This window comes from Paraburkholderia eburnea (assembly GCF_002917095.1).
Classification (GTDB): Bacteria; Pseudomonadota; Gammaproteobacteria; order Burkholderiales; family Burkholderiaceae; genus Paraburkholderia; species Paraburkholderia eburnea.
Window position 1 is genome coordinate 115,344 of the sequence record NZ_PQGA01000012.1, and the last position, 56,656, is coordinate 171,999.

At 64.9% G+C, this 56,656-nt stretch carries 47 protein-coding genes, 1 tRNA gene and 2 pseudogenes (1 of these 50 running past the window's edge); 29 read left to right on the plus strand and 21 right to left on the minus strand.

Annotation, left to right across the window (positions count from 1 at the left end; all coding sequences use genetic code 11):
* The 4 genes from B0G62_RS20650 to B0G62_RS20665 form a co-directional block, all read left to right on the plus strand.
* A protein-coding gene (locus tag B0G62_RS20650; protein WP_244193318.1) for a YebB family permuted papain-like enzyme crosses the window boundary here: on the plus strand, positions 1-149 show its 3' portion. It extends 463 nt beyond the left edge of the window; the window shows 149 of its 612 coding nt (coding positions 464-612); its start codon lies off the left edge, out of view; the stop codon is at positions 147-149.
* 50 nt (positions 150-199) lie between these two features.
* Positions 200-290: transfer RNA gene (locus tag B0G62_RS20655), tRNA-Ser, on the plus strand.
* A gap of 523 nt (positions 291-813) precedes the next feature.
* The gene (locus B0G62_RS32740) at positions 814-996 is read left to right on the plus strand and encodes a tlde1 domain-containing protein (RefSeq protein WP_279629762.1); all 183 of its coding nucleotides are present in this window, start codon (positions 814-816) and stop codon (positions 994-996) included.
* Positions 997-1,211: 215 nt separating this feature from the next.
* Positions 1,212-1,469, plus strand: a complete 258-nt coding sequence (locus B0G62_RS20665) for a hypothetical protein (RefSeq protein ID WP_244193319.1) — start codon at positions 1,212-1,214, stop codon at positions 1,467-1,469.
* A 213-nt stretch (positions 1,470-1,682) separates the two neighbouring features.
* Here B0G62_RS20665 and B0G62_RS31400 read toward each other — a convergent pair whose 3' ends face one another.
* Positions 1,683-1,955 (minus strand): hypothetical protein, encoded by a 273-nt coding sequence (locus tag B0G62_RS31400; protein ID WP_146055336.1) that lies wholly within the window; start codon positions 1,953-1,955, stop codon positions 1,683-1,685.
* A gap of 118 nt (positions 1,956-2,073) precedes the next feature.
* Here B0G62_RS31400 and B0G62_RS20670 point away from each other — a divergent pair, with 118 nt between their 5' ends.
* Positions 2,074-3,255, plus strand: a complete 1,182-nt coding sequence (locus B0G62_RS20670; RefSeq protein WP_103706073.1) for a porin — start codon at positions 2,074-2,076, stop codon at positions 3,253-3,255.
* Positions 3,256-3,319: 64 nt separating this feature from the next.
* Here the strand turns inward: B0G62_RS20670 and B0G62_RS20675 are convergent, their stop codons facing one another.
* A complete protein-coding gene (locus B0G62_RS20675; RefSeq protein ID WP_103706074.1) occupies positions 3,320-3,736 on the minus strand; it encodes an HIT family protein in 417 nt (138 codons plus the stop codon).
* A 255-nt stretch (positions 3,737-3,991) separates the two neighbouring features.
* Between B0G62_RS20675 and cfa the strand changes: the two genes are divergently transcribed.
* Positions 3,992-5,152 carry a cyclopropane fatty acyl phospholipid synthase gene (gene cfa / locus B0G62_RS20680; protein WP_103706075.1) on the plus strand — a complete coding sequence of 387 codons (1,161 nt, stop codon included), beginning with the start codon at positions 3,992-3,994 and terminating at the stop codon, positions 5,150-5,152.
* A 90-nt stretch (positions 5,153-5,242) separates the two neighbouring features.
* Here cfa and crcB read toward each other — a convergent pair whose 3' ends face one another.
* The 5 genes from crcB to B0G62_RS20705 all read right to left on the minus strand — a co-directional run bounded on the left by crcB (position 5,243) and on the right by B0G62_RS20705 (position 11,114).
* Entirely contained in the window at positions 5,243-5,623 is a 381-nt protein-coding gene (crcB, locus tag B0G62_RS20685; RefSeq protein WP_103706076.1) for a fluoride efflux transporter CrcB, read from the minus strand.
* 136 nt (positions 5,624-5,759) lie between these two features.
* Positions 5,760-6,512: an SDR family oxidoreductase gene (locus tag B0G62_RS20690; RefSeq protein WP_103706077.1), complete on the minus strand. Its 753-nt coding sequence runs from the start codon at positions 6,510-6,512 to the stop codon at positions 5,760-5,762.
* 156 nt (positions 6,513-6,668) lie between these two features.
* Positions 6,669-8,147 (minus strand): phenylacetaldehyde dehydrogenase StyD, encoded by a 1,479-nt coding sequence (gene styD / locus B0G62_RS20695; protein WP_103706078.1) that lies wholly within the window; start codon positions 8,145-8,147, stop codon positions 6,669-6,671.
* Positions 8,148-8,177: 30 nt separating this feature from the next.
* Entirely contained in the window at positions 8,178-9,125 is a 948-nt protein-coding gene (locus tag B0G62_RS20700; RefSeq protein WP_103706079.1) for a hypothetical protein, read from the minus strand.
* 9 nt (positions 9,126-9,134) lie between these two features.
* Entirely contained in the window at positions 9,135-11,114 is a 1,980-nt protein-coding gene (locus tag B0G62_RS20705; RefSeq protein ID WP_103706080.1) for a primary-amine oxidase, read from the minus strand.
* Positions 11,115-11,365: 251 nt separating this feature from the next.
* Between B0G62_RS20705 and B0G62_RS20710 the strand changes: the two genes are divergently transcribed.
* The 9 genes and pseudogenes from B0G62_RS20710 to B0G62_RS20750 all read left to right on the plus strand — a co-directional run.
* Positions 11,366-12,367: an AraC family transcriptional regulator gene (locus tag B0G62_RS20710; protein ID WP_103706081.1), complete on the plus strand. Its 1,002-nt coding sequence runs from the start codon at positions 11,366-11,368 to the stop codon at positions 12,365-12,367.
* A 308-nt stretch (positions 12,368-12,675) separates the two neighbouring features.
* Entirely contained in the window at positions 12,676-14,136 is a 1,461-nt protein-coding gene (locus B0G62_RS20715) for an APC family permease (protein WP_103706082.1), read from the plus strand.
* A gap of 147 nt (positions 14,137-14,283) precedes the next feature.
* On the plus strand, positions 14,284-15,504 hold the full coding sequence (locus tag B0G62_RS20720) for a porin (protein WP_103706083.1): 1,221 nt from the start codon (positions 14,284-14,286) through the stop codon (positions 15,502-15,504).
* A gap of 129 nt (positions 15,505-15,633) precedes the next feature.
* Entirely contained in the window at positions 15,634-16,377 is a 744-nt protein-coding gene (locus tag B0G62_RS20725; RefSeq protein ID WP_103706084.1) for a (Fe-S)-binding protein, read from the plus strand.
* On the plus strand, positions 16,374-17,825 hold the full coding sequence (locus B0G62_RS20730) for a lactate utilization protein B (protein ID WP_103706085.1): 1,452 nt from the start codon (positions 16,374-16,376) through the stop codon (positions 17,823-17,825). Before B0G62_RS20725 ends, B0G62_RS20730 begins: the two co-directional genes overlap by 4 nt.
* Entirely contained in the window at positions 17,812-18,399 is a 588-nt protein-coding gene (locus tag B0G62_RS20735; RefSeq protein ID WP_103706086.1) for a LutC/YkgG family protein, read from the plus strand. Before B0G62_RS20730 ends, B0G62_RS20735 begins: the two co-directional genes overlap by 14 nt.
* Positions 18,400-18,500: 101 nt before the next feature.
* Positions 18,501-20,726 carry a cation:proton antiporter gene (locus B0G62_RS20740; protein WP_103706087.1) on the plus strand — a complete coding sequence of 742 codons (2,226 nt, stop codon included), beginning with the start codon at positions 18,501-18,503 and terminating at the stop codon, positions 20,724-20,726.
* A 2-nt stretch (positions 20,727-20,728) separates the two neighbouring features.
* Complete coding sequence (locus B0G62_RS20745; protein ID WP_103706088.1) at positions 20,729-21,544, plus strand: bestrophin-like domain; 816 nt, start codon at positions 20,729-20,731, stop codon at positions 21,542-21,544.
* A gap of 70 nt (positions 21,545-21,614) precedes the next feature.
* A pseudogene (locus B0G62_RS20750) lies at positions 21,615-21,851 on the plus strand (hypothetical protein); the annotation flags it as partial.
* Positions 21,852-22,144: 293 nt separating this feature from the next.
* Here the strand turns inward: B0G62_RS20750 and B0G62_RS20755 are convergent.
* Positions 22,145-23,611, minus strand: coding sequence for an NYN domain-containing protein (locus B0G62_RS20755; RefSeq protein WP_103706089.1), 1,467 nt, complete (start codon positions 23,609-23,611; stop codon positions 22,145-22,147).
* A 340-nt stretch (positions 23,612-23,951) separates the two neighbouring features.
* Here B0G62_RS20755 and B0G62_RS20760 point away from each other — a divergent pair, with 340 nt between their 5' ends.
* Together B0G62_RS20760 and B0G62_RS20765 are read left to right on the plus strand one after the other, a co-directional pair.
* Positions 23,952-25,259, plus strand: a complete 1,308-nt coding sequence (locus tag B0G62_RS20760; protein ID WP_103706090.1) for an alkaline phosphatase family protein — start codon at positions 23,952-23,954, stop codon at positions 25,257-25,259.
* 16 nt (positions 25,260-25,275) lie between these two features.
* Entirely contained in the window at positions 25,276-26,616 is a 1,341-nt protein-coding gene (locus B0G62_RS20765; RefSeq protein WP_103706091.1) for a cytochrome-c peroxidase, read from the plus strand.
* Between the two features lie 135 nt (positions 26,617-26,751).
* Here the strand turns inward: B0G62_RS20765 and B0G62_RS20770 are convergent, their stop codons facing one another.
* Positions 26,752-27,378, minus strand: coding sequence for a LysE/ArgO family amino acid transporter (locus B0G62_RS20770; RefSeq protein ID WP_103706092.1), 627 nt, complete (start codon positions 27,376-27,378; stop codon positions 26,752-26,754).
* An 89-nt stretch (positions 27,379-27,467) separates the two neighbouring features.
* Here B0G62_RS20770 and B0G62_RS20775 point away from each other — a divergent pair.
* Both B0G62_RS20775 and B0G62_RS20780 read left to right on the plus strand, forming a co-directional pair.
* Positions 27,468-28,372: pseudogene (locus B0G62_RS20775) on the plus strand (LysR family transcriptional regulator ArgP).
* Positions 28,373-29,209: 837 nt separating this feature from the next.
* Entirely contained in the window at positions 29,210-29,683 is a 474-nt protein-coding gene (locus tag B0G62_RS20780) for a DUF3331 domain-containing protein (protein ID WP_084162778.1), read from the plus strand.
* A gap of 442 nt (positions 29,684-30,125) precedes the next feature.
* On the opposite strand, the gene B0G62_RS20785 is transcribed toward B0G62_RS20780, so the two are convergent.
* On the minus strand, positions 30,126-31,382 hold the full coding sequence (locus tag B0G62_RS20785) for an MFS transporter (protein WP_103706093.1): 1,257 nt from the start codon (positions 31,380-31,382) through the stop codon (positions 30,126-30,128).
* Complete coding sequence (locus tag B0G62_RS20790) at positions 31,379-32,368, minus strand: PRC-barrel domain-containing protein (protein ID WP_103706094.1); 990 nt, start codon at positions 32,366-32,368, stop codon at positions 31,379-31,381. Before B0G62_RS20790 ends, B0G62_RS20785 begins: the two co-directional genes overlap by 4 nt.
* A gap of 534 nt (positions 32,369-32,902) precedes the next feature.
* Between B0G62_RS20790 and B0G62_RS20795 the strand changes: the two genes are divergently transcribed.
* Positions 32,903-34,324: an NCS2 family permease gene (locus B0G62_RS20795; protein WP_103706118.1), complete on the plus strand. Its 1,422-nt coding sequence runs from the start codon at positions 32,903-32,905 to the stop codon at positions 34,322-34,324.
* Between the two features lie 132 nt (positions 34,325-34,456).
* Here the strand turns inward: B0G62_RS20795 and B0G62_RS20800 are convergent, their stop codons facing one another.
* A complete protein-coding gene (locus B0G62_RS20800; RefSeq protein WP_103706095.1) occupies positions 34,457-34,837 on the minus strand; it encodes a hypothetical protein in 381 nt (126 codons plus the stop codon).
* A gap of 90 nt (positions 34,838-34,927) precedes the next feature.
* On the opposite strand from B0G62_RS20800, the gene B0G62_RS20805 reads away from it, so the two are divergent.
* Positions 34,928-35,422, plus strand: a complete 495-nt coding sequence (locus B0G62_RS20805; RefSeq protein WP_103706096.1) for an SRPBCC family protein — start codon at positions 34,928-34,930, stop codon at positions 35,420-35,422.
* A 234-nt stretch (positions 35,423-35,656) separates the two neighbouring features.
* Here B0G62_RS20805 and B0G62_RS20810 read toward each other — a convergent pair whose 3' ends face one another.
* Both B0G62_RS20810 and B0G62_RS20815 read right to left on the minus strand, forming a co-directional pair.
* Complete coding sequence (locus B0G62_RS20810) at positions 35,657-35,839, minus strand: hypothetical protein (RefSeq protein WP_027821027.1); 183 nt, start codon at positions 35,837-35,839, stop codon at positions 35,657-35,659.
* Between the two features lie 139 nt (positions 35,840-35,978).
* Positions 35,979-36,878 (minus strand): NAD-dependent epimerase/dehydratase family protein, encoded by a 900-nt coding sequence (locus B0G62_RS20815; protein ID WP_103706097.1) that lies wholly within the window; start codon positions 36,876-36,878, stop codon positions 35,979-35,981.
* Between the two features lie 117 nt (positions 36,879-36,995).
* On the opposite strand from B0G62_RS20815, the gene B0G62_RS20820 reads away from it, so the two are divergent.
* The 4 genes from B0G62_RS20820 to B0G62_RS20835 all read left to right on the plus strand — a co-directional run bounded on the left by B0G62_RS20820 (position 36,996) and on the right by B0G62_RS20835 (position 41,225).
* Positions 36,996-37,931, plus strand: a complete 936-nt coding sequence (locus B0G62_RS20820) for a LysR substrate-binding domain-containing protein (RefSeq protein ID WP_103706098.1) — start codon at positions 36,996-36,998, stop codon at positions 37,929-37,931.
* Between the two features lie 114 nt (positions 37,932-38,045).
* Complete coding sequence (gene hutH, locus B0G62_RS20825; RefSeq protein WP_167401318.1) at positions 38,046-39,581, plus strand: histidine ammonia-lyase; 1,536 nt, start codon at positions 38,046-38,048, stop codon at positions 39,579-39,581.
* A gap of 59 nt (positions 39,582-39,640) precedes the next feature.
* A complete protein-coding gene (gene hutC / locus B0G62_RS20830; protein WP_103706100.1) occupies positions 39,641-40,336 on the plus strand; it encodes a histidine utilization repressor in 696 nt (231 codons plus the stop codon).
* 220 nt (positions 40,337-40,556) lie between these two features.
* The gene (locus tag B0G62_RS20835; RefSeq protein WP_103706101.1) at positions 40,557-41,225 is read left to right on the plus strand and encodes a hypothetical protein; all 669 of its coding nucleotides are present in this window, start codon (positions 40,557-40,559) and stop codon (positions 41,223-41,225) included.
* Positions 41,226-41,253: 28 nt separating this feature from the next.
* Here the strand turns inward: B0G62_RS20835 and B0G62_RS20840 are convergent, their stop codons facing one another.
* Complete coding sequence (locus B0G62_RS20840; RefSeq protein WP_103706102.1) at positions 41,254-42,132, minus strand: LysR substrate-binding domain-containing protein; 879 nt, start codon at positions 42,130-42,132, stop codon at positions 41,254-41,256.
* A gap of 145 nt (positions 42,133-42,277) precedes the next feature.
* Between B0G62_RS20840 and B0G62_RS20845 the strand changes: the two genes are divergently transcribed.
* Together B0G62_RS20845 and B0G62_RS20850 are read left to right on the plus strand one after the other, a co-directional pair.
* On the plus strand, positions 42,278-43,540 hold the full coding sequence (locus B0G62_RS20845; protein ID WP_181315624.1) for an aspartate aminotransferase type Ic: 1,263 nt from the start codon (positions 42,278-42,280) through the stop codon (positions 43,538-43,540).
* Between the two features lie 167 nt (positions 43,541-43,707).
* Positions 43,708-45,567, plus strand: a complete 1,860-nt coding sequence (locus B0G62_RS20850) for a DUF3857 domain-containing protein (protein ID WP_103706103.1) — start codon at positions 43,708-43,710, stop codon at positions 45,565-45,567.
* A 36-nt stretch (positions 45,568-45,603) separates the two neighbouring features.
* Here B0G62_RS20850 and B0G62_RS20855 read toward each other — a convergent pair whose 3' ends face one another.
* From B0G62_RS20855 to glgC, 5 genes are all read right to left on the minus strand, one after another.
* A complete protein-coding gene (locus B0G62_RS20855) occupies positions 45,604-46,713 on the minus strand; it encodes a branched-chain amino acid ABC transporter substrate-binding protein (RefSeq protein WP_103706120.1) in 1,110 nt (369 codons plus the stop codon).
* A gap of 393 nt (positions 46,714-47,106) precedes the next feature.
* Positions 47,107-47,568, minus strand: a complete 462-nt coding sequence (locus B0G62_RS20860) for a hypothetical protein (RefSeq protein ID WP_103706104.1) — start codon at positions 47,566-47,568, stop codon at positions 47,107-47,109.
* A gap of 189 nt (positions 47,569-47,757) precedes the next feature.
* Positions 47,758-48,645: a pyridoxal kinase PdxY gene (gene pdxY, locus B0G62_RS20865; protein WP_103706105.1), complete on the minus strand. Its 888-nt coding sequence runs from the start codon at positions 48,643-48,645 to the stop codon at positions 47,758-47,760.
* 215 nt (positions 48,646-48,860) lie between these two features.
* Positions 48,861-50,321: a glycogen synthase GlgA gene (gene glgA, locus B0G62_RS20870; RefSeq protein ID WP_103706106.1), complete on the minus strand. Its 1,461-nt coding sequence runs from the start codon at positions 50,319-50,321 to the stop codon at positions 48,861-48,863.
* Between the two features lie 88 nt (positions 50,322-50,409).
* Positions 50,410-51,681 carry a glucose-1-phosphate adenylyltransferase gene (glgC, locus tag B0G62_RS20875; RefSeq protein WP_103706107.1) on the minus strand — a complete coding sequence of 424 codons (1,272 nt, stop codon included), beginning with the start codon at positions 51,679-51,681 and terminating at the stop codon, positions 50,410-50,412.
* A 405-nt stretch (positions 51,682-52,086) separates the two neighbouring features.
* On the opposite strand from glgC, the gene B0G62_RS20880 reads away from it, so the two are divergent.
* The gene (locus tag B0G62_RS20880) at positions 52,087-53,178 is read left to right on the plus strand and encodes an alpha/beta fold hydrolase (protein WP_103706108.1); all 1,092 of its coding nucleotides are present in this window, start codon (positions 52,087-52,089) and stop codon (positions 53,176-53,178) included.
* A gap of 93 nt (positions 53,179-53,271) precedes the next feature.
* Here B0G62_RS20880 and B0G62_RS20885 read toward each other — a convergent pair whose 3' ends face one another.
* Positions 53,272-54,267 (minus strand): LLM class flavin-dependent oxidoreductase, encoded by a 996-nt coding sequence (locus B0G62_RS20885; protein ID WP_103706121.1) that lies wholly within the window; start codon positions 54,265-54,267, stop codon positions 53,272-53,274.
* Between the two features lie 859 nt (positions 54,268-55,126).
* Here B0G62_RS20885 and hpnI point away from each other — a divergent pair.
* The gene (hpnI, locus tag B0G62_RS20890; RefSeq protein WP_103706109.1) at positions 55,127-56,443 is read left to right on the plus strand and encodes a bacteriohopanetetrol glucosamine biosynthesis glycosyltransferase HpnI; all 1,317 of its coding nucleotides are present in this window, start codon (positions 55,127-55,129) and stop codon (positions 56,441-56,443) included.
* Positions 56,444-56,656 lie beyond the last annotated feature (213 nt).

Below are 56,656 nucleotides of genomic sequence, written 5' to 3' on the forward strand. Positions count from 1 at the left end.
TCGACGAGTTGTATGCGCGGCAACCTCACGCTGGGCTGACGTTCTGGAGGCTGTGGTTCTTCGGGCGAATTCCGTGGGGAAGGGAAACGGTCACGCCGGTAAGTCTGCTGAAGAGTGGACTGGTGCGGGCGGTGGTTGAGGTGGGGTGAGTCGCCGATTTCCTCTTTCGCCAGAAGCCTGCTATAATGCGCGTCCCGCAGGAGAGATGGATGAGCGGTTTAAGTCGCACGCCTGGAAAGCGTGTATAGGTTAATAACCTATCGGGGGTTCGAATCCCCCTCTCTCCGCCACCTTATACCGCGAGGCTTCCACGGGTTTGGAAATCATGCTCGTGGGTAATTGCACGCAAAAGTTAGCCCCCTTCGCCTAAGTAGGCTAGGGGGCTTTTTTCGCTGCGGCAACGAAAAGAGCGCCGGGGCCATCGGATCGCCCGGCAACCTCCAACGGGCAATGCGGCGGTCCTACTTGCGAGATGCCACGCGCCGATTGGTGCTTTGGCGCGGCCCTGCCGCACTTTTCCGATTGGAGGAGCACGGTTTGCGCGCCGAGTCCGCCGCACTCGCGACGACCGCGGCTTAACTAAGCTCAAGAAGCGCACACAAATTCGCAGCGCTCCGATTGATACATTCCTTTTGTCGCTAGAATCGGCGGCCCATTCGACGGACTCTCACGCGAAACAAATTGCGCACGCAACGGTTCATTCGTTGCGCATGAATGGCCTGTTTGCTGGCAATTCAGACAATAGGGAGGAACTAAGCAATGCCTTGGACATACAGCTAATCCACCGGCCGGCTCTCGCATGATGGAGCATTCATTGGACTAGGCTATTCAGGTCGCGGAGCAGGAAAGAACAATCCCGGTGCGCAGACGCAAATGATGATCGGCCCAATCCCGCGCGGCACCTACAAGATTCACGCCCCCTTCACGCATCCCCACTCAGGCGCTTACATAATGCGGCTGACCCCTGAGCAGGGGACGTTCACATTTGGTCGCTAGGGATTCATGATGCAGGGCGACAGCGTGCTCCATCCCGGCGAGGCTTCGGACGGCTGCATCATTCAAAATCCTGGTGTTCGCCATCGCGTATGGGAAAGCGGAGACAGAATCCTGAAGGTGGAACTATGAAGTCACTCGCAATCACTGCCGCCCTTTTGCTAGTGGTCCCGGCCTTGTCTCTCGCGGCATCCCCAGCTCAATGCGTAAGCTGGCCCGTGAACATCGCACAGGCCAAGCTCAAGAACGAGGGCATCACCGATCCCACGAAGCTCGACGAATCGAAAACGCGCGCAGTTCGGCTCGCGTCGCAGAAGGTCGGCAAGGACCTGTATCGCGACGTGTACGACATTACCTTCTACGAGAAGTCTGGCCGCACGATCGAAGTCATTACGTCAAGCGAGGCATCATCGGTTGAGTGCTCGATGGGCAGCGTCGACGTGTTTGTCGTTTCGAAAAAGCTGGCAGACAACTAACACTACACTCGTGTACTGCGCCTGCGTCGCATTCGTTTTGCGGGGCGGGCCAGCCAGCTTGGCCTTTTCTGACTCCCCCGCGAGCGGGCGCCCCTTTGCAGAGCGAGCCATTGGGGTTGCAATCGACTAGCTTTTCCCCGCGCCCGCATGGGTGTTGGGGTGGGTAATTGCCCCCTTTCGCAACCTTCAAAAACCCCGAAAATCGGGCCTCCGTCAGGGATTCGATTGCCCAGAAAAAAACTTGAGAGGCCCCGCCCAATCGCACCGATTGGCGGGGTTTTTGGCTTTGTCACCAGCCGGCATATCAGCCAGGTGCGGCGCAGCCACCACGGAATCAGTTCTGCGCGCCGGATCACCATGGCCAGCCATTGCGCGACAAGCCCAGACGCCACCCCGCCGCGCATCGGCGCTCGCATTAAATCCGCCCAAAGCGGCCAATACAAAACCCAGCGCCATTGCAAAGCAATGAAGAATTGATTCGTTCACTGCACAGCATCCGTTCCGTATCGTTGCCAGCCTGGCCCCGCCGATCCGCCTCAAAAGTATCCGGCAGGACGGCATCACTGGACTCAACAACATCTCGCACATGCTACGGAGCTCGCCTATGAAACGCATCTCGCCTCGCGCCACCTCTTTCGCCATCGCCGCCACGCTAGCTCTGGCGGCAGCAGGCGCCCACGCCCAGGGAAGCGTGACGCTCTACGGTATCGTCGATGCGGGCATCGCCGTGGTTCACAACGCCCAGGACGCGAGCGGCCAGAATCAAAGCACGCTGGTCAAATTCAGCAGCGGCAATCTTTCGGGCAGCCGCTGGGGGCTGCGCGGCAGCGAAGACCTCGGCAATGGTCTCGCCGCGATTTTCCAGCTTGAAAATGGCTTTAGCGTGGGCACCGGCGTGGCGGGGCAGGGGCAGCGCGAATTCGGGCGCAAGTCGATCGTGGGTCTTGCGAGCAATACGTGGGGCACGCTCACGCTCGGGCGTCAATATGATCCGCTCGTCGATCTCGTACAGCCGCTCACCCAGGACGGGCCGTTCGGCGGCGTGTTTGGCACGCCCGGCGACCTCGACAATTACGATAACAGCCTGCGTGTGAGCAATTCGCTCAAATACACGAGTCCGCTCATTTCGGGCCTGCAATTCGAGGCACTTTATGGGCTTGGCGGCGTCGCGGGCGCGACGGGCAGCGGCCAGACCTACAGCTTCGGCGCGGGCTACACCAACGGGCCGCTCGCACTCGCGGCGGGCTACTTCTATGCCAACGGCGGCAACACCGTCACGACCGGCGTGCGCGCGTGGACGAGCAGTTCGGACAGCCTTTTCAACACCGTCATCAATCAAGGCTTCGCGAGCGCGAATTCGATTCAGATCGTGCGCGCGGGCGGCAGTTATGCGATTGGCGCGGTGAGCCTGGGCCTGGCGTATTCGAACACGCAGTACGGCAGCGATGGCTTCTCTACTTTTCACCAGACCGCGAAATTCAATAATGGATCGGCGTTCGTGAATTACCAGTTCAATCCGGCGTTGCGCGCGGGCGTCGGCTATAACTACACCTCGCTCACGGGACCGGCTTCGGCGCATTACAACCAGGTGAACGTGGGTGGCGATTACGCGCTCTCAAAGCGCACGGAACTGTATGCGCTGGCGGGCTGGCAAAAGGCCAGTGGCCACACGCTCAATTCGAAGGGGCAGGCGATCGATGCGCAGGCATCGATTGGGGATTTCGGCGTGAGCTCGGGCACGGATACACAGGCGCTTGCCGTAGTCGGCATCCGTCATAAATTCTGATCCGATAAAGCCGGTCTGAAATGCAATAGCGCGCGAGCGTTTCGCGCGCTATTTTTTTGCCGTTTTACAGCGCGGCGCGAATCCGTTGCGCGACGGCTTCCAGTTCCGCCTTGTCCGCCATATCGCGCGCGTGCATGCGCAGTTCTTCGCCTTTGCGGCGCGGAATCAGGTGGAAATGCACATGCGGCACGGTCTGGCCCGCTGCCGCGCCGTTGAACTGAGCGATCGTCAGGCCATCGGGCGTGAGCGCGCGGCGCAGCGCCACCGCCATTTTCTGCACCATCGCCATCGCGGCGGCCAAGGCCTCGGGCGACAGTTCATAGATTTCCTCGGCGCCTTCTTTCGGCAGCACCAGCACGTGTCCCTCGGATTGGGGCATCACGTCCATGATCGCGACGGCCGCGTCGTTTTCGCAGAGCTTGATGGAGGGAATTTCGCCGCGCAGCAGCTTGGCGAAGATGTTGTTGTCGTCGTAGGCCATGAAGTCCTCGTGGTCGTGAGAGTCGTGCCGGGAGCGCTGCCGCCGGTGCATATGCACCCTGTTCACCGGCGGCAACCTGCTTAAAAAAGGGAGCGGTTGGTGTGGCCTGCCCAGCAAGCCCTGCAACCGCAGCGCCCGATTATCGCCGAGAGCCGGGCGGGGCTGTCCGTGTTCCTGCACGTTTTTTGAAGCGGGTGCATCATAGAGGTTCTCGCAGCGCGCGCGACGAAAATTGTCTGATACGGAGCAACACGTATGGCAACGACCGATCTCGAAGCAGCCCACTCTTCCCGCGAGGCCACCGTCTCAGGAGCCTGGCGGTTCGCGTCCCAACTATTGGCACGCGCCGATGTCATCTTCAATGGCCCGCGACCGTGGGACATGCAGATCCACGATCCGCAGGTCCCAGAGCGCGTGCTGGCGCTAGGCAACCTGGCTCTGGGCGAGTCCTATATGGACGGCCAGTGGGACTGTGAGCAACTGGACGAATTCTTCGCGCACGTCCTGCGCGCCCATCTGGACGAAGACATCGACCCCTCGCGTCTCGTCTTCTACGCGCTCAAGGCGCGCCTCATGAATCGCCAGACCGTGCGCCGCGCGTGGAAAGTCGGGCAGCAGCATTACGACATCGGCAACGCTTTTTATGAGGCGATGCTCGACAAGCGCATGACGTACACGTGCGGTTATTGGACGGGCGGTGCGAAAACGCTGGACGAGGCGCAGGAAGCCAAGCTCGACATGATCTGCAGAAAGCTGGGCCTCAAGCCCGGTATGCGCCTGCTCGATATCGGCTGCGGCTGGGGCAGTCTCATGAAGTTCGCCGCGGAAAACTACGGTGTTTCATGCGTTGGCGTGACGATTTCGAAGGAGCAGGCCGCGCTGGGCGCCGCGCGTTGCGAAGGCTTGCCGGTGGAATTTCGTCTGCAGGATTACCGGCTGCTCGACGAGAAGTTCGACCGCATCGCGAGTGTGGGGATGTTCGAGCATGTCGGCCCGAAGAATTACCGCACGTATATGGAAGTCGCGCATCGTTGTCTCGACGACGAAGGCCTCTTCCTGCTGCATACGATCGGCAAGAATCGTCGCGACACGACGCCCGATCCGTGGATCGACAAATACATTTTCCCGAACGGCGAACTGCCGACGATCGGCCAGGTCGCGGACGCTTCGGGCGGTCTTTTCGTGACTGAAGACCTGCACAATTTCGGCGCCGATTACGACCGCACGCTAATGGCGTGGCACGCTAATTTCGAAGCCGCGTGGCCGCGTTTCGAAGCGGAAATGGGGCATCGTTTCTATCGGATGTGGCGTTATTATTTGCTGTCGTGCGCGGGCGCATTCCGGGCGCGCGATATTCAATTGTGGCAGTTTGTGCTGTCGAAGAACGGGGTGCCGGGCGGTTATTGTCGGCCCTGAATGAACGGCTGACGCATTTTTCAGGCGATAAAAAAGGCTGCGAGCGCGAGAAGCGCCGCAGCCTTTTTGTCGATGCACGCAATCAGCGCATCAGCGCATCACCGCGGCGACCGTTGCGATACCCAATATCGTCATCAGCACCGAAGCGCACACGTGAATCGCGATCTCCGCGGCGGCCCACCCGAAACGCCCATTCTGCAGATGCGCGACCACCTCGGCGGAAAAGGTCGAGAACGTCGACAGCCCGCCCATGCAGCCCGTAATCACGAACAGACGCCATTGTGGCGCGATGTCCGGCACGCGCGCGAACGCCGCGAGCGCGACGCCGATGACATAGCCCGCGATGATGTTCGAGGCGAGCGTGCCGAGCGGCAGCGAAGGGAGCAGGGCGTTCAGGCGCAGGCCGAGCACCCAGCGCAACAGCGAGCCGAGCGCGCCGCCGATGCCGACGGCGAGGATGGACAGATACATGGTCGGGAGTCGTTGTAGGTGCAATGAAAGCCGGGCCGACTTCATGCCATTGCGTCGTTCGCGTCATGGCACGATTGCGGCCCGAATTCGACCCCCGAGTTTAGCACCCTGTTTTGCGGGCGGCGCCGCGTGCCGTTCAGGCGAGACCGCCGTTGGCGCGCAGCGTCTGTCCGTCCACCCAACCGCTGTCCGGCCCGGCGAGGAACGACACCACCGAGGCGATATCTTCGGGCTGGCCGAGGCGTTCGAGCGGAGGCAGGCTCGCGAAGTGGCGGATCTGCTCCTCGGTTTTGCCTTCGAGGAAGAGGGCCGTGGCGACCGGTCCTGGCGCCACGGCGTTGACCGTGATCGCGCGTCCGCGCAATTCCTTGGCGAACACGCGCGTGAGTGCCTCGACCGCGCCCTTGGTGGCGGAGTAGAGGCCGTAGCCGGGCAGATTGAGCGCGAGCACGGTCGTCGAGAAGTTGATCACGCGCCCGCCGTCTGCGAGCTTCGTGGCGGCTTCGCGCATCGTGTTGAGCGTGCCGCGCACGTTGATGTCGAACATTTCGTCGTAGAGCGCGTCGGTCGATTCGGCGATCGTCGCCAGCTTCATGACGCCCGCGTTGTTGACGAGCACCGACGGCTGGCCGAGTTGTTCGAGCGTGGTGTCGAACAGATGACGCACTTCGGCCGACTTCGCGATATTGGCTTTTACGGCGATGGCGCGGCCGCCAACGGCTGCGATCTGCGCCACCAATGCTTCGGCTTCCTGTGCACTGGAGGCGTAGTTGACGGCGACGGCATGGCCGTCGCGCGCGAGGCGCAGCGCGACCGCCGCGCCGATGCCGCGCGAGGCGCCCGTGACGATAGCGACGCCGCGCGCCGAGGATTGAGTCGAGTTGTTCATGATCGGGCTCCGTTCGGTTCAATAGGTCAATGAAGCTGGAATGGGCTCGATCATGAAGGAAATCTCGCCCCCGATCATTGCCTGGGGGCGGGCTTCATCATTCCATTTCGATTAACAATCGCATCAAGTCGAACCGGGGACGAAGCCAGGCCAGCGTCAATAGGCGATGCAGACCGATTTCGTCTCGGTGTAGGCGTCGATGATCGCGCGACCGTGTTCGCGGCCGATGCCCGACGCCTTGAAGCCGCCAAAGGGCAGCGCCGGGTCCACCATGTTGTGCGTGTTGACCCAGACGGTGCCGGCCTCGACCGCATCGACCACGCGCAGCGCGCGATCGAGCTGGTTGGTCCACACGCTCGCGCCCAGACCGTATTCCGAGGCATTGGCGGCGGCGATGGCCTCTTCGACATCGTCATAGGGCATGGCCACGAGCACCGGCCCGAACACTTCCTCGCGCACCACGGTGAGCGGTTTGTTGGCGGCGTTGGCGATCACGGTCGGCTCCACGAAAAACCCCGCGCGATTGCCGTTGCCGCCGCCCGCCACGATTTCGCCGCCTTCGTCGCGACCCTGCGCGATCATGCCCGCCACCTTGTCGCGATGGCGCGCGGAAACGAGCGGCCCCATCTGCGTGGCCGTGTCGAAGCCGGAGCCCAGCACGGTGTTGCGCGCGACCTGCGCGATGCCTTCGACAATGTCGTCGAAGCGCGCACGCGGCAGATAGAGGCGGGAGCCGGCCGTGCAGACCTGACCGTGATTGAAGAAAATCGCACCCGCCGCGCCCTCGATCGCCCGCTGCGGATCGCAATCGTCGAGCACGATCACCGGGCTTTTGCCGCCGAGTTCGAGCGACACGCGCTTGAGATCGGCGGCGCATTGGCGCCCGATGATGCGGCCCACTTCCGTCGAGCCTGTGAACGTGACTTTATCCACGCCCGGATGGCGCACGAGTGCCGCGCCGGCCGTTTCGCCCTGGCCCGTCACGACGTTGAAGACGCCTGGCGGAAAGCCCGCTTCGTGCGCGAGTTCGGCGAGGCGGATCGCGGTGAGCGGGGTTTCCTCGGCAGGCTTGAGCACGACGGTGCAGCCGCAGGCAAGCGCAGGCGCGATCTTCCACACGGCCATCAGCAGCGGGAAATTCCACGGCACGATCGCCGCGACCACGCCGGCCGGCACGCGGCGCGTCGAGGCGTTGTAGCGCACGCCCGGCGGAAAGGCGAGCGAGAGATCGACGGTGCTGCCCTCGATCTTGGTGGCCCAACCCGCCATATAGCGCAGCCACTGCACGCTGCCGCCCACTTCGAGCATCTTCGAGAAACCGAGCAGCTTGCCCTGGTTGAGCGTTTCGAGTGCGGCGAGTTCGTCGCCGTTGCGTTCGATGAGATCGGCGAGCTTGAGCAGCAGATGCTCGCGCGCGGCGGGCGGCAGACGTCGCCACGAATCGGCCGCGAAGGCGCGGCGCGCGGTCTGCACGGCGGCGTCAACATCGGCGTTGGCGGCGTCGGGCACCTGGGCGATTTCAGCGCCCGTGGCTGGATCAAACACGGCGAAGGTGCGATTGTCGGCGCTTGCACAGAAGCGGCCATCGACGAACATCTGCGTGCGGATCGTATGCGTGAAGTCCTGGCGGTCCATTGCGTCTCCTGATTGGGGTAATCGGAATGATTAGTGGAAGTCGATTCCGCTGGATGCGGTGGTTCGGAGGGAGGGCACGGCGTGGGTGTTCGAGTGCGCGTTCCGGCGTGCCATCTGTGTCGATGCACACACGAAATTGAGTGCGGCGGCACCTGAAAACAGCGCGTAAAAGCCCTGGCCGAAGCCCCACGAGGTCGTCGCGAATGCCGCGCCGGCGAGCATGCCGACGTGATGCGCGATGCCGGGACAAGCGCCTTGTGTGGCGTGGTTCGCGTGATCGTTGCGCAACAACGTGGGGAGCGTGAGCGCGTCGAGCAGGGCGAAGGTGGGCGCCGCGTAGAGAGACCATGGTGAGGTTGCGTCGAGCGTTAGCGCTGCGAGCAGCGCGCCGCGTAGCGAGAACAAGAGCAGCAATGCGTGATGGCGCCCGATGTGTTGAAGGCCTGCACCGAATCCGATGGCCGCGCCGAGCGATAAGAGCAGCGGTGCGAGCGAAAACGGCCCCGCACCGCAAAGCGCGAAAAGCTGGAAGCGCGCGAGCACACCGCTCGATATGCCGGCAAGCAGCGCAGCGCCGATCAGCGCGCCATTGTCAGGGCGTGCGAATCTGATTCGAAGCTTGGGTGGAACCAACTCCGATAAGGCATCCGAATTAAATCGACGCACTGCCATCAGCATGGCGAAACCCGCAAGCGCGAGCGGCAACGCACCCTGCGTTACGCCCGCGCGTGCCTGTGCGGCGGCAAAGCTCATCGCGCCCATTGTCAGCACGAGCGCAGCGGCGCAAGGCAGCGTCGCCCGTGAGCCGAAGCGGCGCGCGAACATCGGCGGCAGCAACGCCATCGCCAGCAGCGCGAGGGCGTTCGCGGCGAATGCCGAGGCACTCGCGCCAGCCTGCATCGCGCCCAGCATGATGCCTGCCGCGAGCGCCGCCGCGCCGCCCGTTACCGCGCACCAGAATGCCGTCGCGCGCCCCATGACGTGCCCTTACTTCTTGCTGCCGCAGCACGACGGCGCGGCATCGGGCGCGCCGTCCTGCACGCTATGCGGATCGCGACCGCCCGGCAGATCCATCGCCGGATTACCGTAGAAGAAGTTATTCGGCTTGAGCATGAAGCCGGCGTACTCCACGGGCATCACCGGGAAGTCCTCCGGCTTGCACACATGCGTGTGGCCGAAGCTGTGCCACAGCACGATATCTTCGTTCTCCACGTTGCGGTTCGCTTCGATATAACGCGGCAGGCCGTCGCCGCCTGCGTGCTGGTTCGGATAGTCGCCGCTCGCGTAGCGCTGCGTCGTGTCGTAAGGCGTGACCCATACGTGACGCGTCGCGAAACCGCCGCGCTGACGCACCTTCGAATGGGGATCGGCCAGCATCAGCGGCGAATCGTTGATGATGAGCTTGTAGCCGGGGTTCGCGCCCACACGGTTTTTCACGTTCGGATTGACGACTTTCCAGTAACGGCCCGTTTGACCATTGGCGTTGCGCGCCGCTTCCTGCTCGGTCTTGAGCACGCGCTTCGTCGTGTCGAATACGTTGCCGTAGGGATTGTCGCCGCCCATCGGACGCGGCACGAATTCGTGTTCCGTGACTGAGTTCTTTTCGCCGTCCACCATCATGTGCAGACGCGCATTGAAGAAGTGCTGATGCGTCGGGCCGCCGAGATTTTCGGTCACCATGCCGCCCCACGGATAAGCGTCGCCATCGGCGACCGCCGAGGTTTGCACGATGCCCGTGAGCTTGCATTCGAGCTGGATCGTGCCGTCCTGATAGAAATACCAGTAGAAGCCATAGTCATAGTTGCCGACGGTCGCGAAGAACGAAATCACGAGGCGGCGCGAGCGGCGCATTTCGAACACGCCGGTGCGGAATTCATAGTGCTTCCAGAGCGTGCCGTAGTCCTCTTCGTGCAGACAGACGGCGTTCTTCATCGTGAAGCTGTTGCCGAAATCATCGGCGGACGGAATGTCGAAATAGCGGATCGTGCCCAGACAGTCGCAGCCCAGTTCGAGCTGGTTCGCGAGCTTGCCCAGGCCGTACTCGCCCGCATCGAAGGCGCTTTTCCAGTAGTGATTGGTGGTCGGATCGGAGTAGGGCACGCACATCTCCGTCACGCTCGCGCGATAGATGATGGGGCGCGCGGCGCTCTTGCCGTCGTCCCAGGTGATCTGGTGCAGCACGAGCCCTTCGCGCGGCGTGAAGCCCACGCGGAATGTCCAGTTCTGCCAGGCAACCTGCCAGCCGTCGATGGTGAAGCTCGGGCCTTCGGGCTGGCTGATCGACAGCGGCTTGACCGTGTCGCGCGGCTTGCCCAGGCTCGGCGTGTCGTAGTTGTGCTTCGCTTTGGGAATCGGGATGATGCGGCCGTCGTCGACCAGGTCGATCACCTTTTGTTCGAGCAGATCGACCACGGCCACCACGCCTTCGATTGGATGCGCGTAGCCGTTGTCGGTCGGGTTCTCGCGGTAATAGCTCACGCAGCGCACGAGGCGGCGGCCGCCTTCGCTCGGGCGATCGAAAGCGCCGGCCGAAAACGGATCGACCTGCACATTGACGAGATCGGCTTCGGACAGGCCGCGCTTTTTCACGGCTTCGCGCCACGCGAGGTCTTCCTTGACGATGCGCTCGGCGTTGATGAAGTCTTCGATCATCACGGGCGGCTGGCCGAACGGCGCGCTTTGCAGCGCGAGCGGCGTGCGCGATTGCACCTTCTTTTCGCGCAGATCGACGATGAATTCGATCGTCTGGCTGCGCGTGCGGTCGATGGCGATCACGAAGGCGCGGCGCGAAAAATAGTCGCCTTGTTTCCATGCGACCACTTCGGCTTTCGGAGGCTCCTGCAATTCGGTGACGGGAAAGCGGCCGTATTCGTCGAGCTGTTCGGCGGCCTTCACGATGTCACAGGCGAGCTGCATTTCGGCGAGGCTCAGCGGGTCGAGCGGATGCGAGTTCGGATTCGTGTTCATAAGCGTTTCGTAAGGATGACGTGGGACCGCAAACGATGCGATGGAGCGGCAGGCCCGCAGCCTTGTGGGGCAGGAAATCCCGGGGCGATGTCGTGCTGCAATCGTAGAAACGCCATATTTATTTCGCGCTTGCAGAACGCGCCAAAGGGGCGATAGAGTGCGCCAGAGACAGAGCGAACAATCAAACGAGAAGCGGCCGCAGCGTGTGCCGACGTGCATCACGACGAACATGTGGCCCCATGGAGCGAGACATGAAAAGAGTCCCTGTCGGCAATGGTTTTCCGATGATTCGCGGCGCCGTGATGGGCCCCATCGTGCGAGCGCTGGACGCCGCCGGAGCGGACTGCGATGCGGTGCTGGCCGAGTTCGGCCTGAGCCGCCGGCAACTTTCCGATCCTTATGAAATCGTGCCGCTCGGGCGCTATGTGGGCGCGTTCGAGCGCGCGGCGCAGGTGCTCGACGAACCGGGTCTCGGCCTGCGTCTGGGCAACGAATTGCAGCTCACTGAAATGGGGCCGGCTGGCCTCGTGTTCATGTCGTCGCCTACGCTTGGCGCGGCGATCCGCAAATTCACCGATGCGCTGGCGTCATGGCAGAGCGGCACGCTCGTGGACCTCGTGCGCGACAACGCCTGGCCGATGTGGAGTTACCGCGTCGCGCACGCGTCGATCTGGCCGCGCCGCCAGGACGCCGAATACAGCATGAGCGCGATGTGCCACATGATCCGCCTCGTGTACGGCGCGTCCTGGATGCCGGTGGAAGTGCATTTCGAGCACGCCGCGCCCGCCGATATCAAGCCCTATATGCGGATCTTTCGCGTGCCGGTGCGATTCCAGCAGCCTGAAAACGGCGTGGTGCTGCATCCGCACGATCTGGACGCGCCGCTCAAAAGCGCCGACACGCAGATGGCGCGCATGATGGAGCGCCACGCGACCGACCTCATCAAACGCGATACCGTGCCGCACGATCTCGTCGATCAGGTGCGCGATCTGGTGACGCGGCGCCTCGCGCGCGAGAAGCTCGTGGTGGCCGATATTGCGCGCGATCTGGGTCTGTCGAACCGCTCGCTACAGCGCCATTTGACGGAGGCGGGCACGTCGGTGCGCGAGATCATCCGCGAGGAGCGCCAGCGCAGTGTGGCCGTGCTGCGCGAACAGGACGGTATGACCAACGCCGCTGTCGCGCGCGCGGTGGGATACGCGGATGCGACGGTGCTGTGGCGCGCGACGCGCAATTGGGACAGAACGGAATAGTCCCGTATGTAAGGCTTTTGTTTGTTTAGGGAAATCATCTGCTGAAATAATCACACTTAAAAACCATTCGTCATCCGAATCAATTTCCGCGCCAAAATCCCGTTAAGTAAAAACCCGCAGTCGCCTTGGCGCACTTTATCGAAAATTTGGCGCGATCAGCCAGGTCGCCAGATTTATTAGCTGCCTACCATGCGCTCCAATCGAATCTCGAAATGCATACGCGAGATCCGGTCCCCAGAGCGCCTGAGGCACGCGGTTCTTCATCGTGTCGCGTGGCGCAATCAGAACAGACACCAGCAGAGGCATCGATGAACGAACCGTATTCAAGCGCCGGACTTGTCGGCGACGCCGACGCGGACCGCGCGGCCGTCCCGCAGCGCAGTCTGCTCGGCCTGTGGCAAATCGTGTTTCTCGTGATCTCGGCAGCGGCGCCGCTCACCGGGATGCTTGGCGCGGTGCCGCCCGCCATCAGTCTCGGCAACGGCGCGGGTATTCCGGGTGCCTTCGTGATTGCAGGCGTCGTGCTGCTCGTGTTCAGCGTCGGCTTCGCGTCGATGAGCCGGCATATCGTGCGCGCCGGCGCGTTCTACGCCTACATCACGGCGGGTTTCGGACGGCCGCTCGGCATGGCCGGCGCGCTCGTCGCGCTACTCTCGTACACCTGCATCCAGATCGCGCTGTACGGTCTCTTCGGCTTCTTCTGCACGGTCGTGCTCGGGCCGATGCTGCATAGCGCGATGCCGTGGTACGCGTATTCGTTCGCATGCATCGTTATCGTGCAGATCACGGGTCTGCGCGGCATCGACCTCAACAGCCGCCTGCTCGGCGTGCTGATGTGCCTTGAAATGGGCATCCTGCTGCTGCTGTCGATCGCCATCGTGATCCATCATGGCGGCCCCGATGGCCTCACGCTCGCGCCGTTTTCGCCGCAGCATGTGTTCAGCGGCCATATGGGCATTGCGGTGATGTTCGCGCTCGCGTCCTTCATCGGCTTCGAGGCCACGGCGATCTATGGCAAGGAATGCCGCGATCCCAAGGTGACGGTGCCGCGCGCAACCTATGTGTCGGTCACGCTGATCCTCGTGTTCTTCGCCTTCGTCACGTGGGCCATCGTGTGCGCGTATGGCCTCAAGGACGTGGCGGACGTGGCGACCAAACAGCCTGGCGACTTCTGGTTCATCCAGTCCACGAAATACCTGGGCGGGGCGATGACCACGACGATGAGTCTGCTGCTGCTTTCCAGCATCTTCGCGAGCCTGCTGTCGTTCCACAACACGATCGTGCGCTACATTCACGCGCTGTCGGTCGAAGGCATCTTGCCCGCGAAGCTCGACCGTCTCCATGCGAAGTATGGCTCGCCGTATCTCGCGAGCTATCTGCAGACGCTGAGCGTGGCGGTGCCGGTCGCGCTCTACGTGGTCGCGGGCGCCGATCCGTTCAACATCGTGTTTAGCTGCACCTCGGCGCTCGGCACCATTGGCATCGTCATGCTGCAAGCCGTCACGAGTTTTTCGGTGGCCGCGTACTTCCGCGCCACGAAAAAAGATACGAGGCTCTGGCATGCACTCGTCGCGCCGATTCTCGGCGGCTTGGGGCTGCTGTGGATCGGCTTCGTGCTGATTGGCAACCTCGATGCACTAAGCGGGTCGGATAGCGTGATCGTGCGCTCGTTCCCGTGGATCGTGCTGGCCGTGGCGCTGGCGGGTATCGCGCTCGCCTTCATGCTCAAGAACCGCCGTCCGGACGTCTACACGCGCTTCGGTCAGTAGGGCGGAATCTTTTCGGCGGCTTGCGCCGTCTGAGTCAATCGATATGTAGTCCTGTTCAAAAAGTCCAACTGCGGCAGTTCAACTGCGGGCGGCGCGCCGTGTATCGAGCGCGCCGCACTCTCACACCTCGACAAGACAGACAACGACATGGCAGATCAATTCGTCACGCGCGCGGCGCTGGCGCTGGCTTCGTGCGCGCTCGCCACCTTCACGACGGGCGCGTACGCGCAGTCCTCCGTCACGCTCTATGGCACCGTGGACGCGGGCCTCGTCTATTCGACCAACCAGCAGACCACACACGCGGACGGCCACACCGACGGCCATTCGAACTGGCAACTGGGCGGCGGCAATCTCGTGCCCTCGCGCTGGGGCTTGACGGGCAGCGAGGACATCGGCGGCGGCACCACGGTGAATTTCACGCTGGAAAACAGCATCCTCACGCAGAACGGCTCGCTGCTGCAAAGCGGCACGCTCTTTAATCGCGATGCGTGGGTGGGGCTCTCGAACGGCACTTATGGTGCGCTCACGTTGGGCCGCCAATACGATCCGTTCTCGGACTATATGGGCGCCTATGCGTCGAGTAATAACTGGGCCACGCTCTATGGCTCGCATTTCGGCGACGTGGACAATCTCAACGAAGCGTTCAATTTCAACAATTCGATCAAATACATCAGCCCGAGCTTTGGCGGGTTGACCGTGGGCGGCCTTTTCAGCCTGGGCGGCGTGGCGGGCAATTTCTCGCAGAACCGCGGCTGGTCGCTCGCGGCAAACTACGCCAACGGGCCAATCGCGCTTTCGGCGGGTTATCTGCAATTGCATAATCCGCTCCAGGCGGCATTGGGCGGGGAAAGTGGCTATATCGGCGACCTGAGTTGCGCCAATGCCGATGCCTCGTATTGCGAATTGCAGAATGCGCAAAAGGTCGATATCTGGGGCGCGGGCGGTTCGTATGCCTTCGACAAAATCACGGTCGCGCTGAGTTACACGCATACGCGCTTTTCGCAAAGCCAGTATTTCGCGAGCACGGCGCAACCGCAGGGCGCGAATATCGCTTTCGATATCGCCGAACTCAATACGACGTGGCAATTCTCGCCTGCGCTGCAGTTCGGCTTCGCGTACATCTTCAACGACGCGCACCCGAGCGATGGTTCGTCCACGCGTATCCACCAGATCAATCTGGGCACGGTGTACAGCCTGTCCAAGCGCACGGCGCTGTATGCGGTGGCGATTGGCCAGAAGTCGTCGGGGGCGGGACTGGGTATCGATGCATCGGGCGGCACGCGCAATCTCGCACAAATCCCCAATGTGGTGAATTCGGATACCGACAAGCAACTGACGATCATCGCGGGCATCCGCCACAACTTCTGATCGGCCAGGCCACTCGAATCGCGTTCGTTGCACTGCGGCATGGCTCCGGGGAAGGCCGTGCCGCTTTAAGCGCTTGCTGCGCGGAACGGCGCTAGAATGGTCCGGTCCGCTTTCCGCGCGAGCCCCCGCATGAAAGTCGCCTTGTTCGTCCCTTGTTTCATCGACGCGTTTTATCCCGAAGTCGGGATCGCCACGCTGGAATTGCTCGAGCGGCTTGGCTGCGAGGTGGACTATCCGCTCGACCAGACCTGCTGCGGCCAGCCTATGGCCAACAGCGGCGCGCAGGCCGAGGCAGCGGGCACCGAACGCGTTTTTGCGCGCGCCTTCGCGGGTTACGACTACATCGTCGGGCCGTCGGCGAGTTGCGTGAATCACGTGCGCGATCATTTCACCGCGATCGAGCAGACCGACGAAGTGCGCCGCGTGCGCGCGAATACGTATGAACTGGTGGAATTCCTGCACGACGTGCTCGGCGTGCGCGCATTTCCGTGGGCCGAATTTCCGTGGCGCGTGGGCCTGCACAACAGTTGCAGCGCGTTGCGCCATTTGCACGAAGCGTCGATTTCCGAAGTCGCGGGCACGCCGTTCTCCAAGCCGCTCGCCTTGCTGCGCAGCGTGAAGGGCATCGAGTTCGTGCAGCCGAAACGTCCCGACGAATGCTGCGGCTTCGGCGGCACTTTCGCCGTCACCGAAGAGGCCGTGTCGGTGCGCATGGGGCAGGACAAGATCGTCGATCACGTCAGCGCGGGTGCGCAATATATCGTATCGGGCGACATGTCCTGCCTGATGCATCAGCAAGGCTGCGCGGAGCGCATGCAAGCCGATGTGCGCTTCATTCATATCGCCCAGGTCCTCAACGGAGCACGCGAATGAGCACGCCACAGAAACCGTCGAATCGGCCCCCGACTTCATCGAAACGTGTCGAACACGCCAAGCTCGCCGGCAGCTTTCTGGCCCATCCGGAACACGTCGATTTTCATGACAAACGCCTCTGGGATTTGCGCATGAAACGCGACGCGCAGGCGCACGCGATCCCTGAATGGGAAACGCTGCGCGAACTGGCGTCGGGCATCAAGGCGCACACGCTCTCGCATCTGGCCGATTATCTCGACCAGTTCTCGCGCGCGGCAGAAGCGAACGGCGTGAAGGTCCATTGGGCCGACACGGCGGGCGAGCACAACGAGACGGTATTTCGAATCTTGAACGGGCGCGGCATCACGGCGCTCGTGAAAAGCAAGTCGATGCTCACTGACGAATGCGAAATGCGGCCGTATCTGGAGCAGCGCGGCATCGCCGTGATGGAAACCGATCTGGGCGAGCGCATCCAGCAACTCGACGGCGAGCCGCCGAGCCATATCGTCGTGCCCGCCGTGCACAAACTGCGTGACGATGTGGCCGCCGTATTCGGCCGCACCATCGGTACCGATCCCGCCAATAACGACATTCACTATCTCGCGCAAAGCCAGCGCATGAACACGCGTCCATGGTTCGTGCGCGAAAAGACCGGCGGAATGACGGGTTGCAACTTCGCCGTGGCGGAAACGGGCACGGTGGTGGTCTGCACCAACGAAGGCAACGCCGATCTCTCGGCCAACGTGCCGCCGGTGCATATCGTATCGATGGGGATCGAAAAGCTGATTCCGCGTATTGCCGATCTAGGCGTGTTCATCCGCATGCTGTCGCGCAGCGCACTCGGCTCGCCGATCACGCAATACACCTCGCATTTTCGCGCGCCGCGCGAGGGCGCGGAGCTGCATTTCGTGCTGGTGGACAACGGCCGCAGCGCGCGTCTTGCGATGCCGGACTTCTGGTACTCGCTCAAGTGTATTCGCTGCGGGGCGTGCATGAATACCTGTCCGGTGTATCGGCGCAGCGGCGGTCTCTCGTATGGCAGCACCTATGCGGGGCCGATCGGCGCGATTATCAATCCGACTTTCGATCTGAAGCGCTTCAGTGCATTGCCGTTCGCGTCCACGCTCAATGGCAGTTGCACGAACGTGTGTCCCGTGAAGATCAATATTCACGAGCAGATCTACCAGTGGCGCGAAGTCATCGCCGCCCAGCATGCCGTGCCGTTCGTGAAGCAGGAAGTCCTGAAGATGGCTGGGCGTCTGCTTGCCAGTCCCAAGCTTTATCGCGGCGCGGTATCGTCGCTCGACGGCGCGCTTAGACGCCTGCCGAATTTCGTGCTCTACAACCCGCTCAATATCTGGGGCAAGCAGCGCACGCTGCCGCAGGCCCCGGGCACCACGTTCCATGCGTGGTATCGCAAGCACCGCAAGGGGAGTCAAACCCCGGGAGGCGGCGATGGCGAGTCGTGAAGCGTTTCTCGCACGCGTACGCGCCGCGCAGCCGGCGCCCCAGGCGCGCCCTGAAGTACCGCTCTTCGATACGCCGCCGGGCGATTTGCGCGCGCGTTTCGCGGCTGCGCTAACGCTCATGGGCGGCAAGGAACTCGAAGCGGCGTCCGGCGAAACCGTGCTGGCCGCGATCCGCGAACGGCTCGGTCCGCAGGTGTCGATCGCCTCGGCGGCGCTTGAGGTGCCCGGCACGCGCGTTATCGACGCGAGCACGCCGCCCGCGTCGCTCGAAGATGTCGAGGTGGGCGTCGTGCGGGCGCGCTTTGGCGTGGCGGAAACAGGCTCCGTGTGGCTCAGCGAACGCGAGTACATCGTCAATTCACTCGGCTATCTGGTGCAGCATCTCTACGTGCTGCTCGATCCTGGCGCGCTCGTCGCGGGTTTGCAGGACGCGTACCGGCGCGATGACTTTCGCGATGCGCGCTATGCGGCGCTGGTCACCGGGCCGTCCGCGACGGCCGATATCGAAGGCGTGCTCATTCAGGGCGCGCAAGGCGTGAAGTCGCTGACCGTGGTGTGGCTGCCCGCGCACTGAATTCACTGGGCGCGTCGAACGTGCTTTCGGCCGACATGTGTAGCGATTGCAGTGGTTTCACCGGTCAGTGATCAAGACACCTACACATCGCACGGGAAACGATGGTCATCCACATTCTTCTCTTGAGCGGCTTTCTGCTGGCGAGCATCGCGCTGGTGCAGGCGGTGAGTCTGCGCTTCGCGCTGTCCGAGTCGGTGCTGCTGGCGGCGTGGGGCTTCGCGCTCGGCGGCATTTACCTCGTGAGCGGCGAGGCATGGCCGCAACTGGCCGCGAGCGTCGTCACGCCCGCGCTTGCACCGCGTCTGCCGCCCGAGGCCTATCTCTGGATCTTTCTGCCGCTGCTGTTGTTTCAGGCCGCGCTGAGCGTGAACGTGCGCGAAATGCTCGGCGACGCGGCGCCTATCCTGCTGCTCGCCGTCGTGGCCGTGTTCGTCGCGACGGCGATGGTGGGCGGCGCGATCCGCTTGACGGGCCTTGGCGCGCTCACGGACGGTCTGCTGCTCGGCGCGATGATCGCAACCACCGACCCGTCCGCCGTGCTCGCCGTGTTTCGCGAGGTTGGCGCGCCCGCGCGGCTCGTGCGTCTTGTCGAAGGCGAGAGCCTGTTGAACGATGCGGCCGCGATCGCCATTGCGAGCGTGTTGATCGCCGCCATCACGGGCGACGCTGCCGCGGCGACGGGCACCGCCGCGTTGCGCACGCTCGGCGTCGAACTGGTTGGCGGACTGGCGGTGGGCGCGCTCGCGGGCCGCGCATTCGCGTATCTGCTGCCGGCGCTGGGCGGCGAGGGGAAGGCAGAAATTTCGCTGAGTTTCGCGCTGCCGTATCCGCTCTACCTGTTCGCCGATCAGGTGCTCCATGTTTCGGGCGTAGTGTCCGTGGTCGCGGCGGGACTGGTCATCAGCGGTCTCGGACGCACGCGTCTGTCGCCCGTCAACTGGTTGCATCTACAACTGATATGGGAACAGGTCGCGGCGATGGCGGGCGCGGCGATCTTTTTGCTCGCGGCCATGCAAATTCCGGCAACGTTGCGCGATGCCCATTGGCTCGACCTCGTCGCGCTTGGCGTGGTGGTGGTCGCGGCGCTTGTCGCGCGGCTCGTGGTGGCGTTCGGCATGTTGCCGCTGTTGAGCCGTCTGAAACTCACCGAACCGGTGAGCGCCGCGTACAAACTCGTGATCGCGTGGGGCGGCTTGCGCGGCGCGGTGACGCTGGTGCTCGCGTTGGGCCTCGCGCAGAACGAAGCGCTTCCGGAAAGCACGCGCCGCTTCGTGGCGATTCTCGCCACGGGCTTCGTGCTGGTGAGCCTGATCGTCAACGGTTCGTCGCTCAAACTGCTGATCCGCCGGCTCAAGCTCGATCTGCTCTCGCCGCAGGAAGAGGCGATCCAGCAGCAGGCCGTGCAACTGTCATCGATCAGCGTGTCCCAGCAGGTGCACGCGGCCGCACGAACGTTTCGCATTCCAGAGGAAATCGCCAATGAAGCGTGCGCCACCTTTCGGCGCAGCATCGACATGAGCGCGACGGCTTTCGATATCGAAGCGGCGCTGTCCGAGCGCGAACGCCTCGCCATCGGCCTCGTCACGCTCGCGGCCAAGGAACGCGATCTGATTCCGCAGTACGGCAGCGGCATCGTTACGATCCGCAATCTCGACGCCATGACGCGCAATACCGATGCGATGATCGAGGCCGCGCGCGAAAGCGGCCGTATCGGCTACCAGCGTGCAGCGGCGAAGATCCTCGCCGATACGCTGGAGTTGCGTGTGGCGCGTTTCGTGGCGCGCTGGCTGCGTCTGCGTCAACCGTATTCGGATGCGCTCGCCGATCGTTTCGAACTCCTGATGTGTCGGCGAGTGGTGCTGCACGAGCTGATCGCTTTCGCCGATGCAAGTCTCACGCCTTTGCTCGGCGAGCGGCTGGCGAAGCTGCTCGGCACGATTTTGCGCGCGCGTATCGACAAGGCCGAACGGGGGCTTGACGATGTGCGTGCCTGCTTCGGTCACGGCGCGGACGTGCTGGAACAGCGCATGATGCTGCTCTATGCGCTGCGCGAAGGACGCGCGCGCGTGGTGGCGATGTACGAGGACCGCTCGATCTCGAAGGAGATCTACGATTCGATCCGCCGCGAGCTGGACGTGGCGTGGAAGCGTGCGGTGCCGCGTGTGCATCCCGGTGTGCTGCTGCCGGGCGAGCGCTCGCGGGCGCACCAGGAACAACAGGACACGGCGGATCTGCATGCGCCCAGGCCTCCCGGAAACGAAGCGCCAGAAGCCACCCCCGTCAACGTTGCGGACGAGCCCGCGGACGACGCACACAGGAGCGCCTGAGCATGATCGAGATCGGTCTGGCCGCGCTGGTATTCGTGCTGCTGCTTGGCGGCACGGGGTTGGGCATTCTGCTGCGGCCGCTCCTGCCCGAAGAGCATCGCAAGCACGAGACGGTTCAGCTCGTGCAACTGGTGCTGGGGATGCTCGTGACGTTCGGGGCACTGGTGCTGGGCCTGCTTACCGCGTCGGCCAAAAGCAGTTTCGACACGGCGACCGACGACATGCGCGCTTACGCGGCAGATCTCATCCAGCTCGATGGACGTCTGCGCGACTATGGCCCGGATGCCGAAGCCGCGCGAGCCGCGCTGCGCACCTATACCGCGGCGGCGATTGCTTCGACATGGCCGGGCGAGCCAGTGCCCGTGGGCGACTATCCGCGTATCCCGGGCGCGCACGACGGCGAACTGGAGAGCGCGCGGCTAGGGGCGCTCCTCGACACGGTCGGGCGCGATATCGCTGGTTTCGCGCCGCGCGATCGCTATCAAAGCGTACTCGCGGCGCGCCTGGGCGACCTGTTCGGGCGCGTGCGCGATACGCGCTGGCGTCTGATCGAGGAGGCGCACAGCACGCTCTCGCGGCCATTTTTCGTGATGCTCACGCTCTGGCTCATCATGATCTTTTTGAGCTTCGGCCTGATCGCGCCGCACAATGCACTGGCGCTGGTGATGATCGGGCTGGGCGCGATGTCGATATCGTCGTCGGTCTATGTGATTGTCGATCTCGATACGCCGTTTACGGGGCAGATCGCGATTCCCAGCGATTCGATGCGCGATGCGCTCAGGCATATGAATCTGCCGGTCGAGGCACCGCCGCAATGAGGGCGTTCGATGTACGTTGGAGATGCGCTAGACTCGCGCCTGGTTTCGGGAATGGAAAAGGAGGTGCCCGATGCATCGCAAGATACTCAACGCGTCGCGGCTGCAGGACGAAGTGAAGCGCCGTCTTCAGCGCTTGCAGGAAGTGGTCGAGGACGGCGTGAAGATCGTCGTGCCGCGTGCGCAGGAGCAGGTCCCCGACCGCACCGGCTGCAACTGGACGATGCGCCATTTCGGCAACGCGGCGGGTTTCGAATCGAGCATCGCGGGCGTGCTCGCGCAGGTCCAGGCGGAATACAACCTGGCGACGGGGAGACAAGCGGAGGCAGAAGAGGGCGAGGCCGGGCAGGCCGCACACGCCGATGATCCGTTCGGCGGCACGCGTGCGCCCGCAAGCGCGAATCCGTTCGGCGAATCCTCGTTTAAGCCAAAGACAAATCCGTTCGGTGGCGACGCACCCGCAAAAGCCGGCGATCCTTTTGGCGCGTTCGGTGATCAGGACGCGAACGAAGAAACGCCGGGCAAGCGCCCGGCGAATCCATTTGGTGACTGACGCAGTGGCGGAGCGTGGCGGCGTGGGGACACCGCGCCGCCACGCTTCGATCAACTTTCTTCTGCTGGCTTGCGCGGGCGTCGTGCGCGCACCGGGGTCTTCTTCGGTGCTTTCTTTTTGGGTGCATCGGTTGTCGTCGCTTCAGGCGCGGCTTCGACAGCCGGTTCAGCGTGCGCTGCGGTCGCCACTTCTACCGGGACGGCAGCCTGAGCCTCGTCTTTCACGGGTTTGGCGGCCTTCTTGCGCGCGGGACTCTTGCGTGAAGCGGTTTTGCGCGCGCGGCGCGGCGCTTCTTCAAGCGCTTTGACTTCTTCCGGCGTGGCAGGCTCGAACAGCGGCAGGGCGGATTCGTGCGAGCGCGGCTCGGCGAAGAGATCGTGATGCACTGCCGTGTGGGCTGCTTCGGTTTCGTGCAACGACTCTATGTCGAAGATTTCCTGGGTCTGCACGACTTCCTGCACGTCGTGCGATTCCTGCGGCGAGTGCGCCTCGCGAGCGGCCTCGTTCGTCCTGCCCGCGCCACGGCCATTACGGCGGCCCTTGCGGCGCGAACGGGCCTCGTCCGTGCGCGGTGCGGTGGTTTCTTCCGCGACCGGCGTGACCGCCGTTGCTTGCGCTTCCACCGTGGCCGCTGCTGTATTTGCGGCCACGTTTGCCGGCTGGCTCGTGCGCGTCACGAAGGTGCCCGATTTATCGTCGCGGCCCACTTCCAGCAGCCCGCGCGTCTGTGCTTCTTCCAGCAGATTGCCAAAGGCGCGGAACCCATAGCGCGTTTCGCTGAAGTCGGGCCGGCGGCGCTTGATCGCGCTCTTGAGCACCGAAGCCCAGATCTTGCTGCCGTCGCCGCGATCGTAGCCCAGCGCGTCGAGCGTTTCGACCACCAGCGTGATCGCCTTGAGCTTGCGCTCCTCGTTGCGGTCTTCGGCGCTGTCGCCCTTTTCGCTGTCGCCCTTTTGCTGGCGCTCGTCGCCGCCCTGGCGCTTCGCGTTCGCGCCGCCTTCGCCGCGGCCCTTGCCGCGCGCCTGCTGCTCGCGCGCGAGTTCGCGCACCAGATCGTCGTAAAAGATGAATTCGTCGCAATTAGCGACCAGCAGATCGGACGTCGAATGACGCACGCCCACGCCGATCACCTTCTTCGCGTTCTCGCGCAGCTTGGAGACGAGCGGCGAGAAGTCCGAGTCGCCGCTCACGATCACGAAGGTGTCGACGTGCGATTTCGTATAGCAGAGGTCGAGCGCGTCCACGACGAGGCGGATATCGGCGGAATTCTTGCCGGACTGGCGCACATGCGGAATTTCGATCAGCTCGAAACTGGCTTCGTGCATCGACGCCTTGAAGCCCTTGTAGCGCTCCCAGTCGCAATAGGCCTTCTTCACGACGATGCTGCCCTTGAGCAGGAGCCGCTCGAGCACGGGCTTGATATCGAAGCGGTCGATCTTCGCGTCGCGCACACCGAGCGCGACGTTCTCGAAGTCGCAGAACACCGCCATGCTGACGTTTTCTTGAGGGGAGGCCATGTGATTCGTTTGTTCCATCTACGGTACGAATTCACATGATAGCCGGTTGCGCGGAGCCAGGCCGTGTTTCACCCATGAACTGCCGAATGGGGCAGGGCGCGGAGCCAATCGCAAACCGACCAGTTGGTTGTGTGCGCAAACATGGTTTGTTTGAACGAGGTGCGGGAAAACAGCTGCAATCGCCCTGTTTTTTCACGGCTCCGTCACACAGGCTCCTTAAGCTTGCGCGGCCCAAACATTGCGAACATTCATTGGGCGCATTGTGCACTCGGGCGGACGAAAAGAATATCGGCTCTAGCCGGATTATCCCTATAACGACTCGACACGATAGAGGACACCCATGGCAGTTCGATTTACCGGCAAGATCGGCGCTTCTGTATTTGGCACATGCGCCGCATTCTTCGCCGCGCTTCTGTGCGCGTTTTTCGTCAGCGCGTGCGGCTCTAGCGTCAACTCCACGACCGCGGGAACGACCCAGCAGATCAAGCACGTTTTCATCATCACACTCGAAAACGAAAACTACACCACCACATTCAGCCCGACCACGAAGGCGCCGTATCTGGCCAACACGCTCGCGGCGCAAGGCGCGCTGGTGCAGCAGTACTACGGCACGGGGCACGTGAGCCTCGACAACTACATCTCGATGATCAGCGGCCAGTCGCCCACGCTGCAAACCGACAACGACTGCACGACCTATGAGGACTTCAGCCTCACCGGCATGACGTCGGATGGCCAGGCGATCGGCACGGGCTGCGTGTATCCCGCGAGCGTGAAGACCATCGCCGATCAGCTCAAGGCGGCGAACCTCACGTGGAAGGGCTACGAAGGCGACATGGGCAACGACCCGGCGCGCGAAGCGGCCACCTGCGGTCACCCGGCGCTTAACACGACGGACCTGACCAACACCCAGGAAGCACCGAACGCGACCACGCCGGCAGGCGACTCGTACGCCACGCGTCACGACCCGTTCATGTACTTCCACTCGATCATCGATTCGCCCGACTGCCAGGCGAACGTGGTCAACCTGAACAACCTGACGACCGACCTCCAGCAGGTCTCGACGACGGCGAACTTCAACCTCATCACGCCGAGCACCTGTGACGACGGCCACGATTCGCCGTGCGCGAGCGGCGCGACGGGCGGCCTGGTGTCGGCCGACGCGTTCCTGCAGAAGTGGGTGCCGATCATCACGGCGTCGCCGGCGTTCAAGCAGGACGGCCTGCTGATCATCAACTTCGACGAAAGCAGCTACGCATCGGTGACGATGCCGAGTTCGAGCGAGGTGGACTTCACCTTTTCGGGCGACACCTGCTGCAGCCAGCAGGAAGGCCCGAACCTGGGCACGTTCCCGCAATCGAGCTCGATGGGTACGGTGCCGGCCTCGTATCTGGCCGCCCTGGGCATGACGGTGCCGGCGGGCCTCACGGGCAACGTGAATCTCGTGCTCAACAAGACCAGCTACGGCGGCGACCGCACGGGCGCGGTGATGATCTCGAAGTTCATCAAGCCGGGCACGGTGTCGACGGTGGCGTACAACCACTATTCGATGCTCAAGAGCATCGAGGACATGTTCGGCCTGACCCATCTGGGCTACGCGGGCCAGGCCGGTCTCGCGGGCTTCGGCAAGGACATCTTCACGAATCTCTAAGCCTATCCTCAAACCGATGACTGTTTTCCACGCATGTCTGGCGGCGCGCCGCGCCGTCACGACTGCGCTGGCCGCCGGCGCTACCGCGCTGGCGGCTTTTGTCGCACCGGGCATCGGTGCGGCGCAGGCGCAGTCCCATCCCGCCGTTTCCCCGGCTTCTGCCGTTGCCGCTCCCGTTGCCACGCCGCTCAGCGATGCCGCCGCGCTCGGCAAGCTCATTTTCAACGATCCGTCGCTGTCCGCTTCGGGCCGCATGTCGTGCGCGAGCTGCCATAGCGCGGCGCACGCGTATGGGCCGCCCAACGGCCTCGCCGCGCAGTTCGGCGGCCCGGACCTGCGCACCCAGGGCACGCGCGCCGTGCCGACGCTCGGCTATGTGCTCAATCGCACGCCGGTCTGGACCCATGTGCAGGCCGCAAGCGTCTTCGAGCGCCTGACCGACGCCGACAGCCCGCCCGCAGGCGGCTTCACGTGGGACGGGCGCTTTAACAGCCTGCACGACCAGGCGTTGTTTCCGCTCTTCAGCGCGAATGAAATGGCCAACCGCGATCCCGCCGACGTGGCCGCGAAACTCGCGCGCGCACCGTACGCGGGCCGCTTCAAACAGGTGTTCGGCGAGACGATTTTCGCCTCGAAGGACGCGGCGCTGCGTCAGGCGATGATGGCGGTCGAGCGCTATGAACTCGAGGAGCCGAGCTTCCATCCCTACACGAGCAAGTTCGATGCGTATCTCGATGGCAAGGCGGAACTGACGGCCAGCGAAATGCGCGGCAAGAGGCTGTTCGACGATCCGAACAGCGGCAATTGCGCGTCCTGCCATATCGACCAGGTGGGCGCGAACGGCGCGCATCCGCTCTTCACGGACTTCCAGTTCGAGGCGCTAGGCGTGCCGCGCAATCCGGCGCTGCGCGCGAACCGCGATCCCAACTATTACGACGAAGGCTTGTGCGGCCCGGTGCGCACCGACAAGGCGAGCAACAAGACCTACTGCGGTCTGTTCAAGACGCCGACGCTGCGCAACGCCGCCACGCGTCAGGTGTTCTTCCACAACGGCCGCTTCCATACGCTGCGCGACGCGCTGCGTTTTTATGTGGAGCGCGATACGGCACCGCAGAAGTGGTACTCGAAAGACGCGCGCGGCCATGTCGTGAAGTTCGACGACTTGCCGGCGGCGGTGCGCGACAACGTCGATACCGTTGACGAGCCGTTGACGCGCAAGGCGGGCGGCAAGCCCGCGTGGAATGCGCGCGATATCGACGACGTGATCGCCTTCCTGAAGACGCTCGATGACGGTTATCAGCCGCGTCCGTCGGTCGCCGGGGTGATGAAGGTGAGTGCGCCGGCCAGGCGCCCCTGAGCACTGCGAAACGCTTCGCCGCGACCGTCATGGTCGCGGCGTCTTGTCGTTCTGGGCGGCCGCCTGTCGCGCGTATCCATGCGGCGGGCTGCTGGCGATCCGGCCCGTGCAGCCGCCGCAGTCAGGAGCACAGCTTCACCGCAACTGCGTGAACGCGATCAACAGCACCATCGAACCAATCGCGCCATCTAGCACGCGCCAGGCGGCGGCACGCCTGAAAAGCGGCGCGAGTGCGCGCGCGCCATAACCCAGCCCGAGAAACCACACCGCGCTCACGCCCATCGCACCCAACGCGAACGCGAGACGCGCACCTTGCGGCTCGCGTGCGCCAGCGGTGCCGATCAACAGAAAGGTATCGAGATAAACGTGCGGGTTGAGCCACGTAAACGCCAGCGTCATCAGCATGATCGGCCAGGCGCGTTGCTCGGGCACGTTCCGCGCATCAGCGGCGCAGGCCGTATCCATCACATCATGCGCGGGTTTCACGGCACGCCGCAGCGCGCCGATGCCGAACCACACGAGCCACGCGAGGCCCGCGTAAAGCACGAGATGCACGAAGGTCGGATAGCGCTCGACGAGCGCGGATGCGCCGCCCACGCCCGCGCCGATCAGGATGAAATCGGATAGCGCGCACAGCAGCACGATCTTGCCGATATGCGAGCGCAGGATGCCCTGGCGCAGCACAAACGCGTTCTGTGCGCCGATGGTGACGATGAGCGAGGCGCACAGTGCGGCGCCGTGAGAAAAAGCGAGCCAGTTCATGATTGGACAGAGCGGGGGAACGGCGCTAGTCTGCCGCCAGGAGCCGATTAAGCAAAGCTCATTCTCTTAAACCAGATTAAGGAACACTAATGCTCGACTATGCGCTGCTCGACGCGCTTGCCGCCGTGGTGCGTCACGGTTCGTTCGAGCGCGCCGCGGGCGCGCTCAATGTCACGCCCTCGGCCGTCTCGCAGCGCGTGAAGCTGCTGGAGGAGCGCGTGGGCGCCGTGCTCGTCAAGCGCGGTCAGCCGTGCGTGGCGACGGCGGCGGGCGCGCTGCTGTGCCGCCATACCGAGCGCGTGCAACTGCTCGAGGCCGAACTGGGCGGCGGCATGCCGACGGTGGCGGGGCGCAGGCGTCACGGCCCACCTTGCGCGTCGCCGTCAACGACGACAGTGTGGGCACCTGGTTCATCGACGCCGTGGCGCCGTTTTGCGTCGAACGCGGCATCCTGCTCGATCTCGTGATCGACGATCAGGACCATACGGCGCAGCGCATGCGCGACGGCAGCGTGCAGGGCGCGGTAACGACGCAAGCCGAACCCGTGCAGGGTTGCCGCTCGACGCGTCTTGGGCGCATGCGCTATCTCGCGGTGTGCTCGCCGCAGTTCTTCCAGCGCTATTTCGCGCAGGGCGTGGGGCGCGAGTCGCTGCGCCGCGCACCCTGCGTGGAATTCAATCCGAAGGATCAGTTGCAAAAGCGCTTCGTGCGCCGCATCACCCGCGCGCAGGTGGATGCGCCGCTGCACTGGATTCCGCACGTCGCGGGTTTTCTGCGCTGCTGCGTGAGCGGACTCGGTTGGGGCATGTGCCCGGAGCGCATGATCGCGCCGCATCTCGCGCGCGGCGAACTGGTCGAGTTGACGCCGGGACGCGCGCTCGACGTCGAGCTTTACTGGCAGAGCTGGCGGCTGTCGATCGGCTGGCTCGACGATTTCGGCACGATGTTGCGACATCGCGCGGCGGACTATCTCGATCAGGGGCGCGGTGCGTGACGGGTAACGCGGGACGCCGATGTTGACCCAGCAGTTGACTCAGCATTGGCCCTGCACGAAGGGCCGCATGAAGCGTGGCATGACGTGTGGCTTTAGCCGCCATTCATCCGGTCATTAGCCGTCATTTGAATTGTTGTTATCCATGCGGGTAATGGCCGTAACCATAGCGTGCTATTGACGCGGTGCCCGTTGATGTGATTCGATGCATTCGCTCGTGACAAAACGACTAAAACGCAATTTATTTTTGATTAACGATTCATGAATAGAGGCGTGTCTCAGAATTGACTTCGATCGGCCAGGCGGAGCTTCGTGCGACAATTCCTCGCGCCTTGCGAGGCAGCCGTCGAAGTGAATTTTTCCGGCTATTTGTGACATAAGCCTGTAATGCGTTTCATTGATCGGACGACATGTCGTGCGCCATGAAGGTGCAACGCGTCGTGCATCATTATGTAGCATGAATGCCTGCACAGGCCGATCTGGCGGGGCATTGCGGCTTGCCGGGGCGGGCGGAAGCGCGAAACGGCTAGCAGGTTCAATAGTCTTGCTAATGCATTTGCCTCGTCGGCATAAGGTCGGGCTATCCGGTTATTTTTTCCTGTGCGCAATGTTAAACATCAACAAATCGGCAAAAAAGTTCGAATGTAAAGAAACCACTATTGCTATCCTGCAATCATGCTTGAAAGCATCATGTCTGGCTTTTTGTCCGGGTCTGCGATATATCGTGTGAAAATTCAGTTTTTTCTGTGGAGTGCCAGAATCGCACGCTATAATCCCGACGTGGCAGAGTGCTTATTCGACCGGCATATTTGAATCGTTTCCACGTGCACGAGGTGCATTATGACGAAATTAGATACCGGCAGCGCATGGCAACAAACCATTGATCTTCTGACCGCAGCCTCGGAGCCGCTTGGCCCGGACGGCGAGCCCGAAGTCATCAGGAGCTGCAAACCGGTACCCATCACGCGCAGCGCATCGGAGGCGGCCAACCGGCGCCGTGCCACCGTGCGGTCGTGGGATGCGCAAGGCATCACCTTGATCCGGCGTCATGATCCGGACAGCATCACCGTTTGTTGGAGCGACGCGACCTACGGCCGCTACTCCGATCAGTTGTGGCGGGTCTGCACGGCGCGTCGCAGCGCCGTGTGCGCGTTGACTGGCGAAAAGATCCGCCGTGGCGACGCGGTCTTCCGCCCGAGCCCGAATCGCCGTCATCGTCCGGCCAATGCCGATGCGATGATTCTCGCGAGCAAGCTCGATGCGTTTCCGAGCGGTGTCGTCGCTGCGCGTCTTGACGAGGCGCTCGCGGCTTAAGGCAGCTCAACTGGCCTGGGGACACCCAAGCCAGCCAGGTGAGGTTCGGCAGCGGAGCGGCATGGGCTCCACAGCACGGTTCGCGTCAGGCGGACTTTCGTTGCACAGCGGTACCTTCCAGCATCTCCTGTAGTGAAATCAGCGGATCATCAAGGCGGATTGATCGCCTGACGGGCGCGGGTTTCGCTGCGGGTGATTGCATGATTGGCCTCCTGCGAGGTCTCGCACGCGCACATCCATCGTCTCTTTTTGTCTGCGGATTCGCTGCGCGATTGCAATTACGCTCGCATGACGTAATGGCGTCTTTATCGTCAATCAAACCTCGATTGAGATTTACGCCCGCCCAAAAAGACCGGGGCGCCACTGCCGCGCCCGTTTCGGTTGCGGCGGTGGCGCCCCGGTGCGGACGCGCGTATCGCGACTGTCGCTCGCGCCAGGCAGGCTAGGCGGCCTTGTCGCTGGCGGCTTCCTCTTCGAGCGCGTCGCGCGTTTCCGGCATCACCAGCCACACCATCAGCACCGCCGCCGCGCCCGCCGAGGCAAGGCCCAGGAAGCTCACGGTATTGCCGAAGTGATCGGCGATAAAGCCGGCAAGCGCCGTCGACAGCGTCGCGCCGATCCCCGCCGACAGCCCGAATAGCCCGATACACAGGTTGTAGCGCCCCTTGCCGCCCGCCACGTCGGCGGCGATCAGCGGCAGCATCACGCCGAACACCGCAGCCGAGAGCCCGTCGAGCATCTGCACCGGCACGAGGAAGTACGGATTGCCGACCGCCGCGAACAGCAGCGCGCGCAGCGGCAGCGCGCTGAAGCCGAGAATCAGCACAGGCCGGCGCCCCCAGGCCTGCGCGGTGCGGCCGACCCACGGCGACATCAGCGCGACGATCGCCTGCGGCACGATGATGCAGGCCGCGATCACGAGCTGGACGTTATCGCCCATGCCCGCCGTCACCTCGCCGGCGGCAAGGTTCAGCATCGCCGCGTTCGAGAGGTGGAACAGGATCACGCAGCCCGCGAAGGTCAACATGCGGCGATCACGCAGGAGATCGAAGATCGTCTCGCGCTCGGCGGTGTCAACGGCCAGCGGCGCGGCTTTCAGCGGCTTCGGGGCATTGGCGTGCTTGTCGTATTCGATCATCGCGAGCGCCACCAGCGCGGGCAGAGCCAGCGCCGCCGTGAGCCAGAACACGGCGCGCGGCGAGACATATTCGCCGCACAGTCCCATCAGGCCCGCGGCGACCGCGCTGCCGATCGACGCCCAGCGCGCATTGCGCCCGAGCCGGTCGCCCAGGTTCTGGCGGCCGACCAGCGCGAGCGCGAGCGCCGCCATCGCGGGCACGAGCATGCAGCTCGCGAAGCCGTGGAAGACTTCGGCGGCCATCACCGGCACGACCGTCGGGCTGACGGCCAGCAGCATCGCCGAAATGATGATCGCGATGATCGCCCAGGCGGCGGCGGCCTTCTTGTTCTTGAGCGCGTCGACAGCCGCGCCGCCCGGCACCTGGCTGACCATCGCGCTGATCGTGCCCACCGACAGCGCAAGCCCGATCTCGCCCTGCGTCCACTTGTGCGAAGCCAGATACGAGGCGATGAACGGACCGAAGCCGGTCTGCACGTTCGCCACGAAGAAGTTCAGCCAGTCGAGCGCCCGGACGCTGCGAAGGCTGGGGGAGAGTTGCGTCGGCTTGCCTGTCGTCATTGGGCACCGCGCGCGGAAGCCGCGGGCGCGGCCGGGTTAGCGGCTGGACTAGCCGCAGCGGCTGCGGGGTTCGGGCTGACGGCGCGCACCGGCTGGTCATTCGCATAGGCCGGCGAGGCGTCGAGCTGCTGGTCGCTCATTTCGAGCTGGGCTTCGAGCGCGTTGTTCTTCGTGACGAAGTGCAGCGCCGCCCAGTCGGCGGCGATGGTGCGGCGTTTCTCCAGCAGATCGCTCACGTCGAGCACGACGGCCAGCGGCGCGGCGCTGCCGTCGATCAGCACGTCCACCACGCGGCCCACCTTGGCGCCGTTGGGGCGCTCGACCGTGGTGTCGAGCATCGGCAGACGCGTCGGGCTGGCTTCGGGAGCGCCCGCCTGCGCGCCGCCGGCCTTGGGCCGGTCGGGGATCTGCAATTGCTGCGGCGTGAGCGCGAGCGTGATGGCGGGGGTCTTCGGCTGGGTGTTGACGCGCACGGCGCTCCACGGGAAATTCGCCTTGCGGTCGCCCACGCCCATGAAACCCTGCAGATTCACGACCACTTCCTGCGGCTTGCCGCCGGGACCGGCCACCATGTCGACGGCGCGGCCGACCACCTTGCCGTCGGGCTTCTGCACTTCGCTGTCGAGCAGCGTGCGGAAGCTGCCGCGCTCGATGGTGCGCGTCTGCAGGAGCGGGGCGGGCGGCGGCGCCACGGGCGTGCTCGCGGGCGTGGGCGGCGGCGGGGCGACGCGACGCGGCTTGCGGGGCGCGGGGCGCGGCTTGTGCGGCGCGGGTCGCGCGCTGGATTCGGTGTCGCTCGCGGCTTCGGGCGCGGGAGCCTCTTCGGGCTCGCTGGCGGGCATTTCAGGCTCGCTGGCGGCAATGGGCGGTTCCGGCTCGGGCGGCGGCGGCGAGCGGAACAGCGAACAGCCCGACAGCGCAAGCACCGCAAGCAAGGTCAGGACAGACGTATGGGATACAGCAGGACGTGCGAAACCGCCTCTCATCTACAAAAACTCCAGGAGCGGCCGGCGCATGGCGCGCGGCGGGAAAAAACCGGGTCGTGAGAGTTTAACTCGCGTGCGGCGGTAATCCCCCTTAAACAGTCGTTAATCTGCCGACAAAAGCCTTATTCAGTACCTGGGCAATGCGCCTCGCTTATTCCACTCATCGCTCGCTTGCGATCCGCCATTGACGAATTCGCTGCGGGCATCGCAAGGCGCGCGCCCGGCGTTCAAACCCACCGGGGCACCGGGGTATACGCGAAGCCCGGCGCACCGCTGCGCCTTGCATACGGCGATATAAGCATCGCGGCATGTCCTCAATGCGATTCCCGCGATGGGAGCGTATGACGCCTTGGCCTAACCTTCGAACCTGTCAAAAGTTGTCAAAACACAAGTTGTCAAAAAATAGACACGCGCCACAAGAGCGCATCTGGCTGTGCGTCGACACCCACAAGTCAACCTGCGAGACGAACCTGATGACGGATCCCCAAGGAGATGCGGGACCGTTTCAGCATGCTGATAAAGGAGGCACTCACCATGATGGAACCCCACGCACAGCCGTTATCGGAAGTAGCAAGCATTGCCGATCCGGCGCTTCGCGACAGCGAAGTCGATGAAACCCTCGCCGAAGCAAGCGGCGTCCTCGACCGTTATTTCGGCATCGCCCAGCGCGGCAGTTCCTTGCGCCAGGAATGCATTGCCGGCGTCACCACCTTCCTTGCGATGGTGTATTCCGTGTTCGTCGTGCCGGGCATGCTCGGCAAGGCGGGCTTCGACACCAGCGCCGTGTTCGTCGCCGTGTGTCTGACTACCGCCTTCGGCTCGCTGTTGATGGGCCTGTGGGCGCGGTTGCCGATCGCCATCGGCTGCGCGATTTCGCTCACGGCGTTCACCGCCTTCGGCCTCGTGCTCGGCAAGGGCCTCAAGCCCGAAGTCGCGCTCGGCGCCGTGTTCCTGATGGGCCTCGTCTTCACGGCGATTTCCGTGACCGGCGTGCGCTCGTGGATCCTGCGCAATCTGCCGCATGGCATCGCACATGGCACGGGCATCGGCATCGGCCTGTTCCTGCTGCTGATCGCCGCCAACGATGTGGGTCTCGTGGTCAAGAACCCCGGCGCGGGCCTGCCGGTGTCGCTCGGCCATATCACCTCGCTGCCGGTGATCATGTCGGTGGTGGGGCTGGCCGCGATATTCGGCCTCGTGCGCCGCCGCGTGCCGGGCTCGATCCTGATCGTGATCGTGGCGATTTCGGCGCTCGGTCTCGCACTCGATCCGGCTGTGAGCTTCCACGGCGTGTTCGCGTTGCCGACGCTGTCGGCGCCCGGCCATGCCTCGCTGATCGGCGCGATGGACATCAAGGGCGCGCTCTCGCTGAGCGTGCTGCCGAGCGTGCTCGCGCTCGTCATGACCGCCGTGTTCGACGCCACCGGCACGATCCGCGCCGTCGCGGGCCAGGCGGGCCAGCTCGACGCCAGTGGCCGCATCATCAACGGCGGACGCGCGCTCACGGCCGACTCGGTCAGCTCGATCTTCTCGGGGTTCTTCGGCGGCGCACCGGCGGCGGCCTATATCGAATCGACGGTGGGCGTGGCTGCCGGCGCGAGGACGGGCCTCGCTGCCGCGCTGGTGGGCGTGCTGTTCCTGGCGGTGATGTTCTTCGCGCCGCTCGCGGGACTCGTGCCGTCCTATGCCACGGCGCCCGCGCTGATGTATGTCGGCCTCATGATGCTGTCGAGCGTCGCGCGTCTCGACATGGCCGATATGGTCGATTCGATGTCGGGCCTCGTCTGCGCCGTGTTCATCGTGCTGACCGCCAACATCGTCACGGGCATCATGCTGGGCTTTTCGACGCTCGTGATCGGCCGCGTGGTGAGCGGCGAGATCAGGAAGCTCAACGTCGGCACCGTCATCATCGCCGTGGTGCTCGCGGTGTTTTACCTGGGCGGCTGGGCCATCTGATGCACTGATATCGATGACCCGGTCATCGGCAAGACGGAACGCCTGGCGGCCCGTCCTGCCGGCTTCACGGCCCGCGTCCGCTTCATGGCGGCGCGGGCCGTGCGGCATTTGCGGATGGAGCGGCGCTGCTTTTTACTTCGGCAGAATGCTTTTGCCGCGGCGCTTGCGCGGCTTCGGCTCGACGCCCACGCGCGGATCGCGTGCGAGCACGAGCGCGACGAGCTGTTCGGCGAGGTCCTCGAACGCCGGCTCGTCCTGCGGCACGTAAAGCCATTTGCCGAGCACGGGATGCGGGCGCAGCGCGGGGAATTCGCCGATGAGCGCCGCGTGACGATCATGCGACGTGGCGACCAGCAGGCCATTGAACGGCTTGGCGCGGTCGGCGGCGATCAGGCAGAGCAGGCCGTCCACATAGGCGGCGTCGCAGCCGAACATCGGCTTGCGGATGTAGGTGGCGTCGCGCTCGAGGGCGTCGAAGATCCAGAGCAGCGAATTGCGGATTTTGGACGGCATGGTGTGCGCGCGAGCGGAAGAGAAGGGAGAAAACCGTCATTCTAGTGGCGCGGCGCTCGATCGTCTGGCCGCATTCGTGGAGGAGGACGCATGTCAACCAAACCCGACGCCGCAAGCCTTGGCGCAACCGTTGCAGGCAGCGCCAGCGACACAGCCAGTCCCGAATTCCTCAGCCTCATCCTCCGGCGCCGTATCAACGCGAGCGCCGCGAAGGTCTACGCGGCATGGACGCAAGCCGCGCAACTGATGCGCTGGATGCACCCGCTCGACACGATCTGTCTGCATGCCGAGGCGGACGTGCGGCCAGGCGGGCGCTTTCGCGTTCTGATGCGCTCGCCGGACGGCGAGGAATACGACGTGAGCGGCACGTACCGGGAAGTCGTGCCGGAATCGAAACTCGTCTTTACGTGGGCATGGCGCAGCACGCCTGAGCGCGAATCGCGCGTGAGCGTGACGCTGCGCGCCGAGGGCAGCACCACGGAATTGATGCTGCGCCACGAGCGCCTGTTCGACGAGGCAACACGCGATGCTCACCGCGAAGGCTGGTCGAGCGCGCTCGATTACCTGGTGGAATGGTTCGAGTGAGTTGATCCGAACGACGATGCCAATCCGCAAAGGATGAAGGCGCGATGGAGTCGCGAAAAATTGATTCGGATGCCGAATGGATGCGCCATCGCGGCCGCGATGAAGCCAGCCCGCGGCAGCACGCGTGCTGCTCGCACGAGCAGGAGCCTTCATAGGGGAAAAGCGGGGAGAACAGCCGGACGAAAGCTGTTGAAAAGCGATTGTAAGTACAACGAAGTCGTGCGTAATCCCGCTTTAAAGAGACATTTCGAAAGCAGGGCGTAGCAAGACTTCGATCGCCATCACGATGAGGCCCATCGCGGCGGCGGCGAGCGTCAGCGTGCCGTATTCGTCGTAGCGCGCATCGTAGAGGCACGCAACCACGAACAGAATGGCGAGCAGATTGGTCAGCCAGTCGAAGTTCAGCGCGAGAAGCATCGGCGTATCCGGAGGCCGGGCATAAGAACGCGCCGGCAGATAGTGCAAACCGGCGCGATTTTATCGGATTGAGCTTACGGATACGCAACAACACTGTGCTGCTGACCACCTATTTTCGCATTGGGTTTCTAAAACCGTCCTACACCGCAGGCATTTCGTCGCGAATCCACTCGGTGACCGACTTGCGCTTAGGCGCCCATCCCAGCAGCTTGCGTGCGCGCTCGCCGCGCACGCGGCTGTTCGAACCCAGACCGTACGACGCCATCTCGTAGCCCCATTCCTCGATGGCCTGTTCGAGCGGCCAGTCCTGCGCCGCGCCCAACCCCATCTTTTGCGCCAGCGCGGCCGTCATGGTGCGGAAATCCGCTTCGCCGCTCTCGACGAAATAGAACGTACCCGCCGGCGTGTTCCCGAGCGCCAGGCGATACAGCTCCGCCACGTCGTCCACATGCACGTTCGACCAGATGTTCAGGCCGCGTCCGACATGACGCATTACGCCGCTCTTTTGCGCCTGACGGATCAGACGCGGCAACTGCACGCTGGCCGCACCCGGCACCGCGCCCACGCCGTAAATCAGCGTGTTGCAGAGCACGGCGCTTCTCACGCCGTGTTGCGCGCCGGCCAGCACGAGATCGTCGATGGCCACGCGCGCGGCCTTGTCGGGCGTCGGCGCGGGCAGGGCGTCTTCGTAGTAAATCTTGTCGGTCGCCTCGCCGCCCGAGGCGTCGCCGACGATGCTCGACCCGCTCGTATGCAGCAGCGTTTTGCCCGAGCCTTCGAGCGCGTCGAGCAACGCCTCGACGGCGCCGCGATGGTCGCTGCTCGCCGCGTTGATCACGGCGTCGGCGGCGCGCGCTTCGCGCATCAGCAACTCGCGATCGTCGAGCGCGCCCGCCACCGGCACGATGCCGAGCGCTTCGAGATCGGAGAACTGGTCGGGGCGGCGCACGAGGCCGCGCACTTCATGGCCCGTGCGCGCCAGATGCGCGGCAATCGTGCCGCCGATAAAGCCGCCTGCGCCTGTCACGAATACTTTCATGGGTTTCTCCCGTGGTCCGGAAATTCACTGTCGATTCAACATGGCAGCCAGTATCGCGGCATTCGTGCCTTGCAAAAACCGTGTTAGTCTCAAATGAATCTTGATTGTGGATCAATAATGAAAACCTCCACCGACGAATTGCTCGTATTCGTCACCGTGATCGATGCGGGGTCGATCACCGCCGCCGCCGAAAAACTCGATCAGACCGTCTCGGGCGTGAGCCGGGCGCTCACCCGCCTCGAAAAGCAACTGGGCGTCGCGCTGATTCTGCGCACCACGCGCCGCCTGCAGCTGACCGAGGAGGGCGAGCTTTTTCTCGAACGTGCGCGCGCCATTCTGGCGGCGATGGAAGACGCCGAGGAGGCTGTCACCCGTCATCGGGAGCAGCCGTCGGGGCGCCTGCGCGTGGACGCGGCCACGCCCTTCATGCTCCACTGCATCGTGCCGCACATGACGGCGTTTGCCGCGCGCTATCCGGACATTCAGCTCGAACTCACCAGCAACGAGCGCATCGTCGATCTGCTGGAGCAACGCGTCGATATTGCGATTCGCATCGGCGCGCTGCAGGATTCCACGCTGCACGCGCGCTCGCTGGGCGTGAGCCGGCGCCGCGTCGTGGCGAGTCCCGCGTATCTCGCGGCGCACGGCACGCCGCGCACGCTGGACGCGTTGCGCGCGCATCGGCTGATCGGTTTTACCGCCCCCGCGCAACTGAACCGCTGGCCGTTGCGTCTTCAGCGCGAACAGGACGGCAGCGACACGCAAGGCGCGCTATTCGGCGACGACGCCAACGAAGGTCTCGCGATCCAGCCCGCGCTCGCGGCGTCGAGCGGCGAGACCATCCGCCAGCTCGCGCTGGGCGACGCCGGCCTTGCCTGTCTGTCCGACTTCATGACCGCCGCCGACCGCGCGGCGGGGCGTCTGGTGACCGTGCTCGACGACGCGCTGCTCGCCGAGCGCCAGCCGATCCACGCCCTCTACTACCGCAGCGCCGCGCTGGCCGCGCGCGTGCAGTGCTTTCTGGCGTTCATCGTCGGGCGGCTGGAGGCGTGAGCGGCGCGGGAATGCACTAGTGGATAGTCCCAGGTCGCGGGCGAGGGCGCGGAGGTTGTCTATACAGGCGGGACAGGCTAGACTGCCCGTCACTTGTATAGACAGGATTCGATCATGCTCCTCACGCCCGGCCATCTGACCCTGCCGCAACTGCGCCAAATCGCACGCGCCACGGACGACAACGCAGTCAAACTCGAACTCGACCCCGCGAGCTTCGCCGCAATCGATGCGGGCGCGCGCGCCGTCGCCGAAATCGCGGCCAAGGGCGAACCCGCCTACGGCATCAACACGGGCTTCGGGCGTCTCGCGAGCACGCACATCCCGACCGACCAGCTCGAACTGCTGCAGCGCAATCTGGTGCTCTCGCATGCGGTGGGCGTGGGCGAGCCGATGTCGCGTCCGGTCGTGCGTCTGCTGCTCGCGCTCAAGCTTTCGAGCCTAGGCCGTGGCCACTCGGGCATTCGCCGCGAGGTGATGGATGCGCTGATCACGCTGTTCAACGCCGACGTGCTGCCGCTGATTCCCGTGAAGGGTTCGGTGGGCGCCTCGGGCGACCTCGCGCCGCTCGCGCATATGTCGGCGGTGCTGCTCGGCATCGGCGAAGTGTTCATCCGCGGCGAGCGCGCCAGCGCCGAAGCCGGTCTGGCCGCCGCCGGCCTCAAGCCGCTCACGCTGCAAGCCAAGGAAGGTCTCGCGCTGCTCAACGGCACCCAGGCGTCGACGGCGCTCGCGCTCTACAACCTGTTCGCGATCGAAGACCTGTACCGCACGGCGCTGGTCGCGGGCGCGCTGAGCGTGGACGCGGCGGCGGGCTCGGTCAAGCCGTTCGACGCGCGCATTCACGAACTGCGCGGCCATCGCGGCCAGATCGAGGCGGCTTCGGCCTATCGCACGCTGCTCGAAGGCTCGGCAATCAATCTCTCGCACCGCGACTGCGGCAAGGTGCAGGACCCGTACTCGCTGCGCTGCCAGCCGCAGGTGATGGGCGCGTGCCTCGACCAGATGCGCCACGCCGCTAACGTGCTGCTGATCGAAGCCAACGCGGTCTCGGACAATCCGCTGATCTTCCCCGAAACGCATGAAGTCCTCTCGGGCGGCAATTTCCACGCCGAGCCGGTCGCGTTCGCGGCGGACAATCTCGCGCTCGCCGCCGCCGAAATCGGCGCACTGGCCGAGCGCCGCATCGCGCTCTTGATCGACGCGACGCTGTCGGGCCTGCCGCCTTTCCTCGTCAAGGACGGCGGCGTGAATTCGGGCTTCATGATCGCGCACGTGACGGCGGCGGCGCTCGCCTCGGAGAACAAGACGCTTGCGCATCCGGCTTCGGTGGATTCGCTGCCGACTTCGGCCAACCAGGAAGACCACGTGTCGATGGCGACCTTCGCCGCGCGCAAGCTCGCCGATATCGCCGACAACACCGCCAACATCCTCTCGATCGAACTGCTGGCCGCGGCCCAGGGCGTGGATCTGCGCGCGCCGCACGCAACCAGCCCGGCGCTGCATCGCGTGATGGAAGCGGTGCGCAGCAAGGTGCCGCACTACGATCTGGACCGCTATTTCGCGCCCGACATCGCTGCGGTGACCCGGCTCGTGCAGGACGGCGCGATCGCGGCGCACAGCCCGCTGTCGTTCGAATCGGAAGCGCGCTAGGCGCGAGGCGTTGGGCGTGGGCATCGCCGCGATGCTCACGCTCAATGTTTGAAAGAGCGATGAACGCACCCGCATACCAGGGCATCAAGGACTTCATCCTCGCGCGCATCCATGCGGGCGAGTGGGGCGAGGGCGACCAGGTGCCGTCGGAGAACGAGCTTGCGCGCGAATTCAAGGTCGCGCGCATGACCGTGAACCGCGCGCTGCGCGAACTCACCGCCGAGCAGGTGCTCACGCGCGTGCAGGGCGCGGGCACCTTCGTCGCGCAGCCGAAGTACGAATCGACGCTGGTGGCGATCCGCAGCATCTCCGACGAAATCCTCGCGCGCGGCCACGCCTATCGCGCGGCGGTGCTGGAAATCGGCGCGATCGACGCCGATGACGCGCTCGCGGACGAGATGGGACTGCGCACCGGCGCGGCCCTGTTTCACTCGCGCGTGCTGCATTTCGAAAACGACGAACCCGTGCAGCTCGAAGAGCGCTGGGTCAATCCTGCGCTCGCGCCCGACTACACGCAGCAGGACTTCACATACATCACGCCGAACCAGTACCTCGTGCGTGTCGCGCCCTTGCAGCGCGTGGAATATCGCATCGAGGCCCTCGCGCCCGGGGACGACACACGCACCCATCTGGCGATGAAGCCGTCCGAGCCGTGTCTCGTGCTGCATCGACGCACGTGGTCGCGTCAGGCGGTGGCGTCGGTGGCCAATCTCTGGCATCCGGGCAGCCGCTATCGCTTTACCGGGCATTTCTAGCAGACCTATTTGCCACGTAGTCCGAAGTATTGGCATCGGTCGGACCGTGCGCAAATCTTGTCTCTAACGTTTCGACCCCGCTTTTCGGGGGCTCAAACGCTTCTCTCTCATTTCCCTTTCGCTCGCGAACTTCGGCACGCGGGTTGCGTCCTGCCTTGCGATGCGGCTAACCTTGAGGAATTGGCCAGTCGGTTTTGGCCCGCTAGGGAGGACCTGGGCGATGGAAGATTCCGGCGCAGCGCTCATGCCTGTGTGGCGCGCGAATCTCGCGATGCTCACCCGCGAAGTGGGCGCCGTCACGCGCCTCGCGCGGATGATGACGTTTTCCGAAAGCTATATGAAGCTGATCGTGTCCGGACGGCGCGACTTCAGCGCGGAGTTCGTGCGCGGCGTGGAGGCGGTGACAGGCTTGCCCGAAGGCTGGATGGACGAGCGCCACGAGGCGGCCGAGGTGCCCCCGCAGGCGCGCGCCGCCATCGCCGAAGAAGCGCCGCATGCGCGTTTTCGCGGCACGGCGCATCCGGTGCGCAAGGCGCCGGTGCTGCGCGCCGAGCCGATTTTCGGCCAGCGCACCAGCAGCCGCCTGGACAGCGGCAGCGGCCCCGCGCAAGCCGGTACGGCCAGGCGCACCGCCGGTACGCGCAAGATCCGCGATCTTGCCGCGCAGGACGTGCGCAAGCTCGAACGTCATCTGAGCATGCTGCCGGTCGAGCCGGCCGTGTTGCGCGCACGCATCGAAGACGTCATCGCGCAGGCCGAAACCGACGAACGCGCGCGCGCCGACCTGGAAGGGCGGCTCGAACAGATCGAAAAGCATCGCGAATTGCTCTTGCGCCACATCTCGCGCCTCCACGCGCTGCTCACGCGCCAGGGCGACGAGGAAGCCTGAAGCGTTAGCGCCGCCATGGCGTAGAAGCTCAGACGCGCAGTTCCGCCAGAATCTGTTCGGCGAGGAAGTCGCAGGGCGGCCGGTTCGAACGCGCGCTGCGGGCGAGCACCACTTCGAGTTCCGGCAACTCGGGCAGGCCGTGCTGGCGGCCAAGCGTTACGAAGGTCTCGGGCACCGCGCAGCGCGCGAGCGGCGCGATGGCGAGGCCGGCCGCCACCATGCTGCACAGGCCCATCAGGCTCGGGCTTTCGTATGACGTGCGATAGGTGATCCGTTCGCGCTCCAGGGCTTCGATGGCGTTCTCGCGCGCCACGCTGCCCGCGCTGAAGAGGGCGATCGGCAGCGGCCGCTCGCGCCAGATTTCCCGGCCGATCGCCGCGCTCACGGCGGCGGGGGGCGCTGCCCACACCATCGGCTCGAAGCGGATGAATTCGCCCGCGAGTCCGCCCGAACCCGTCGTGCTGGTCACGCAGGCCAGATCGATCTTGTTCTCGCGCACCAGGGGCGCCAGCGCGCTGCTCGGCAGCCCCACGACCTGAATCTCCACCTTCGGCCAGTTCGCCGAGAACTTGCGCAACACCGGCGGCAGCAGCGACGAAGCGTAATCGTCGGGCATGCCGATCGACACGCGCCCCTTGATCTCCGGATGCGCGAGCGTGGCCCACGCCTCGTCGCGTAGCGCCAGCATTCGCCGTGCATAGCCGATCAGCGTATGGCCGTCGGGCGTGGGGGTGACGTTGCGCGGCGCGCGGATAAAGAGCGGCTTGCCGATGGCCTCTTCGAGCGCGCGGATCTGCATCGATACCGCTGCCTGCGAGCGATGCACGAGCGTGGCGCCGCGCACGAAGCTGCCTGCGTCGGCCACGGCCACCACCATGGCGAGTACGTCGAGATCGAGAGTCTTCATGAAATCAGGCTCGAAAACGGATTTGCTATCAGAAAATCTGATCGAAAAGTTCAATATAACGCGTTTGTCTGAAGATGGCGACGTCCGTATGCTGGATCCGGATCTGAACGTACCACGCCACTGACGGCCCAAACCGGGGAAAGCGATGTCGATAAGCCCGCCCAATGTTTTGAACTACGAACGATTCCGGCAATGGCAGATGCGGCTGGATTTGTCGCGCGGCAAGCCCGCGCCAGAACAGCTCGACCTCTCGCAGGCCTTGCTCGACGAAGCGGGGCAGGCGGGGTATCGCGCCCGCGACGGCTTCGACTGCCGCAACTATGGGTTGCCGCTGGGCCTGCCGGAGGCGCGCGAGCTGGGCGGCGAGTTGCTGGGCGTGCCGGCGGCCCAGGTGGTCGCGGCGGGCAATTCGAGCCTCGAACTGATGCACGATGCGCTCGCGTTCGCGCTGCTGCATGGCGTGCCGCAAGGCGAAGAAGGCCCGCGCGGCGCCCCGTGGCGCGCGCAGGGCGAGATCGCGTTTCTCTGTCCCGCGCCCGGTTATGACCGCCATTTCGCGATCTGCGAGGCGTTGGGCGTGCGCATGATCAGCGTGCCGATGCACGACGACGGCCCCGATATGGACGCCGTCGAATCCCTTGTGCGTGAAGACGCCTCGATCAAGGGCATGTGGTGCATGCCGCTCTACAGCAACCCGACGGGCGCGATCTACGCCGATGAAGTCGTGCGCCGGCTCGCCGCCATGCCGGCCGCCGCGCCGGACTTCCGGCTGTTCTGGGACGACGCCTATCGCTTCCATCATCTGACCGATACGGCGCACACGACGCTCGACGTGATCGCGGCCTGCGCGGCGGCGGGGCATGCCGGGCGCGTGCTGATGTTCGCCTCGCTCTCGAAGGTGACGATCGCGGGCGGCGCGCTCGCGTGGCTCGCGGCCTCGCCGGGCAACGTGGCCTGGTGGCAGCGCTGCGCGTCGGTGCGCTCGATCGGGCCCGACAAGCTCAACCAGTTGCGCCACGTGCGCTATCTGCGCGGGCGCGCCACGCTCGACGCGCTCATGGCGCGCCATCGGGCGCTGCTCGCGCCGAAATTCGCCGCCGTCGACGAGGTGTTTCGCGAACGCCTCTCGAACGTGCCGGGCGTGCGCTGGAACGTGCCGCAAGGCGGCTATTTCATCAGCCTGTACGTGCCGCCGGGCCACGCGCGGCGCACGGTCGAACTCGCGGGTGAAGCGGGGCTCGTGCTCACGCCGGCGGGCGCGGCGTTTCCTTATGGCGTCGATCCGCAGGACAGCCATCTGCGCATCGCGCCTTCGTTCGCATCGCTGGACGAGGTGCGGCTGGCGGCGCAGGGGATCGCCGTGTCGCTGCTGCGCTCGCTGGAAACGAGCGAGGCGCTCGCGGGCTGATCCGCCGGGAAGCATCAGGAAACATCGGGGAGACATCGGGCGACGACACGCGGCAATGTGCTAAAACGGGAAGCGCATTTCATCGTCCGAACGAGGTTCCGGTGCCCCGATCGTCTCTATCGCCTTCAGCCGCTTTTCGCCTGTCACGCGCGCTCGCGGGGGTCTTGATGTTCGCGCTCGCGAGCGCCCAGGCCCAAACGCCTGCCGACGAAGACATCTCGCCCGCCACGCTCGAACGCGACGTCCATCTGTTCGTGATCCAGAAGGACGGCTCGGGCCAGGAGCACGACGATTCGACGATGCGCGCCAACACCACGGCCGGCGTCGATGCGGTGGCGCAGCGCTATGTCTGGTTCAATAAGGATATCGAATCGATTACGGCGCTCACCGCGCAGACCATCGACGCCGACGGCAGCGTGCACGAGGTGGCGCCAGGCGGCATCCGCGACGTGCAGGAGCCGCGCTCGGCGGGCGCGCCGACCTTCCAGGACGGCGTGTTGCGCACCGTCATCTTTCCCGGCGTGCAGCCCGGCGCGCGCGTGCGGCTCGCGTTCGACAAGCGGCGGGCGCAGGCGCTCCAGGCGGGCACGTTCTCGTATTTCGTCGAACCGCCCGCCGAGCCGGTCGAGTTCCAGCGCCTGATCTTCGATCTGCCCGCCGACCTGCCGCTTTATGCCGATGCGCGCGGCTACGAAGCCCTGCCTCCGGTCACCGAAAACGGCCGCACCCGCTATACCTTCGATTTCCGCCAGGGGCAGTTGCCCGCGCTGGAAGCGGGGGCGGTGGCGCGCGTGAACTGGGGCGCGCGCCTGATGGTGAGCACGGTGCCGGACTACGCGAGCTTCGCCGCGCGCTATCGCGAAGCCGCCGCCGATCCCACCGCGACCGATCCGGCCATCGCCGCCTTCGCGCAGGCGCTGACGGCGGGCGTGACGGACCCTGGCGACCCACGCGAAAAAGCCGCGCGCATCTACGACTGGATGCGCCTGAACATTCGCTATGTGGCGCTTTTTCTCGGCACGACGGCGGCCGCGCCGCACCGCGCGATCGACATCCTGCGCGACCGCTATGGCGACTGCAAGGACCACGTCGCGCTCTTCACGGCGCTGCTGGCGGCGGTGGGCATCCGCGCCGAGGGCGCGCTGCTGAACCTTGGGCCGGTCTATTCGCTGCCCTCGGTGCCCGGCTACGGCGAGGAGGCCATCAATCACGTGATCGCGTGGCTGCCCGATCTGGGTCTCTTCGCCGATACCTCGTCGGGCGGCGTGGCTTTCGGCTTTTTGCCCGCGGGCGTGATGGACCGCCCCGCGCTGCTCGTCGACGACGGCGTGCTCGTGCGCACGCCCGCGACCCAGCCGCGCGCCCGCTCGGCGCAGCTCGACATCGAGGTGGGCGAAGACGGCAACGCGTCGTATCGCTATCGTGTGGAGGAGGCGGGCGCGCTCGCCGAAACGGAGCGCAACACCTTTCGCCGCGCGACGCATCAGGGCGCGCAGCAGATCGCCGCGCAGCGCTTGCGCCAGACCGGTCTCGCGGGCACGGCGCGGCTGACCACGGGCGCGCTCGACGCCACCAGCGGCGCGTTCGCGACCACGACCGACGGCACGCTCGACCACGTCGTCTGGCCCGACGGCACCACGGCGCTGCCGGCCTTGAGCAGCCTCTCGGGCGGCATCGCCTCGCAACTCGACAACTGGCTCGCGGTGCCGCGGCGCACTCAGCCCTGGGCCTGCATCAGCGGCGACTTCGAGGAACATGCGCGCATCACGCTGCCCGCGTTCGCTCGTGTGACGGATTTGCCGCGCGATCTCTCACGCGATACGGCAGCGAGCGCCGCGTCGCTCGACTACACCGCGCACTATGCGTTCGATCGGGACGCCCGCACGGTTGAGGTGACGCGCCGCCTATCGGCGCATTTCGGGCGGCAGATGTGCGCGCCGGAGGATTTCGCGCAGATGCGCGAGGCGCTGCTGCGCATGCAGCGCGACGCGCACGCTCAGATCGTCGTGCGCGCGAAAGCACAATGAGGCGCAATGAGGCGCAATGAGGCCGTCGAAGGAGTGTCAGCCGCCGCGCGTCGTCACCGGCACCCAGGCGCCTTGCTTGACCTGATAGAGCGTCGAGGCGCCGTTTTTCAGCGCGCCGGTGTCGTCGAAGGCGATGCGCCCGGTCACGCCGTCAAAGGAGAGCGTCTTGAGCGCGGCGCGAAACACATCGGGATTCGCCGATTTCGCCGCCGTCATCGCGTGGATCGCGGCCCACGTCGCGTCATAGCCGAACGGCGCATAGGCGAGCACCTCGGTGCCGAAGCGGCTCTTGAACTTCTGCGCGAAACGCGGCCCGTCGGGCAACTGCGCGAGCGGGCGCCCATATTCCCACGCGAGCGCGCCGTCTCCGGCCGGTCCCGCGAGCTGCACGAAATCGGGGATCGCCACGCCGCCGCCGCCCACGAACTGCGTGTGCATGCTGCGCGCCTTCATCTGTTTGACGAGGGCGGCCGCCTGGCGCGCGAGACCGCCGAAGTAGAGCAGGTCGGCGTCGGCGGCCTTGATGCGCGCGAGTTGCGGGCCGAAGTCGCCCGCGTCGGTGGGCGCGAAGTCGCGCGCGACCACATTGCCGCCGTGCTCCTTGACGGTGCGCTCGAACACGTCGGCTTCGCCCTGGCCGAACGCGGTGCGGTCGTCGACGATGGCGATGCGCCGCGCCTTCACCACGTCCACCGCCCATGCGCCCGCGATGCCCGCGTTCTGTGCGTCGTTGGCGATCACGGTGAAGGTGTTGGCGAAGCCCTGCGAGGTGATGACGGGGTTGGTCGCGGCGGGGTCGATCATCGGAATGCCGGCGCTCTCGTAGATGCGCGAGGCCGGAATCGCCGTGCCCGAGTTGAAGTGGCCGACCACGGCGGCCACGTTCAGGTTCGCGAGGCGCGCGGCGGCCTGGATGCCCAGGCGCGGGTCGCCGCGGTCGTCGATGGCGATCAGCTCGAAACGCGCGGTCTGCTCGCCGATCTTGATGCCCTGGGCGTTGGCGTCGTCGAGCGCGAGCTGCACGCCGTTCTGCAGATCGTGGCCATAGTTCGCGTAGTCGCCCGTGAGCGGCGCGACAAAGCCGATGCGGATCGTGAGCGGTGTCGTGAGCGGTCCGGCCGCGCGCACCGTGGCGCCGGGCGCCATGCCCAGCGCGCACGCCAGGGCGCCCGCGCAGAGCGCGAATAGCGCGGCGCGGCGGGCGCGGCGCGCGGGGTGCCCGAAGGTTGGCCAGCCCGTGGGCCAACCGGATAGCAAGGCCGCGCGCCGCTCGCGCGAAGGCGCGCGCGAATCGATGCGGGGCGTGTGGCGCGGTCTCATCGTGACTCCTGGCGCTGTGCGGGCGCGGCGGTGTTCTTGTTTATGACGATCGCGCGGAGCCGCTGGGGCCGGTGCGCGCCTTGATGAAGGCGGTGCTGCAGCGATGCCGGTACGACGGTGCTTGCGGTGTCGAAGCCACGCGCGTGGCTGGGTGGCCGGCGTGGGTCGAATATAACAGGCCGGCGTGACGCGGGGCCGCACCGCGCTTTCCCTGCCCGGTCAGTATCCCGATTGCAGCGCCAGCAGCGTGTCGCGAAGTTGCACGAGCGGCGCCATGGTGCCTTCGTTGGCCCAGCCTTCGAGGTCGTCGAGCGCGCGGTTGCAGCCGTCGAGCACCACGTCCAGATCGACCGGCACGCCGTTGGCCAGCGCGAAACGGATGATGCGCTCGAAGCGCATGCAGTCGTCGTCGCCATAGGCGATGTCGAGGTTGTCGGCGATCGTCTGGGCGATGTCGCTGCGTTCGCGGTCTTCGGCATCGACGAAATCGATGATGCCGCGCGCGACGTCGGGGGCGTGATAGAGCGCGATATCGAGCCATTGGGCGGCGTCGAAATCGGCGTCGTGGCTGTGCTCTTCGAAGAATTCGATCGCTTCCTGCTCGTGCGTTTCGCCGCCGTCGACGGCAAGGCACAACTGCTCGAAATATTCTTCCTGTTCGCTACGGATGGAATCGGACATCGGTCAATCTCTTCTTTACTAACGCTTCAACTAACGGTGAGCGCCGAGGCCGGGAACCCGGATGGGAAACCGCTGGCCGCGCGCACATGCGGATCGCATTATAGGATGCGCCGTGCCGGGTGGCCGGGTTTGGCCTCCGAGTTGATACCCGGTCGGCACCCGACTGGCACCCGCTTGCCAAAGCGAAACTCAGACCAGATCGACGGTCCAGGCATCGAACCACTCGCGCGGGCGCGCGATCTGGTCCTGCGCCGCGACGATTTCCAGCTCGTAGCGCCCCGCGTCGTAAGTCGTCTTGACGACCGCGTTGACGGCCGCGAGCGTGTGCTCGAATGCGCGCCGCAGCGTGTCGCCGAGCATCAGGCGCGCGACGAAAATCGCGCTCGTGATGTCGCCCACGCCCACCGGCTGACGTGCGAACGGGTAGAGCGGGCGCTGCGCGAGCCACGCTTCGCGCTCGCTCACGACCATCATGTTGAAGGCGTCGGCGGGGCTGTTGCGGTCGAGCAGATGCTTCACGAGGATCAGCTTCGGGCCGCGCGCGATCAGTTCGCGGCAGGCATCGACGGCTTCTTCCGCGGTCTCCAGCTCCCGTCCCACGAGCCGCTGCAGCTCGCTGTGATTCGGCATCATCGCGTCGGCCACCTCGGGCATATGCGTGACGAGAAACTCCTGGATGCCGGGCTCGACGCGGCAGCCGCTGCCAGGAATGCCGCCGGTCGTGTTGAGCGTGCCCATCACCGGATCGCAGAAGTAGCGCGCGTGCGGATTGCCGGCTTTCACGGCGCGCACCACGTCGATCACGGCCTGCGCCTGATCGGGCGTGCCCAGATAGCCGGAGAGCACGGCGTCGCAACGCGGCAGCACGCCGATCGCGCCGATGCCTTCCACGAGTTCGACCATCTGGCCGGCGTCGATCGCGCTGCCGCTCCAGTGGCCGTACTGCGTGTGATTCGAGAACTGCACGGTGTTGAGCGGCCATACGTTCACGCCGAGACGGCGCATGGGGAACACGGCGGCGCTGTTGCCCGCATGGCCGAACACGACATGCGACTGGATGCTCAATACGTTTTTCATGGTCGTTTCGCTTCGGTCTGCCTGGGGATGATGCGGTTCGGCGGAAATGCGCCGGGACTCGCGGGAAGCCCGCCGCGCCTGCCGCACGGCGTTTGTGCGCAGTGCAGCAACGATAACCGAATTCGCCGCGCACGGTCGATGGGCGCGTGCGTGAGGTGTTGTGTATCGGATGTGGTCCGCGGGCGCGATCGCAGCGGCTGAAGCGATCGCAGCGATCAGACCAGTTCGCGATAGAGCGCCATGTAGCGCTGCGCCGAAGCCGCCCAGCCGAAGTCCTCGCGCATGCCGCGCGCGCGCGTCTCGCGCCAGTCGCGGCTGCGCGCGTGCAGGGCGAACGCGCGGCGGATCGCGGCCGTGAGCGCATCCGGCTCGAAACGCTCGAACACGAAACCGGTGGCCGTGCCGTCGGCGAGATTTTCGAGCGAGGCGTCCGTGACCGTATCGGCGAGGCCGCCGGTGCGATGCACGAGCGGCAGCGCCCCATAGGCGAGCGCATAGAGCTGCGTGAGGCCGCACGGCTCGAAGCGCGACGGCACCATCATCACGTCGGCGCCCGCGACGATCTCGTGCGCGAGCGTTTCGTCGAAGCCGAGTTCGACGGCGACCGCATCGGGATGCTGGCGCGCCGCGCGCGTAAAACCGGCTTCCAGGCTGGCGTCGCCGGTGCCGAGCACGACAAGCTGCCCGCCGCGCGCGACGATCTCGGGCAGCGCCGCGAGCAGCAAATCGAGGCCCTTCTGCTCGCTCAGGCGGCTCACCACGGCGAACACGGGCGCGTCGTGTTTCTGCGTGAGGTTGAAGCGCTGCTGGAGCGCCGCCTTGCAGCGCAGCTTGCCGCTCATGCGTGTGGCCGAATAGCGCGCGGCAATGGCCTCATCGGCCGCGGGGCTCCACACGCTGTAGTCCACGCCGTTGAGAATGCCGACGAGGTCGTGGGCGCGGCCCTTGAGCAGCGCTTCGAGGCCGCCGCCCTGCGCCACGGTCTGGATCTCGCGCGCGTAGGTCGGGCTGACGGTGGTGATCTTGTCGGCGTAGAACAGTCCAGCTTTCAGGAATGAAAGCTGACCATAGAACTCGACGCCATGCATGTCGAAGAAGTCGCCCGGCAGACCGAGCTCGTCGAATTGCCGGGCGGGGAAGATTCCCTGATAGGCCAGGTTGTGAATCGTGAAGACGCTGCGTGCCGGCGCATGGCCGCGCTCGCGCGCCGCCGCGCGCAGATACGCCCCCGCGAGGCCCGCGTGCCAGTCGTGCGCGTGCACGATGTGGGGCGCCCAGGCGGGATCGAGATGCTGCGCGAGTTGCGCCGCCGCCCAGCCGAGCAGGGCGAAGCGCTGGGCGTTGTCGCCGTAGGGCACATGCTCGTCGTCGAGGTACGGGTTGCCGGGGCGCGAGTAGAAGGCATCGGCGCGGACCATGTAGACCGGCAGATCGTTGCCGGGCAGGCGGCCCAGTTCGAGCGTGGCCTCGCGCGCGCCGAAGCCGCGTTCGAGCCGCGCGATCGGGCGCAGGTCGGCGAGACCCTGGGCCACGCCCGCGAAACCTGGCAGCAGCACGCGCGCATCGGCGCCCAGTTCGATCAGGGCGGCGGGCAGGGCGGCCGTCACATCGGCAAGACCGCCGGTCTTGAGAAGGGGATAGAGTTCGCTGGCTACATGCAGGACGCGGATCGTCATCGGGGCGGAAATCCTCTGGATTGCATTCTCGGCTGCGGGCGCGGGTTCAGCGGGCTTCAGGTGGCTTTGGGCAGCTTCAGCCAGGCGCTCACGCGCCCGGCCCAAGATTCGCCAGCGCCTCGCGCGTGACCAGCACGATGCCGTTTTCGGTGCGATAAAAGCGCTCGCCGTCGCGCACCGGGTCTTCGCCGATCACCGTGCCGTCGGGAATCGCGCAGCCGCGGTCCACCACGACCTTGCGCAACCGGCAGCTCGCGCCCACGCTCACCTGTGGCAACAAGACTGCCTCGGCAATGTTGCAGAACGACTTCACGACCACATTCGTCGAGAGCACCGAGCGCGAAATCTGCGAACCCGTGATCACGCTGCCGCCGCACACGATCAGATTGGTGCCGGAACCCTGCAGGCCGTTGAGGTCGCGCACGAACTTCGCGGGCGGCAACTGCTCCTGATAGGTCCAGATCGGCCAGTGGCGGTCGTAGAGGTCGAGCGCGGGTATCGTCGACGCCAGGTCGAGATTCGCCGACCAGTACGCGTCGATGGTGCCCACGTCGCGCCAGTACGGCTCGGCCTTCGGGTCCGACGACACGCACGACATGCTGAACGGATGGGCGATCGCATGGCCGTCGGTGACCACGCGCGGGATGATGTCTTTGCCGAAGTCGTGATCGGTATCGCCGCTCGCGATGTTTTCTTCGAGCAGCTTGAAGAGATACTCGGTTTCGAACACGTAGATGCCCATGCTGGCGAGCGCGATGTCGGGGTGGCCGGGCATGGCGGGCGGGTCGTCGGGTTTTTCGACGAAGCCCGTCACGCGGCGCGACTCGTCCACCGCCATCACGCCGAAGGCGCGCGCGTCCATGCGCGGCACCTCGATGCAGCCGACGGTGCAGTCCGCGCCGCTGGCGGCGTGGTCGGCGATCATCCGCGTGTAGTCCATCTTGTAGATGTGATCGCCGGCCAGCACGACGACGTATTTCGGCGAAATCGAGCGGATGATGTCGAGGTTCTGGTACACGGCGTCGGCCGTGCCGCGATACCAGTGCGCGCCTTCGACACGCTGCTGCGCGGGCCAGAGGTCGAGGAACTCGTTGAATTCGCCGCGCAGGAAACCCCAGCCGCGCTGCAGATGGCGCAGGAGCGAATGCGCCTTGTACTGCGTGACCACGGCGATGCGCCGTATGCCGGAATTCAGGCAGTTCGACAGCGCGAAGTCGATGATGCGGTACTTGCCGCCGAAGTGGACCGCGGGCTTCACGCGCTTGTTGGTGAGGGGGCCTAAGCGCGTGCCGCGTCCGCCCGCGAGCACGATGGCGAGCGTGGTGCGCTGCAGATCGTTGAGGCTTGCCGGAGTTTCCATGGTCGTCTCCTTGTTGTGGTGTGCCCCCGGTGAACCTGAGTCTGACGACGTTGTGATTGCGTCGTTTTTATGACCGCGCCTTGACTGTTCTAGCACCGAAAACGGCATTGCGCGAATCGATCGCGCATCGTGCAATCGGCTTGCAGCGGGCGGTGAGAAAGCGGTGGCAAGGTGGTAGCAAGTGGTAGCAATTGGCAAGCCCGGGCTTGCCCGGTTTGCCGGCGATTGCGCCGGTCGTAGCGAGCGCGGGATGCAGGCTTGGCGACGCCGCTGGTCCATGCCCGCTAGAATCGCAGGCGGTCCGCGTGAAGGCCGATGCGGCGGTTCTGCTGCTTTGTACCACTTCCGCTGCTTCGGCCGCTTCGGCTTGTCGCGTGGCCATGCCCCATACCCTCGACATTGCCCATGCCACCGATCCGCAAGCTTTTCGCCATCACCGCCTGCTGCGCCGCCGCATTGAGTCTCGTTGCCTGCGCGGCGGGTAACGGCGCTGGCGCCCCTGACGTATCGACGCCTGCCCCCACCGCCGCTTCTGCGTCTGTCTCTGCGTCCGATGGCCCCGCTTATGGCCCCGAACTTCAGGGCTTCGACTATCCGCATCCGGTTCACGTGTTTAGCTTCACCTCGCAGGGCCAGACGCTGCACATGGCCTACATGGACGTGCAACCGCAACAGCCCAATGGCCGCACGGCGGTCCTGCTGCACGGCAAGAACTTTTGCGCGGCCACCTGGGGCGACACCATCACGCGCCTGGCCGCTGCGGGCTACCGCGTGATCGCGCCCGACCAGATCGGCTTCTGCAAATCGAGCAAACCCGCCGCGTACCAGTTCAGCTTCCAGCAACTCGCGCGCAACACGCACGCGTTGCTGGCGTCGCTCGGCATCGGGCGCGCGACGATCATCGGCCATTCGACGGGCGGCATGCTGGCGGTGCGCTATGGCCTGATGTATCCGCGCGAGACCGAGCAACTGGTGCTCGTGAACCCCATCGGTCTGGAGGACTGGAAGGCGAAGGGCGTGCCCTCGCTGTCCGTGGACGACTGGTACGCGCGCGAACTGAAGACGAGCGCCGACGGCATTCGCCGATACGAGCAATCGACTTACTACGCGGGCACCTGGAACGCGCGCTACGAGCCGTGGGTGCAGATGCTGGCGGGCATGTATCGGGGCGCGGGGCGGGCGCAGGTCGCGTGGGATTCGGCCTTGCTCTACGACATGATCTACACGCAGCCCGTTGTCTATGAATTCGGCCAGTTGCAGATGCCGACACTGCTGCTGATCGGCCAGAAGGACACTACGGCGATCGGCAAGGATGCCGCCGCGCCTGGGGTTCGCGCGCAGCTCGGCCACTATCCGGAGCTTGGGCGCGCGGCTGCGAAGGCGATCCCGCACGCGACGCTGGTTGAATTCCCCGATGCCGGGCACGCGCCGCAGATGCAGGACCCCGAGGCGTTTCACGCGGCCTTGCTCAAGGGACTGGCGGCGCTGCCGCATTGACGGCTCCGGCGTGAGCCAGAACCCAAAGCGGGCGCATCCGGTTCAGGATGCGCCCGCTTTTTTACGCCTTCACCCGTGGCGTCAAACGCAGCTTCAGCGCGCGGCGGCCATCTCGTCGCGAACCTCGGCGGTGATCTCGAACGATCGCAGACGCTTCGCGTGATCGTGGATCTGGGCGGTGACGATCAGCTCGTCGGCGCTGGTCTGTTCGAGCACGGAGGCCAGTCCCGCGCGCACGGTCTCGCGATCGCCGATCACCGAGCACGCGAGCGAATGCGCGACGCCCGCGAGTTCGTACTCGTTGGCGGCGATCTGCTCGACCGGCGGCGGCAGTTGTCCCGGCGTGCCGCGCCGCAGGTTGACGAACTGCTGTTGCAGCGAGGTGAAGAGAAAGCGCGCTTCCTCGTTGCTCCCGGCGGCGAACACATTCACGCCCACCATCGCGTGCGGCTTCGCGAGCGTCGCCGACGGCCGGAACTGCGTGCGATAGACGCGCAGCGCCGTGAGCAGATGATCGGGCGCGAAATGCGAGGCGAACGCGAAGGGCAGACCCATCGCCGCGGCCAGTTGCGCGCCGAACAGGCTCGAACCGAGGATGTAGAGCGGCACGTTCAGGCCCGCGCCAGGCACCGCGCGCACGCGCTGACCTTCGACGGGGGCGGCGAACAGGCGCTGTAGCTCCGCGACATCGTCGGGGAAGGCTTCGGCGCTGGCCTGCAGATCGCGGCGCAGTGCGCGCGCCGTGGTCTGGTCGGTGCCGGGCGCGCGCCCGAGACCCAGATCGATACGGCCTGGATAGAGCGCTTCGAGCGTGCCGAACTGCTCGGCGATCAGCAGCGGCGCGTGGTTGGGCAGCATGATGCCGCCCGAGCCCACACGGATCGTCTTCGTGCCGCCCGCCACATAGCCGATCACGACCGAAGTGGCGGCGCTGGCGATGCCCGTCATGTTGTGATGCTCGGCGAGCCAGTAGCGCTGGTAGCCCCAGCGCTCGGCGTGCTGGGCGAGGTCGAGCGTGTTGCGCAGCGCGGCGCCGGCGTTGGAGCCGGCGGGCACGGGCGAAAGGTCGAGTACGGAGAAGGGAGGCAGACTCATGGGGCGTTCCGGTGTGCTTCGGTCGTGGTGGGGCGCTGCGCGCGAGGTCGGAAACAATCGGGACAGAAAAATAGAGACAGAAACAATCGGACCCGCTGCAAGGCAGACGCAAGCTGGCGGCCATTGTGCCAAAGCCGCCTTGATTCTGCTGACGGCTATCCGGAACCCATACGCGCGGCGTGGTTTCCGTTTGTGAAGGCGCAATGGAGATTCGATTTAACTACCATGGATTATCGAATTGAATCGTAATTATTCTTGTTTAATTGAGTGCGGTCCATGTTTAATTCAAAATTATTAAAGAATGATTACGATAGGCTTACCGACTTTTTTCAATTCATAAAATCATGGAAGCCTGGCGTGATTAGCATGAAATCATTTCCGGCATCTTTCAGTATTCCATTTATGAGAAGCATTTTTGCGTGGCGTGCAAGAGCAGGTGGCGGGTCTTGCTGCTACAATTTTTGCGCTGAATCAGGGTGGGAGCAGTATGTTCGTTAAGTTTTCAGAAGTCTCCCCCATTCAATTGTCAGTTTGATTTGCGTCGCATCAAAACTCAGTGCCCTTATTTAAGGCGGCGCTGGCTGCGCTTATGCGGCACAGATACGATACCCGTCTGATTTTTTATGAAATTCTGGGCAGGACAAATGGTCCGAGGCGAAATGCGCGATATGGTCAATATGTCGCACGACGCTTTTTGCGATGTGCTTCCTATGGGCTGTGAGAAAGCAGGGCAGTCTGCTATATCGCGCGCGCTCTTTGCGCTTTGTGCGATTCGTCCAAAGCGCGTCATCGGATTGCGTCGCGCGGGCGAGAAGTTTGCCGGCCCTGGCCATCGCAGGCGAGGCGCCCTGGCATGACGAATTCGCTTTATTCCCTGTGGCCTTGCGGCTGGTGGCTGCTGGCGGCGCTGTGCGGCGCGGCCACGTTTTACGCCATCGGCGCGGCGCTGACGATGCCACGCTTCGGTTGCGCCGCGCAGGTGCGCGAAGCCGCGCGGCTGGCCCGCGCACGCGCGCCGGTGCCGGTCAGCGTGCTCAAGCCGCTGTGCGGCGCCGAGCCGCGTCTCTACGAAAACCTCGCGACCTTCTGCGAGCAGCACCACCCTCGCTATCAACTGATCTTTGGCGTGTCTTCGTCGCAGGACCCGGCCATTGCTGTCGTGGAGCGCCTGCAGGCTGCATATCCGGGCCACGACATCGAACTCGTGGTCGATGCGCGTGTGCACGGCAGCAACCTCAAGGTGAGCAATCTCATCAACATGGCCGGACATGCGCGCCATGACGTGCTGATCGTCTCCGATAGCGACATCGCCGTGGAACCCGATTATCTGGAGATCGTCGCGGCGCCGCTCGCCGATCCGGCCGTGGGCGTGGTGACGTGCCTCTACAGCGCGCGCAGCATCGGCGGTTTCTGGCCGCGACTGGGCGCGCTCTTCATCAACGAATGGTTCGCGCCTTCCGTGCGCGTGGCGCACTCGACGGGTTCGCGCGCGTTCGGTTTCGGTGCGACGCTGGCGCTCTCGCGCGCGACGCTTGAGCGCATCGGCGGCTTCGCGGCGCTCAAGGACGCGCTCGCCGACGATTACCTGCTCGCCCGCTTTGCGCGCGATCACGGCCTCGCCACGGTGCTCGCGCCGGTGCTGGTCGCCACCGACGTGATCGAGCCGACGTTGCGCACGCTATGGCTGCGCGAGACGCGCTGGCTGCGCACGATCCGCTCGGTCAATCCAGCCGGTTTCGCCTCGCTTTTCATCACGTTCACGACGCCGTGGCTCGTCATCGGCGCGCTGGCGTATGCGCTGCTGCTCGCGGGCAGCGGCGGCGTGCCGGTCTGCGCGTCGACGCGCGCGGTGCTGGCGGCCCTCGGCACGAGCACGGCCGGCGGTATCATCGCCCGACTGGCCTTGCACGCGCGCAGCAGCGCGGGCCTGGACGCGGGTTGGCGCACATTCCTGCGCGACCTGCCACTGGTGCCGCTGCGCGATGTCCTGCTGCTATTGCAATGGCTCGCCGCCGTGTTCGGCTCGCATGTGATCTGGCGCGGCGCGCGCGTGCCCGTCGCCAATCCCGATGCCCGCATGGTTGCCGGGCCACGTCCCGAACGCCCGATCAAGCCCACGGCGGGCGGGGCGCCACGGCGCGCCGCTGTCGAGGTCACGGATGGTCGTTGACGGACGGTCCGACACATCGCGAACACCCATCCTCGCGCGCGGCGCCAGCCCCATGCCGGTACGCGCGCAAACAGGTATCGATTGCCCCAATATCCAAGGTTAGCCGGAGCACCCCTCTCATGAAAACGCTGTTTTTGCAGGCCCCGTCCTATGACGGCTTCGACGGTGGCGCGGGTTCGCGCTATCAGGCGAAACGCGAGATCCGCTCGTTCT

Coding starts and splice junctions, on each gene's coding strand:
- glgA (WP_103706106.1), bottom strand. CDS start 50,321: ATGACGATCCGCGTCCTGCATGTAGCCAGCGAACTCTATCCCCTTCTC.
- B0G62_RS20710 (WP_103706081.1), top strand. CDS start 11,366: ATGAAAAGAGTCCCTGTCGGCAATGGTTTTCCGATGATTCGCGGCGCC.
- pdxY (WP_103706105.1), bottom strand. CDS start 48,645: ATGAAAAACGTATTGAGCATCCAGTCGCATGTCGTGTTCGGCCATGCG.
- B0G62_RS20720 (WP_103706083.1), top strand. CDS start 14,284: ATGGCAGATCAATTCGTCACGCGCGCGGCGCTGGCGCTGGCTTCGTGC.
- B0G62_RS20790 (WP_103706094.1), bottom strand. CDS start 32,368: ATGAGAGGCGGTTTCGCACGTCCTGCTGTATCCCATACGTCTGTCCTG.
- B0G62_RS20705 (WP_103706080.1), bottom strand. CDS start 11,114: ATGAACACGAATCCGAACTCGCATCCGCTCGACCCGCTGAGCCTCGCC.
- B0G62_RS20740 (WP_103706087.1), top strand. CDS start 18,501: ATGGTCATCCACATTCTTCTCTTGAGCGGCTTTCTGCTGGCGAGCATC.
- B0G62_RS20675 (WP_103706074.1), bottom strand. CDS start 3,736: ATGGCCTACGACGACAACAACATCTTCGCCAAGCTGCTGCGCGGCGAA.
- B0G62_RS20700 (WP_103706079.1), bottom strand. CDS start 9,125: ATGGGGCGCGCGACGGCATTCTGGTGCGCGGTAACGGGCGGCGCGGCG.
- B0G62_RS20765 (WP_103706091.1), top strand. CDS start 25,276: ATGACTGTTTTCCACGCATGTCTGGCGGCGCGCCGCGCCGTCACGACT.
- B0G62_RS20760 (WP_103706090.1), top strand. CDS start 23,952: ATGGCAGTTCGATTTACCGGCAAGATCGGCGCTTCTGTATTTGGCACA.
- B0G62_RS20835 (WP_103706101.1), top strand. CDS start 40,557: ATGGAAGATTCCGGCGCAGCGCTCATGCCTGTGTGGCGCGCGAATCTC.
- hutH (WP_167401318.1), top strand. CDS start 38,046: ATGCTCCTCACGCCCGGCCATCTGACCCTGCCGCAACTGCGCCAAATC.
- glgC (WP_103706107.1), bottom strand. CDS start 51,681: ATGGAAACTCCGGCAAGCCTCAACGATCTGCAGCGCACCACGCTCGCC.
- B0G62_RS20745 (WP_103706088.1), top strand. CDS start 20,729: ATGATCGAGATCGGTCTGGCCGCGCTGGTATTCGTGCTGCTGCTTGGC.
- B0G62_RS20730 (WP_103706085.1), top strand. CDS start 16,374: ATGAGCACGCCACAGAAACCGTCGAATCGGCCCCCGACTTCATCGAAA.
- B0G62_RS20670 (WP_103706073.1), top strand. CDS start 2,074: ATGAAACGCATCTCGCCTCGCGCCACCTCTTTCGCCATCGCCGCCACG.
- B0G62_RS20785 (WP_103706093.1), bottom strand. CDS start 31,382: ATGACGACAGGCAAGCCGACGCAACTCTCCCCCAGCCTTCGCAGCGTC.
- B0G62_RS20840 (WP_103706102.1), bottom strand. CDS start 42,132: ATGAAGACTCTCGATCTCGACGTACTCGCCATGGTGGTGGCCGTGGCC.
- B0G62_RS20815 (WP_103706097.1), bottom strand. CDS start 36,878: ATGAAAGTATTCGTGACAGGCGCAGGCGGCTTTATCGGCGGCACGATT.
- B0G62_RS20855 (WP_103706120.1), bottom strand. CDS start 46,713: ATGGCGCCCGGCGCCACGGTGCGCGCGGCCGGACCGCTCACGACACCG.
- B0G62_RS20755 (WP_103706089.1), bottom strand. CDS start 23,611: ATGGCCTCCCCTCAAGAAAACGTCAGCATGGCGGTGTTCTGCGACTTC.
- B0G62_RS20860 (WP_103706104.1), bottom strand. CDS start 47,568: ATGTCCGATTCCATCCGTAGCGAACAGGAAGAATATTTCGAGCAGTTG.
- B0G62_RS20715 (WP_103706082.1), top strand. CDS start 12,676: ATGAACGAACCGTATTCAAGCGCCGGACTTGTCGGCGACGCCGACGCG.
- B0G62_RS20770 (WP_103706092.1), bottom strand. CDS start 27,378: ATGAACTGGCTCGCTTTTTCTCACGGCGCCGCACTGTGCGCCTCGCTC.
- hpnI (WP_103706109.1), top strand. CDS start 55,127: ATGACGAATTCGCTTTATTCCCTGTGGCCTTGCGGCTGGTGGCTGCTG.
- B0G62_RS20735 (WP_103706086.1), top strand. CDS start 17,812: ATGGCGAGTCGTGAAGCGTTTCTCGCACGCGTACGCGCCGCGCAGCCG.
- B0G62_RS20850 (WP_103706103.1), top strand. CDS start 43,708: ATGTTCGCGCTCGCGAGCGCCCAGGCCCAAACGCCTGCCGACGAAGAC.
- B0G62_RS20780 (WP_084162778.1), top strand. CDS start 29,210: ATGACGAAATTAGATACCGGCAGCGCATGGCAACAAACCATTGATCTT.
- B0G62_RS20820 (WP_103706098.1), top strand. CDS start 36,996: ATGAAAACCTCCACCGACGAATTGCTCGTATTCGTCACCGTGATCGAT.
- styD (WP_103706078.1), bottom strand. CDS start 8,147: ATGGACCGCCAGGACTTCACGCATACGATCCGCACGCAGATGTTCGTC.
- hutC (WP_103706100.1), top strand. CDS start 39,641: ATGAACGCACCCGCATACCAGGGCATCAAGGACTTCATCCTCGCGCGC.
- B0G62_RS20800 (WP_103706095.1), bottom strand. CDS start 34,837: ATGCCGTCCAAAATCCGCAATTCGCTGCTCTGGATCTTCGACGCCCTC.
- B0G62_RS20845 (WP_181315624.1), top strand. CDS start 42,278: ATGTCGATAAGCCCGCCCAATGTTTTGAACTACGAACGATTCCGGCAA.
- B0G62_RS20880 (WP_103706108.1), top strand. CDS start 52,087: ATGCCACCGATCCGCAAGCTTTTCGCCATCACCGCCTGCTGCGCCGCC.
- B0G62_RS20795 (WP_103706118.1), top strand. CDS start 32,903: ATGATGGAACCCCACGCACAGCCGTTATCGGAAGTAGCAAGCATTGCC.
- B0G62_RS20810 (WP_027821027.1), bottom strand. CDS start 35,839: ATGCTTCTCGCGCTGAACTTCGACTGGCTGACCAATCTGCTCGCCATT.
- B0G62_RS20690 (WP_103706077.1), bottom strand. CDS start 6,512: ATGAACAACTCGACTCAATCCTCGGCGCGCGGCGTCGCTATCGTCACG.
- cfa (WP_103706075.1), top strand. CDS start 3,992: ATGGCAACGACCGATCTCGAAGCAGCCCACTCTTCCCGCGAGGCCACC.
- crcB (WP_103706076.1), bottom strand. CDS start 5,623: ATGTATCTGTCCATCCTCGCCGTCGGCATCGGCGGCGCGCTCGGCTCG.
- B0G62_RS20805 (WP_103706096.1), top strand. CDS start 34,928: ATGTCAACCAAACCCGACGCCGCAAGCCTTGGCGCAACCGTTGCAGGC.
- B0G62_RS20725 (WP_103706084.1), top strand. CDS start 15,634: ATGAAAGTCGCCTTGTTCGTCCCTTGTTTCATCGACGCGTTTTATCCC.